Here is a 55,785-nt window from a genome sequence, read left to right on the forward strand (position 1 = left end):
CGGGAGGTAGGCGGTGCGCAGCATCTCCTTGAAGCGGGCGACCCGCTCGTCCCCCCAGTGCGGGTAGCCGGCGTGGACGATCTCGGCGGCGCGGGCCCAGGTGGAGCCGGACCAGGCGGCCTGGAGGCCCGCGTTGTCCTCGGTGTGACGCTTCATCGCGGCCGACCAGCCGTCCATGATCTGCACGGCCTTGCGGGCATGGGAGGCCTTGCCGTTCACCGACCACAGCAGGGCGTGGGTGTACGCGGCTGGAGCCCGGTGTGGCTGACGACGACTCCCGGGTGGCGGAAGACCACCTGGCCCGGGTCCCTGCCGTGGGCCCGGCCCTCGGGGGCGGCGCATGCCGCGAGCAGCAGGCCGCCCGCGAGGAGGGCGCCCACGAGTCCGAGGCCGAGTCGCTTGGATGTGGATGCGTTCATGTCTGACACGCCTTCACGCTTGCCCCGCGTCCCGGTCCTCCCACCGCCGATTGGGCCGTTCGGCCCGCCGGGCCCGCCCTAAGGGCACGCCGGAGGGCGGGCCCGTCGGCCGAACGGCCGCGACCCGCCCGCTCCCCCGGACCTCACACGGAGACGAGGGCGCAGCGCCGCATCACTTCGTCCAGGGAGAGGCCCAGGGCCTCCGCCAGGGCGGCGACGGTGAAGAAGGCCGGGGTCGGGGCCCGGCCGGTCTCGATCTTGCGGAGGGTTTCGGCGGAGAGCCCGGCGCTGGCCGCGACCTCGACCATGCTGCGGCCACCGCGGGCCGTGCGCAACAGGGCGCCGAGCCGCTCGCCGCGCTCGCGCTCTTCGGGGGTGAGGGGGGTACGGACCATGCCCTCATCCTACCCCGCAGCCCAATAAGTATCCCGTTACAGTTATACCGGTATAGTTATTGGCATGGTGGAACTGAAGACAGACCGATCGATCGACCGGATGCGCGCCGCGGGCCGCGTCGTCGCGCACGCCCTCGCCGCCGTCCGGGACCGGGCCGCCGTCGGGGTGTCCCTGCTGGAGCTCGACCTGGCCGCGCGCGAGGTGCTCCGCGAGGCCGGCGCGAGCTCGCCCTTCCTCGGCTACCGGCCGCGGTTCGCCCCGGTGCCCTTCCCCGCCGTCATCTGCGCCTCCGTCAACGACGCGATCGTGCACGGCATCCCCGACGGCTACCGGCTGCGCGACGGCGACCTGGTCAGCATCGACTGCGGCGCGAAACTGGACGGCTGGGTCGGCGACGCGGCCGTCAGCTTCACCGTGGGCCGGGCCCGCCCCGAGGACCTGCGGCTGATCCGGACCGCCGAGGCCGCCCTCGCGGCGGGCATCGCCGCCGCGCGGCCCGGCAACCGCGTCGGCGACATCGCCCACGCCATCGGCACCGTCTGCCGCGCCGCCGGGTACGGCATCCCCGACGGCTTCGGCGGCCACGGCGTCGGGCGCTCCATGCACGAGGAGCCGGGCGTGCCCAACGAGGGCCCGGCCGGCCAGGGTACGAAGCTGCGCGCCGGCATGGTGATCGCGATCGAGCCGATGCTCGTCGCGGGCGGCACCGACGACTACGCCTGCGACGCGGACGGCTGGACCCTGCGGACCGTCGACGGCAGCCGCGCCGCGCACGCCGAGCACACGGTCGCGATCACCGCCGCCGGTCCGAGGATCCTCACCGCCCTGTAGGGCGTGCTACCTCCGCTGCGGGTGCACCACCATCGCCGAGCCGCCGCCCCGCCGCGTCGTCTCGGCCGCGGCCAGCCAGCGCCCGTCGGGCAGCCGCTGGACCCCGGTGGCCGCGCCGATCTCCGGGTTCTGCCGGAAGCCCTGGCCGAGGGCCTCCAGCTCGGCCCGGACCGGGCTGTTCCACAGGCCCGGCTCCAGCTCGGTGGTGGTCTGGTTGCGCTGGCTGGCCCGCGGCGCCGCGATGGCCTCGACCAGCGGGAGCCCGCGGTCCAGGTGCCCGGTCAGGGTCTGCAGCACAGTGGTGATGATGGTCGCCCCGCCCGGGGAGCCCAGCGCCAGCACCGGGCGTCCGTCCTCCAGCACGATGGTCGGGGACATCGACGAGCGCGGCCGCTTGCCGGGACCCGGCAGGTTGGGGTCGGGGACCCCGGCCGCGGCCGGGGCGAAGGAGAAGTCGGTCAGCTCGTTGTTGAGCAGGAAGCCGCGCCCCGGGACGGTGATGGCGCTGCCGCCGGTGGACTCGATGGTCAGCGTGTAGGAGACCACGTTGCCCCAGCGGTCGGCGACGGTCAGGTGCGTGGTGTTCTCCCCCTCGTAGGTGGTCGGGGCGGCCTGCCCCGAGCCGCCGCAGGCGACCGGGTTGCGGGGGTCCCCGGGGGCCAGCGGGCTGGTCAGCGCCTTGGCCGGGTCGATGAGGCAGCCGCGCGAGTCCGCGTACCGCTGCGAGAGCAGCTCCTTCGTGGGGACGTCCTCGGCGGCCGGGTCGCCGACCCAGCGGCCCCGGTCGGCGAAGGAGATCCGGGAGGACTCGATGAACCGGTGCAGGTACTGGGCCTCGGTGAGGGCGCCGAGGTCGGTGCGCTCCAGGATGTTCAGCGCCTCGCCGACGGTGGTGCCGCCGGAGGAGGACGGGGCCATGCTGTACACGTCCAGGCCGCGGTAGCGGACCCGGGTCGGGTCCTGGCGCTTGGTCTCGTACTCGCGCAGGTCCGCGGTGGTCAGATCGCCGGGGCGGACCACGCGGGTGGCGGCCGGGTCCACCGGAGGCGTGCGCACGGTGCGGACGATGTCCTCGGCCAGCCGGCCCCGGTAGAGCGCGCCGGCGCCCTTGCGGCCGAGCTCGGCGTACGTGGCGGCCAGGTCGGGGTTCTTGAAGGTGGAGCCGACCACCGGGAGGTCACCGCCGGGCAGGAAGAGTTCCCGCGTGTCGGGGAAGTCCCTGAACCGGGCCTCGTTGGAAGCGGTCTGGGCCCGGAAGGTGCTGTCCACCGTGAAGCCCTCGCGGGCCAGTTTCTCGGCGGGCTTGATGAGCTGGCCCAGCGAGCGGGTGCCCCAGGCCTCCAACGCGCTCTGCCAGGTCGCCGGGGTGCCGGGCACTCCGACGCCCAGGCCGCTGGTCTGGCCCTCGGCGAAGGGGATCGGCCGGCCGTTCTCCTGGAACAGCCCAGCGGTGGCCGAAGCCGGGGCGGTCTCGCGGCCGTCGATGGTGCGCACCCGGCCGGACCGGGCGTCGTAGTACACGAAGTACCCGCCCCCGCCGATGCCGGCGGAGTACGGCTCGGTGACCCCGAGTGCGGCCGCCGTCGCGACGGCGGCGTCCACCGCGTTGCCGCCGGAGCGCAGCACGGCGATGCCGACCGCACTGGCGTCGGCGTCGACGCTGGCGACGGCGCCGCCGTAGCCGGTGGCGACCGGGACCTTCGGCGGGGCGTCGCCCTGCGACCTCGGGGCATCGGCCCCGGTCGAGACGAGCGCCCCGGCGAGCGCGACGAGCGCTAACTGACGTGCGGCGGGACCACGCATTCGGTTCCTCCAGTCGACTGCCTGTCAGACCTTGGAGCGGCAGCGTAACTTCCGTGCACCCACCGCGTCATGACGGCCGCGTGACGGCTACGATCCGCCGCATGAATGACGACGTCCGCAACATCGTGCTCGGGGTCATAGCCACCGCGTGCAGCGGCGGGTTCGGCTGGTTCACCCGGACCTATCTGTGGCGCCGCGACCTGCGCCGCAAGCAGGCCTTCTTCGGCCTGCCGACCGGTTCCGACTGCCTGTTCGTGGTCAACCGGCACATGAGCGGCAGCGAGGGGTCGGTGCACCGCAAGGACACCTTCGCCCTGCTGGAGATCGCCGGGCTGATCAAGGACTGCGGGGCGAACCTGCAGATCGTCACCCACGACGGGGCACGCCAGGGCTTCGGCGAGCGCGCCGAGTTCTGTGTCGGCGGCCCGGTCTCCAACGCCCGCACGGCGGCCCATCTGACCTCCATGCTGCCGGGAGTCCACTTCGACGACAGCCGTGAGCGCACCCCGGAGCGGGGTGCGCTCACCCTCGGCGGGGAGACGTACCGGTGGCAGGAGGGCCTGGTCGAGCACGTCCTGCTGGCCCGGCTGACGGCCGGTTCCGGCACGCGCCCGGTGTTCCTCATGGCGGGCCAGACCGCCAACAGCAATCACGCCGCGGCCCGTTACCTCGCCAGACACCACAAGTCCCTGGCCCGCACCTACGGCCGGGACTCCTTCTGCATCCTGCTGAAGGTGGTCAACTCCAACGCCTACGGCCCCGACGTGACGGAACTGATCGCCGACGTCACCCGGCCGGCCCGGACACCCGCAGTGGCAGCCGCGTGATCCCGTTGATGAAGTTCGACACCAACCGGCGGGGCGCGCCCGCCAGTTCCGACGCCGGCATGGCGGCGATCCACTCCTCGTAGAGGACGCGCAGCTGGAGCCGGGCGAAGTGGGCGCCCAGGCAGACGTGCGGGCCGTCCCCGAAGGAGACGTGCGGGTTGGGGGCGCGGCCGAGGTCGAGGCGGTCCGGGTCGGTGAAGACGCGCTCGTCGTGGTTGGCGGCGGCGTGGAAGACCACCACCTTGTCCCCGGCCCGGATCCGCTGTCCGGCGAGCTCGGTGTCGGCGGCGGCGGTGCGGCGGAAGCTGAGCACCGGCGGGTGGACGCGCAGGAGTTCCTCCACGGCCCGGTCCAACGGCGCCCGGCCGGCCGCGAGTCCGGCGTAGGCGTCCGGGTCGCGGGCCAGGGCGAGCAGGCCGCCGGGCGCGGCGCTGCGCACGGTGTCGTTGCCCGCGACGGTGAGCAGGAAGAAGAACATCTCCAGCTCGGCGTCCTCCAGTCCGGCGTGCGCGAGGGTGGTCATCACGTCGTCGCCGGGGTGGGCCCGCTTGTACGCGGCCAGTTCGCGGGCGTACCCGAACATCTCCCCCAGCAGCGCGGGTGAGCGCGGGTTCAGCGGCTTCCCGTCCGGGCCGAGCAGCGGAGCCGGGGCGTCCTCGGGATCCTGGTACCCGATGATCCGTACGGTCCACTCCAGCAGCAGCCCCCGGTCGGCGGCCGGAACGCCCAGCAGGTCGGTGAGGTTGAGCAGCGCGTACTCGTCGGTGACGGTGCGCACCAGGTCGGCGGACCCGTCCTCGGCGCCGTCGCGGGCGGCGCGCAGCAGCGTACGGGCGCGGCCGCGGACCCGGGCGGCGAAGGCGTCGACCCGGGCCGGGGTGAAGGCGCGGGCCACGGTCCGGCGCAGGGTCCCGTGCTCGGGCGGATCCTGGTTGAGTATGGTGCGCCGCAGGAAGGGCAGGTCGGCCGGGTCGGGGTCGCGGATCTGGGTGGCGCCCAGGTGCGAGGAGTACGTGCGGTGGTCGCGCAGGACCCGGACCACGTCGGCGTGCCGGGTGACGGCCCAGAAGCCGGGGCCGGCGGGCCAGCCGAGCACTTCCGGCTCGCTCTGCCGGGCCACCGGGTGGTGGTCGCGCAGCAGGCGGTAGCGCGCGTACGGGACGCCTTCGGCGTAGAGGCGCGGGTCGAAGACGTCGGGGGCCGGTCCGTGGTCCATGCGCCACACGGTGGCGGCGGGCGGCCCGGCCCGCAAGGGGCCACCGGGTGTCGTGCCCCGGGTGTCACTCCCCGGGCGGCCTGATCTCGCAGGTGGCCGGCTCCTCCTTGCCGTCGGAGCCGATGAGGAGGATCTGGGGGGCCGGCCTGACGAGCACCGCCGCGAGGGCCGTGCACGCCAGCTGGCGGCGGGCCGGTCCGGACAGCGGCGCGACCGGGAGGGGCAGGACCACGCGGACGGTCGTGCCGTCGTCGGCGACCCTGACCGGTCGCCAGGCGTTCGCCCTGGAGTCCTCGGACTTGGGGTCCGGGGACTTGGCCTCCGGCGCCGGGACCTCGGTGGTCAGCCCGGCCTCCCGCACAGCCGCGCTCGGCCCCTCCAGCAGGACGCCGATCGTGAAGCCGACGTCGGGCCGCTGCATCCGGTCGGAGACCGGGACCGGGACGAGCGAGCCGTCGGGCGCGAGGAAGTACAGCAGGCCCGGGTCCGGAGCGGTGGCCAGCTTCACGGTGCCGGCGCGGCCGCTCTCGACGACCCCGCTGGTGGCGATGCCGCAGCCGGTGGCGAGCAGTAGCGGGACGGTCAGCGCGGCCGCGGTCGCGGCCTGGCGCAGCCGGTTCATACGCGGGCCTCCAGCGGCATGTCGAGGGTGAAGAGCGCCCCGCCGCCGGGGCCGTTGGCCGCGTGCAGGGTGCCCCCGTGCAGGCGGACGTTCTCCAGGGTGATGGCCAGGCCCAGGCCGCTGCCCGTGGAGCGGGTGCGGGCGGCGTCGGCCTTGAAGAAGCGGTCGAAGATGTGCGGCAGCACCTCGGGGGCGATGCCGGGCCCGCTGTCGGCGACCTCGACGAGCAGCCGCGGGCCATCGGGTCCGCTCCCGGCGCGGACGGTGACGCGGACGGGGGCCCCGCCGTGCTTGAGGGCGTTGCCCACGAGGTTGGCGAGGACCACGTCGAAGCGGCGCGGGTCGAGCCGGGCGCGGAGGTCCGGGGGCAGGTCGGTGGTGACCCGCCCGTCGGTCCAGTGGCGGCGCTCCAGGGTCTTGGTGACGGTCTCGGCGACGTCCACCTCGTCGAGGTTGAGTTCGGCGGCGCGGGCGTCGAAGCGGGAGATCTCCATGAGGTCCTCGACGAGCACGGCGAGCTTCCCGGTCTCGGCGCTGACCAGGCGCAGGGCCTTGGCGGTGTCGGGGTCGAGGTCCTCGGCGCCCTCGTCGAGGACCTCGGTGACGGCGAGCATTCCGGCGAGCGGGGTGCGCAGTTCGTGGGAGACGTCGGCGGCGAAGCGGCGGGCCCGGGCCTCGGCCTCCCGGAGCTCGCTGACCGACTCTTCGAGGGCCCGGGCCGTCTCGTTGAAGGTGCGGGCCAGTCCCGCGAGTTCGTCGGCTCCGCGCACCTCGATCCGGGTGTCGAGCCGGCCGCGTCCCAGCCGCTGGGCGGCCTTGCGCATGTCCCGTACGGGCCTCAGGACGCTGCGCGCCGCGAGCAGGGCGGGGATCAGGGCGATCGCCAGGCCCGGTACGGCGCCCCGCTGGGCGGCGGTCACCAGGGCCTCCACGGTCGCCTGCTCGGTGTTCAGCGGCACGACGGCGTAGAAGACCGCTCCGGTGGTCTCGTAGCTCTCGTCGTACTTGAAGACGGCGGGCATGCCGACGACGAGGGAGAGGTTGCCGGCACGGTCCTGCGTGCGCTGGAAGGCCCCGTGCGGATGGGAGTTCACCTGGCGGCGGAGCTGTTCGGTGATGGCGCTGGAGGTGGTCGCGCCGCCCGGATTGGAGGTGGCGCGGAGCTTTCCGTACTCCCCGTAGACGATCCAGGGGTGCGGCTGGCCGCGCTTGCCCAGTTCCCCGACGAGCCGCTGGAGTTCCGCCTGTCCCATGGGCAGTTGGGTGTACTGGGAGTCGACCAGGTCGCGCAGGGTGCTGACGGCGGTGTCCTGGCTCTGCTTGAGGATCGCGTTGCGGGCCTGCTGGTAGGTGAGCGCGGCCGTGCTCACCGCGCAGATGGCGGCGACCAGCAGGAAGGCGGCGATCAGCCGGGTGCGCAGGCCCAGCGGTGCGAAACGTCTCATGCGCACCGCTTACAGCGGGCCGAAGCGGTAGCCGAAGCCGCGCACGGTCTGGATGTAGCGGGGGGCGGCGTCGGGGTCCTCGATCTTGTGGCGCAGGCGCCGCACGCAGGCGTCCACCAGCCGGGCGTCGGCGTGGTAGCTGTGGTCCCACACGTATTCGAGGAGCTGCTGGCGGGAGAAGACCTGCTCGGGCGAGGCCGACAGGTGCAGCAGGAGCTTGATCTCGCTGGGGGCCAGGGGGAGGCGCTCGCCGTTCTTGGCGACGGTGAGCCCGGCGCGGTCGACGGCCAGCTCTCCGTGGAACTCCACGTCGGGGCGGCCGCCGGAGGGCTCGCTGAGGCGGCGCAGCACGGCCTTGATGCGGGCTTCGATGACCTCGGTGCGGGCGGGTTTGACGATGTAGTCGTCGGCGCCGGCCTCGAGGCCGACGACTATGTCGAAGTCGTCCCCGCGCGCGGTGAGCATGATGATCGGGACCTGGCTGGTCTCGCGTATCCGACGGCAGACCTGGACCCCGTTGATGCCGGGCAGCATGAGGTCGAGCAGGACGAGCTCGGGGTGGAAGCTCGACATGAGCTCGAGTCCCTCCTCGCCGGTCTCGGCGGCGCTCACGTCGTGCCCCCGGCGGCGCAGGCCGAGGCCCACGCCCTCCCTGATGGAAGGGTCGTCCTCGATCAGCAGTACGCGTGGCATCGGGTCAGTATTCCAGGGTCGTCGATCGGTCCCCTCCCGCTTTCGGCCGATATCGGCGGCCTTCAGCAGGTATGGCCTAGCGGCCGGTTCTGCGGCGTACGGAGGCCAGCAGGTCGGTGATCTCCGTGATCCGCAGGGGGCGGGCGAGGAGTACGACGACGAGGACGATCACCGCGGTTCCCGCCGCGGCCCCGGTGATGTTCCCGAGGATCCCGGGGAGGTCCGCGTACCGGTCCGTGGCGCGCGCCGCGGCGTACCCGGCGGCGGCCGCCGGGGCGCAGGCGGCGATGAGCCGCAGGTGGGTCCGTGCGGCGGTGCTCCGGCGTTCGGTACGGGTCCCCGTGCGCGGGCCGAGCCTCCGGGCGAGGACGTACGCGGTGACGGCGGCGCCCGCGGCGTAGGCGACCGAGCAGGCCGCGGCCATGCCCGTGACCGCCCAGCGCGGCGGCAGCAGAAGGTAGGCGGTGGCCGAGAGCCCGGCGTTGAGGGCGGCGATGGTGAGGTTGAGGAAGAAGGGGGTCCGGGTGTCGGAGAGGGCGTAGAAGCCGCGGGAGAGCACGTACTGCGCGGAGTAGGCGATGAGGCCCGGTGCGAAGGCGGCGAGCATGCCGGCCATGACGGCGACGTCGGCGGGGCCGGTCTTGCCGTGCTCGAAGACGGCGCCCATCACCCAGGGGGCGAGGGCCGTGTAGAGCGCGGCGGCGGGGACGACCAGGGCGGCGCTGGAGCGCAGCGCGTAGGAGACGTCCTTGCGGACGGCCGCGAGGTCCCCGTCGGTGGCGGAGGCGCTCATCCGGGGCATGAGGGCGGTGACGAGGGAGACGGTGACGATGCCCTGCGGGACCATCCACAGCAGGTAGGCGTTGCTGTAGGCGAGGTAGCCGGCGCCGCCCGCGACCCCCTCGGCGACGGCGTGCCGGCCGGTGGTGGTGGAGAGCCGGGTCACGACCCAGTACGCGATCTGGTTGGTCAGGACGAGCATGACGAGCCAGCCCGCGTTGCGCAGCGGGCGGGCCAGTCCGCTGCCGCGCCAGTCGAAGCGGGGGCGCCAGCGGAAGCGGGCGGCGCGCAGCGAGGGGATCAGGCCGAGGGCCTGGACGACGATGCCGGCGGTGGTGCCGATGCCCAGCAGCCGGGTGTCGGAGGCGCTCAGCGTCCCTCCGGAGCCATTCGAGACGGCGAGGAACAGCGCGAAGACGGCGATGACGACGAGGTTGTTGAGGACCGGGGTCCACATCATGGCGCCGAACCGGCCGCGGGCGTTCAGCACCTGCCCCAGCAGCGTGAACAGCCCGTAGAACAGGATCTGCGGGAGGCAGTAGCGGGCCAGGGCCACGGTGGTGGACTCCTGGCCGCCGCTGTAGCCGGTGTACGCCGAGACGATCAGCGGCGCGGCCACCACGGCGGCGGCGGTGAGCACCACCAGCGCGGCCGTGCAGGCGGTGAGCAGCCGGTCGGTGTAGGCGGCGCCGCCGTCCGCGTGCTCCTTGGCGGCGCGGACCAGCTCGGGCACGAAGACGGCGTTGAGGGCGCCGCCGATGAGCAGGATGTACAGGATGTTCGGGACGGTGTTGGCGACCGCGTAGCCGTCGCCGAGCAGCGCGGTGCCCAGCGCGGCGCCGATCACGGCGGAGCGGACGAAGCCGGTGGCGCGCGAGACGATCGAGCCGGCGGCCATGAGCGCGCCGCTGCGCAGCACCGAGGTCTTCTCCGGTGCTGCGCTGTCGGTTCGGGTCCCTGTTTCCGTGGCGGTCGTGGCCGCTCTGGGGTCTGCGAGGGTCACCGGCGGGCCATGTACGCCTGGAACGCCTTGTAGAGGGCCGTGTTGGCGCATCCGTCCATCGAGGTCTCCCACTCGCCGAGGGTTTCGACGACCTGCCCGCCGGTGCCGAGCTTCCAGCGCAGCAGTCCGAAGGAGCGTTCGTCGGGGTCGAGGGTGGAGGGTACCCCGCGCATGTCGTATTCGTCCGCTCCGAGTGCATGTGCGTCACACATCATGCGCCACTGCAGGGCGTTGCTGGGGCGGACCTCGCGGCGGTGGTCGGCGGAGGCGCCGGTCTGGTACCAGACCCGGCTGCCGGCCACGATCATGGTGTGCGCGGCGAGGATCTCGCCCTGGTGAACGCCCAGGTAGAGCCGCATGCGTCCGGGTTCCTCGGCGTTCAGGACCTCGTACTGCTGCTGGTAGTACGCGAGCGAGCGACCGAGCCGGAAGCCGTCGCGCTCCTCGGTGATGCGCAGCAGCCGGTAGAACTCGGGGAGGTCGGCGGCCGTGCCGAGGACCGTCTCGACCCCCGCCTTCGTGGCCTTGCGCACATTGCGCCGCCACTCCTGGTTGAGGCCCGACCACAGGTCGTCGAGGGTGCGCCCGGCGAGCGGGACGCGGAAGACGTGGCGGGGCTGGGCGTCGCCGTCGTCCTCGCCCCCGCAGCGCTTCCAGCCGCGGGTGCGCAGCCGGTCGGCGAGCGCGGCGCCGACCGGGTCCACTTCGGTGGCGAGCACGTCGGACATCTGCCGGCCGGGGCCGGTGCCGGCCTTGGCGGTGGCCGCGTCCCAGCGGCGGTAGGCGGGGGTGGGCCCGATGCGGACGGCGAAGGCGCCGGAGGCCTTGAGGTGGTTCTTCAGGGGCGTCAGCCAGCGGTCGATGTCGGGGTCGGTCCAGTCGGCGACGGGCCCCTCGGGGAGGTAGGCGAAGTATTTGCGGGTGCCGGGGAATTGACGGTAGAGAACGAGGCCGGCCCCCTCCATTTCACCGCCGGGACAGTGCCATCCGACCCTTTCCGACCGCCAAAGGTCCTTTACTCCGGCCCAGGACGGGTACTGGAGAAAGCTGGCCCGGCCATGCTTGGAAAGGAAACCCTGATATTCCGCTTCGGACAGCGTGCGCACGGTGAGCTCGCTGCCCCGGCTTCGGGTCGGGTACTGCTGGGTGGGGGTCACGAGCAGTGCACACACGGCTGACCGGCCTTCCTGTACGTCCTGTACGCCCAAATGCGGTGGATGCACAGGACTCTCACAGGTGTCCATGACGGCAGTGCGCGGCGATTGTGACCGGACGATGACCGTATTGCTGCGGTCCATGTCACAACCGAAATCCTGATCTTTTCCGCATCTTGCGCAACCTAGAGTTGTTCCGTTCGCATCTTCTCCTGCGGACGATCATTACTTCGGAGGGGTTTTCGTTGAGCCGCACACGCCGGGTCTTCTCTGTACGCAGCCGCACCGCCGTGGCGGCCGGAACCGCATTGCTGGCGGCCTCGCTGGCCGCCTGCGGGGGCGGCGCCGCTTCGGGCGGCGCGGCCAAGGCGGAGATGAAGCAGAAGCCGGACATGGCGGTTTCGGTGAACCTCACCGGCGACCAGGTCAAGGCGGGTCAGCCGGTGACCGTGACGATCGCCGAGGGGAAGCTCGCGGCGGTGAAGGTCACGGACGCCAAGGGCGGTGAACTGGCCGGGCAGATATCCGCCGACGGGAAGACCTGGACCTCGCAGGGCAATGCCCTGCCCTCGGCCGACTACAAGGTCGAGGCCCAGAACACGGACAGCCAGAGCGCCACGACCACGTTCAAGACCTCGGCTCCCGACAAGGTGAACAAGGTCTCGATCAACATCCCCAAGGGCACCACCGTGGGCGTGGCCATGCCGGTCTCGATCGTCTTCGACAACCCGGTGAAGGACAAGGCGGCGGTCGAGAAGCAGCTGAAGGTCACCACCTCGAACAACACCGAGGGCTCCTGGGGCTGGATCAAGGACTACTCGGGCAAGGACCGGGTGGACTGGCGGCCCAAGGAGTACTGGAAGTCCGGCACCGACGTGAAGGTCCAGATGAACCTGAACGGCGTCGACTCCGGCCCCGGGGGCGGGATGTTCGTCAAGGACTACTCCACCGAGTTCAAGATCGGCAAGGACCGCGAGGTGAAGGTGGACCTCGACACGAAGAAGGCGACGGTCACCGAAGGCGGCCAGGTCGTCAACACCATCCCGATCTCGGCGGGCACGCCCGGCGGCAAGAAGGCCTCCTGGGACGGGAAGATGGTGATGATGGCCAAGGAGGGCACCATCCGGATGGACTCCCAGACGGTGGGCCTGGGCGACTCCTACGACAAGATGGTCGACTACTCGATCCGGCTGACCTGGTCGGGCATGTACGTGCACGCCGCCCCGTGGAACACCGCCAACTTCGGCCGCGCCAACACCAGTTCCGGCTGCGTGGGCATGTCGGACGAGAACGCCAAGGCGTTCTTCGCGGCGGCCCAGGCCGGCGATCCCTTCGAGGTCGTGGGGCAGGGCTCCAAGGGCAACCCGGACGTCGGCAACGGCTACGGCGAGTGGAACCTCACCTGGGAGCAGTGGCAGGGCAAGAGCGCCCTGGCCGGAACCCCGCAGGTGGGCTGAGCACTTCTGTGAAGTTGACCATCATTCAATCGTTACCGGCACGTAACTTACTCACGGGTTACTTCCGGTAAGCCCCTCCCGTTACCGTCGGGTCACTTTGACACCCGGCATACGCGAGGAGCGATCGATGGTCCGCACGGTCCGCACCACCAGCACCGCGACCGCCATGGCGGCCGTACTGGCAGCAGCCGCCCTGGGCCTGGCCCCCCATCAGGCCCAGGCGGCGCCCACCCGTACGACCGCCGCCGTCCCGGCAGCCTCGGAAGCCGCACCGGAACTCCGCTTCCACGACATCCCCGGCTCCGGCGGCATCACCCTCAAGGGCAACGTCTTCACCCCGGCGGGCGCCGGGGCCGGCGCGAAGTATCCGCTGATCGTCCTGCCGACCAGCTGGGGCATGCCTCAGATCGAATACATCGCGCAGGCGAAGAAGCTCGCCGACTCCGGTTACGTGGTGGTCAGTTACACCTCCCGCGGCTTCTGGCTCTCCGGTGGCCAGATCGAGACCGCCGGCCCCGCGGACACCGCCGACGTCTCGGCCGTCATCGACTGGGCGCTCGCCAACACCCCGGCCGACGCCGCACACATCGGCCTGGGCGGGGTCTCGTACGGCGCGGGCATCAGCCTGCTGGCCTCCGCGAACGATCCGCGCATCAAGGCCGTGGTCGCGCTCAGCGGCTGGGCCGATCTCATCGAGTCCATCTACTCCGGCCGCACCCAGCACCTCCAGGCCGCCGCCCTGCTCGGCGGCGCCGGCTTCCTCACCGGGCGCCCCGGCCCCGAACTCCAGCAGATCCTCGGCGACTTCCTCGGCTCGAACCTGGACCGGGAACCGCAGATGATCGAGTGGGGCAAGAAGCGCTCCGCCGCCGAGAAGGTGGAGCAGATCAACGCCAACGGCGCCGCGATCATGCTCGGCAACGCCTGGGGAGACACCATCTTCCCGCCCAACCAGTACGCCAAGTTCTTCGAGAAGCTGACCGGCCCCAAGCGCCTGGAGTTCCGCCCCGGCGACCACGCCACCGCCGAGCTGACGGGGCTCCTCGGACTGCCCAACGACACCTGGACCAACGCCCACCGCTGGTTCGACCGCTACCTCAAGGGCACCGCCAACGGCATCGACTCCGAGGCCCCGGTGCAGATCAAGCCGCGCAGCGACGGCGGGTACGAGGGGTACGCCGACTGGCAGTCGGTCGGCTCCGGCGGCACCGAGAAGCTGATGCTCTCCGACAGCGAGCACCTCTTCACCGGCATCGACTCCGGCGCCAACGGCGGGATCGTCATGCTCTCCAGCCTGCTCGACCAGATCGCCCAGGCCCCGCCCGCCGCCTCCATCCCGCTGCTCCCCCGCGCCTTCGCCGCCGTGTGGCAGTCCCCGCGCTACGAGGAGGAGCGCCGGGTCCGCGGCACGGTGAAGCTGCACACCACCGTCACCCCCTCGAAGTCCGACGGCACCTTCGTCGCGTACCTCTACGACGTGGGCCCGCTCGGCATCGGGAAGCTGATCAGCAACGCCCCGTACACCTTCCACGACCAGCAGGCCGGCCGGCCCTTCGGCGTGGACCTGGAGCTCTTCTCCACCGCCTACGACGTCCCCGCCGGGCACCGCCTCGCGGTGGTCGTCGACACCGTCGACCCGCTGTACATCGAGCACAACCCGACCGGCGGGCAGCTGACCTTCTCCTCGCCGCGCACCGATCCCTCGTACGTCTCGGTGCCGCTGCGCGAGCAGTGATCCGCGGCTGCTGCCGTGCCGGGTGTGGCTCTGGGGTGCGCCCCGCGGGTCAGATCCGGCCCGGCAGCGCCGTTCCGGGGTCGGCCGCGTCGATGTCGATGTCGACCGCCTTCGTCTTGGGATTGCGGCGCTCGCGCTTCGCCACCCAGGTGGCGAACCAGGACAGGAGCATGCACATCCCGATGTAGATCGGGGAGATGATCATCACGACGGGGATGAAGGGCAGGTCGTAGTCGAGGTTGGAGGCGATCAGCTTGCCCGCGTGCAGGAACTCCTCGTAGGTGATCAGGTAGCCGAGCGAGGTGTCCTTCAGGGCGACCACGAGCTGGCTGATGATGGTGGGCAGCATCGCCCGGACCCCCTGCGGGGCCAGGACGTAGGTCATCACCTGGGTCTTGCGCATGCCCAGGGCGTACGCGGCCTCGCGCTGGCCCTTCTCGACGGAGTTGATGCCCGTCCGGAAGACCTCCGCCAGCACCGAGCCGTTGTACAGGGTCAGTCCGGCGACCAGCGCGGGCAGCGGCTGGACCTTGAGCGCGACGAAGATGAAGAAGATCATCACCAGCACCGGCATGGCCCGGAAGAACTCCACGCACAGCGTGGACAGCCAGCGCACCGGCCGGTGGACCGAGAGCCGGCCCGTGGCGAGCACCGCGCCGAGCAGGAGCGAGAGCACCGAGGCGTAGGCGAAGGCCTTGAGGGTGTTCCAGAGCCCCTTGAGCAGCAGCTCCTGGATGCCCTGGTAGGTGAAGGGGCTCCACTTGGCGGCGGTGAACTGGTTCGTGTCGAAGAGCAGGTAGAGCAGCCAGCCGAGCAGCCCGAGGATGACGGCCGTCGAGGCGATCCCGTAGAAGAGGTGGCGGCGCTGGGCGCGCGGGCCCGGCAGGTCGTAGAGGGCGGTGGACTCCAGGTCACCGCGGAGCGCGTGCGCGGTCATCGGGCGACTCCGAAGCGCTTTTCGAGCACGTTGAACAGCGCGCTGATGGACAGGGTGATGATCAGGTAGCCCACCGCGATCCAGACGAAGGTCCAGATGATGCTGTAGCCCAGCTCGTTGAGGGTCTTGTACGTCCCCAGCAGCTCGGTGACGCTGAAGGCCCCGGCGATCGCCGAGTTCTTGGCGAGCGCGATGAGCGTGGAGCCGATCGGCGGGATGACGGACCGGAAGGCCTGGGGCAGGACGACCGTGCCCAGGGTCTGCCCGAAGGACATGCCGAGGCTGCGGGCCGCCTCCCCCTGTCCCTTGGGCACGGTGTTGATGCCGGAGCGCAGCGCCTCGCAGATGAAGGCCGAGGTGTAGCAGCCCAGGGCCAGGACGGCGAAGAGCTCGAAGGGCAGGACCAGGCCGAAGCGCGGCAGGCCGAGCAGGACGGCGAAGAAGAGCAGGGTGAGTGGGGTGTTGCGCAGGATGGTCACCCAGACGGTGCCGAAGACCCGGAAGGAGCCGACGGGGGCGACGCGGAAGGAGGCCATCAGGAAGCCGAGGACCAGGGCCAGCAGGGAGGAGTAGACCGTGAGTTCCACGGTGCCGAGGAAGCCCTTCCCGTAGAGCGAGAAGTTTTCGGTGAGTACGTCCATGGCGGTGCGCTCTCCCCTCAGCTCGCCGGGTAGCGGTCGATGGGCGGCGGCGTGGGCGCGGGCTGGCCGGAGAGGCCGAGCGTGGCCTCGTAGGCCTTCTTCCAGTTGCCGTTCTTCTCGTTCGCGGCGAGGGCGTCGTCGAGGGCGAACCGCAGCGCGTTGTCGGAGCGCGGGACGCCGATGCCGTAGGGCTCCTCGGAGAAGGGCTTGCCGACCACCTTGAGCTCCTCGGGCACCTTGGCCGCGTAGCCGAGGAGGATGGAGTCGTCGGTGGAGACCGCGTCGACCTGGTAGGTCAGCAGGTTGTCCACACAGACCGAGTACGTGTCGTAGGCGACGAGGACGGCCCGCGGGAACTCCTTCTGGAGCCGCTGGTAGGGAGTGGAGCCGGCGGCGGAGCAGACCTTCTTGCCGGCCAGGTCCTCGGGGCCCTTGATCTCCGTCTCCCCCTTGCGCACGAGCAGGGACTGTCCGGCGAGGAAGTAGGGCCCGGCGAAGCCGACCTGCTTCTTGCGGTTGTCGTTGATCGTGTAGGTGCCGACGTAGTAGTCGATCTGGCCGTTCTGCAGGGCCGTCTCGCGGTTGGCCGAGGCGATGGTCTTGAACTCGATCGTCTTGGGGTCGAAGCCCAGCGAGGCCGACATCATCTTGGCGATCTCGATGTCGAAGCCGGAGTAGCGGCCGCTCGCGGGGTCCTTCTCCCCCATGTAGGGCTGGTCCTCCTTGGCGCCGACCACGAGGTGGCCGCGCTTCCTGGCCTTCTCCCAGGTCGGGGAGTCGGGCAGCTGGAAGCCGGTGGCGACCTGGTAGACGGGCAGGTCCTCGGGCTGCGGGCCCTTGACCGGCGGACTGCCGGACTTCCCGCAGGCGGTGGCGGCCAGCAGCAACGCGGCCACGGCCAGTACGCGCAGGGTGTGCTTCATCGGGCCGCCCCTCAGTGCTTGAGGATCTTGGAGAGGAAGTCCTTGGCCCGGTCGCTCTCGGGGGCGGTGAAGAAGGCCTCCGGGGTCCGGTCCTCGACGATCCTCCCGTCGGCCATGAACACGACGCGGTTGGCGGCGGAGCGGGCGAAGCCCATCTCGTGCGTGACCACGACCATGGTCATGCCCTCCGCCGCGAGCTGCTGCATGACCTCCAGCACCTCGTTGATCATCTCCGGGTCGAGCGCGGAGGTGGGCTCGTCGAAGAGGAGGGCCTTGGGGTTCATGGCGAGGGCGCGGGCGATGGCCACGCGCTGCTGCTGGCCGCCGGAGAGCTGCGCCGGGAACTTCTCGGCCTGGTTCGCGAGGCCGACCCGCTCCAGCAGCTCGCGGGAGCGCTTGTCCGCCTCGTCCTTGCCCCGCTTCCTGACCTTGATCTGGGCGAGGGAGACGTTGGCGAGGACCGTCTTGTGCGCGAAGAGGTTGAAGGACTGGAAGACCATCCCCACGTCCGCGCGGAGCGCGGCGAGCTCCTTGCCCTCGGCCGGGAGCGGCTTCCCGTCGAGCGTGATCGTGCCCGACTCGATGGTCTCCAGCCGGTTGATCGCCCGGCACAGGGTCGATTTCCCGGAGCCGGAGGGGCCGATGACCACCACCACCTCCCCGCGGCCGACGGTGAGGTTGATGTCCTGGAGGACGTGCAGTTGTCCGAAGTGCTTGTTGACTTCCCGCAGCTCGATCAACGGATCGACGGCCATACGCTGCCCTGCCCACTTGTCGGTGTGTCGAGGTCAGCGCAAACTATCCAGCCGCGGAAGGGCACTTCACCGCGACACGCCTAAAAGCCGCATAAAGGGCTGCGAGGTCAGCCTTCCGAGGCCTCGGCGTACGCCTGGCTGAGCTCGGGGGATCCCGTCATCGCCCAGGACACCCCCGACTCGACCACGTTCAGCTCGCGCCCCGAGGCCAGCCGGATCATCGGCTGGCCGTTGGGCCACACCTGCCAGGCAGCGCCCGGAACGGAGCGGATGATCACGGTCCCGAGGTAGAAGCCCGCGTCGTTGCCGAGCCACGGGGTGATCTCGGGATCCCGGCGCCAGCGCGGCATCAGCTGGTCGATCTCCTCCAACGAGCGCGGGCTCTCGTCGAGTTCGAGCCCGGCCGAGCGCGCCTGGGCGCGCAGCATCTCGCATTCCGCGAACATCTCGTTGATGCCCTCGGGATCGTCCGCGAGGGCCGCGGCGAGTCCCGCGCCCGGTTCCGTTTCGTGTCGGTTGATCCAGTTGGCCAGAAAAGGGATGTTCATGGCCCCAGCCTGACACCCGGATCCCGGCCGGGCGACAGGACGCGCGCGGACTGTGACAGATCGGGGACGGCCGCGCCGTCCCCCGGAACCACTAGACCTCCAGGTCCACGACGACCGGGGCGTGGTCGGAGGCGCCCTTGCCCTTGCGCTCCTCGCGGTCCACGTAGGAGTCGGTGACGGCCTTGGCGAAGGCCTCGTTCCCGTAGACCAGGTCGATGCGCATGCCCTTGTTCTTCGGGAAGGCCAGCATCCGGTAGTCCCAGAAGGTGTACGGGCGGTCGTACTTGAGCGCGCGCGGGAAGACGTCGGAGAGCCCGGCCGTACGCAGCTGCTCCAGGGCGGACCGCTCGGCCGGGGTGACGTGGGTGAGACCCTCGAAGACCGCCGGGTCGTAGACGTCCTCGTCGGTCGGGGCCACGTTGAAGTCGCCGAGCACCGCGAAGGGACGCTCGCCCGCGGCGTCTTCCGCGACGGCGGCGGACAGGGCCCGGAACCAGTCCAGCTTGTAGCCGTAGTGGTCGTGCTCGACCTCGCGCCCGTTGGGCACGTACACCGACCAGACGCGCACGCCGCCGCAGGTGGCGGAGATGGCGCGGGGCTCCTGGACCCCCTCGTAGTCGGGCCCGCCGGGCAGGCCCGTGACCACGTCCTCCAGGCCCACCTTGGAGAGCAGGGCCACCCCGTTCCACCGGCCGGTGGCGTTGACGGCCGACTCGTAGCCCAGCGCGCGGAGCTCCTCGTACGGGAACTGCTCGGCGGAGCACTTGGTCTCCTGGATGCACAGGACGTCGGTGCCGGAGCTCTCCAGCCAGGCCAGCAGGCGCGGCAGCCGGGCGGTGATCGAGTTGACGTTGAACGTGGCGATACGCATGACGTCCAACCTACCGCCCGGCACCGACAGTCACAGGTCGGCGACGTGCCCCGGGGTGAGCCGGCCGTACTCGGCGCCGCCCAGGTTGCCGATCTGGTTCGCGTAGATCGGCAGCACCACGTCCGTCAGTCCGGCGTCGTGGATGGCGAGGGTCCGGCGCGGCTCGACCTCGCGGACGTAGTCGATCACTTCGGCGATCTTGTTCCAGGGCGCGTGCACCGGGAGCATGAGGGTCTCGACGGAGGCCCCGGGCACGGTCAGCGCGTCCCCCGGGTGGAAGACGGAGCCGTCCACCAGGTAGCCGACATTGGTGATCCGCGGGATGTCCGGATGGATCACGGCGTGCAGTTCGCCGTGCACCTGGATCTCGAACCCGGCCGCGGTGAAGGCGTCGCCGTGGCCCACGGTGTGGACGCGGCCCGGATATGCGGGGGCGAGCTGCTCCGCGACGCTGCGCAGGGTCCACAGCTGCGCCGCCGGATTCGCGTCGAGGGCGGCCCGCAGCCGGCCCTCCTCGAAGTGGTCGGGGTGCTCGTGGGTGACGAGCAGGACGTCGGCGCCGAGCCCGGCGTCCGGTTCGCTGAAGGCGCCCGGGTCGATGACGAGCACGAGCCCGTCCTTCTCCAGCTGGACACAGGAGTGCAGCCGCTTGGTGAGCTTCATGATCCAAGGCTAGCGGCGCGGGGCCCACCGGGCCTACGGGACGGCCGTGGAGACCACGTAGACCTTGGGGTAGCCGGGGTGGCTGAGGTCGACGGTGATGTCGCGGGTGGGCCGGGGGTCCGGGGCGTCCAGGGTGGTCCCGTACCAGCTGCCCTTCGAGCCCCAGTGCCAGCCCGCGGTCGCGGTGTCGGACGGGGAGATGGACACCCCGGGGGTCAGGTCCTCGCGGCTCGTGCCCACCTCGGCCAGGAACGTGTCGAGCTCCTCCGGGGTGACCCCGAACTGCACGTACAGGCGGCTGGTGTGCCAGTTGTTGGTCTCCAGGTACCCGACGCGCGAGGCCTTCACCGGGATCGGGACCTCGTAGATGCTGCGCTGCACCTTGGAGGGCCAGGCGGTGCGGACCTTGGCGGCGCCGACCTTGGAGGCCTTGTCGCGGCCGCTCTGGCGGCTCTGCTGGGCGGAGACGGCGAGGTAGCCCGCCGGGACGCCGATCAGCAGCAGGATGATGATCGCCGTGATCCAGCGGCGCCGCACCACGTGCTTGCGGTCCTCGACGGGGGTCGGCTCGCCGGACCCTCCCTCGGGGGACGGGGCCTGGCGGGGCAGAGTGGGCGGCGGTGTCACTGCGTTTCCTGGTCCTCGGGGCCGGTGGCGGTGTCGCGCCGGCCGAACTGCGCGTAGCGCTCGTACCGCTCGACGCGCCGGCGCGTGGCGCGGCGGAAGCGGCGGGCGACGAGCCGGGAGAGGTCGGCGGCGCCGACCATGCCGGCCTCGGGGCCGAGCTGGGCCTTGGCGATGCGCGCCTCGGGGCGGTAGCCGCGGCCGGTGAGGTGGCGCCGGAAGGCGTCGCGGGCCGGGCCGATCAGCAGGTCGTCGGCGGCGCTGACGCCGCCGCCGATGACGAAGCAGGAGGGGTCGAGGGCGGCCGCGAGGTTGGCGATGCCGACGCCGAGCCACTGGCCGATGTCCTGGAGGAGCTCGACGCACATGGCGTCGCCCTCCCGGGCCAGCTCGGTGATGAGCGGCCCGGTGATCTCGTGGACGTTGCCGCCGACCCGGGCGATGAGGTTGTACGCGACCGGGGAGTCGGCGGCGGCCAGCTCGCGGGCCTCGCGGACCAGGGCGTTGCCGGAGCTGTACTGCTCCCAGCAGCCGCGGTTGCCGCAGGGGCAGCGGTGGCCCCCGGGGACCACCTGCATGTGGCCGAACTCGCCGGCGACCCCGTAGCGGCCCCGCTTGACCTGGCCGCCTTCGAGGATGGCCCCGCCGATCCCGGTGCCCAGGGTGATCATGACGAGGTGGTCCTCGCCGCGGCCGGCGCCGAAGCGCCACTCGGCCCAGGCGGCGGTGTTGGCATCGTTGTCCACCATGACCGGGACCGCGAGCCGGGACTGGAGCGCGTCGCGCAGCGGTTCGTCGCGCCAGGCCAGGTGCGGGGCGAACAGCACGCGGGAGCGGTCGGCGTCGACCCAGCCGGCGGCGCCGATGCCCACGGCGTGCACGTCGTGCCGGTCGGAGAGGTCGAGGACCAGCTCGACGATGGTGTCCTCGACCACCTTGGGGCTCTTGGACTTGTCCGGGGTCTCGGTCCGGATCTTCTCCAGGATGACCCCGTCGGCGTCGACGACCCCGGCCATCACCTTGGTGCCGCCGATGTCGATGCCGACGGTCGGAACGCGCGGGGCGGTCAGGTGCGACCTGCGCTCACGGGTCCCGATGGTCCGCAGGACGGTGCCCCGCGCCGCCCCCCGGTGGGCGAGCGTGAAGTCCCGGTACGTGCTCATCGAGTCGTGTCGTCCCTCAGGGTGCGGTGGTGCCGGATGTGGTGCCGGATGCGCTCTCAGGTCCTGATTCTGCCACCCGCTCCAGTTCGTGGCTCAGTTCGTCGAGCTCGGAACCGCCCGCCATCTGCCGGGTGAGCTCGTCCAGGGTGATCGAGTCACGGGTGTGACTGCCCGCCATGGTGCCGCGCTTGAGCAGCACGAACCGGTCCCCGACCAGGTGGGCGTGGTGCGGGTTGTGCGTGATGAGGACCACGCCGAGGCCCGCGTCACGGGCCGCGGCCACGTACTTCAGGACCACCCCGGACTGTTTGACGCCGAGGGCGGCGGTGGGCTCGTCGAGTACGAGGACCTTCGCGCCGAAGTGGACGGCGCGGGCGATGGCCACGCACTGCCGCTCGCCGCCGGACAGGGTGCCGATGGGCTGGTCCACGTCCCGCAGGTCGATGCCCATGCGCAGCAGCTCGGCGCGGGTGGTCTCCCGCATGAGCTCCACGTCGAGGCGGCGGAAGGGGCCGCGGCCCCTGGTGGGCTCCGATCCGAGGAAGAAGTTGCGCCAGACGGGCATGAGCGGGACCACGGCGAGGTCCTGGTAGACGGTGGCGATGCCGTGGTCGAGGGCGGCGCGCGGGTTGGCGAGCACGGTCTCCTCGCCCTCGATCTCGAAGGTGCCGGCGTCGTGCTGGTGCAGCCCCGCGATGATCTTGATGAGGGTGGACTTGCCGGCGCCGTTGTCGCCGAGGACGCAGGTGATCTCGCCGGCCGAGACCTCCAGGGAGACGTCCTGGAGGGCGCGGATGTTGCCGTAGTACTTGCTGACGCCGGTCAGCTTCACCAGAGCCGGTGCGGCCGGGTCCCCGGTCGTGGTCACGGTCTCGGACATCACTTCGCCTCCGCCCGCTTGCGGACCCATGCGTTGAGCAGCGTGGCCAGCAGCAGCATCGCGCCGAGGAAGAACTTGAACCAGTCGGGGTTCCACTGGGCGTAGACGATGCCGTTGCTGGTCATGCCGAAGATGAAGGCGCCCACGGCGGAGCCGATGGCCGAGCCGTAGCCGCCGGTCATCAAGCAGCCGCCGATCACGGCCGCGATGATGTAGAGGAACTCGTTGCCGACGCCCTCGCCCGACTGGACCACGTCGAACGAGAAGAGGATGTGCTGCCCGGAGATCCAGGCGCACAGGGCGACGCCCATGTAGAGGCCGATGCGGGTCTTGACGACCGGGACGCCGGTCGCGCGGGCCGCGTCCGCGCCGCCGCCCACGGCGAAGATCCAGTTGCCGGCGCGGGTGCGCAGCAGGATCCAGGTGGCGACGGCGACCAGGAGCAGCCACCACAGGATGGTGACCTTGAGGGTGACCGAGCCGAAGGTCCACTGCGAGGCGAAGAGGGCCCGGGCGGAGGGGAAGCCCTCCATGTCGGCGATGGTCTTGGTGGAGACCGAGCCGCTGATCAGCTTGGTGAAGCCGAGGTTCAGGCCGGTCAGCATCAGGAAGGTGCCGAGCGTGATGATGAAGCTGGGCAGTTTCGTGCGGGTCAGCATGAACCCGTTGAAGAACCCGATCGCCAGGGTGACCAGCAGCGATACGAGGACGCCCACCCAGACGTTCGCGGTCATCTGGTAGCTGAACATCGAGCTGACCAGCGCCGAGGTGGTGACCATGACACCGGCGGACAGGTCGAACTCGCCGCCGATCATGAGCAGGGCCACCGGGACGGCCATGATGCCGATGGTGGAGGCCGAGTACAGGATCGTGCTCAGGCTGGAGGCCCGCAGGAAGCTGTCGGCGGCGAAGGAGAAGAAGACGAAGACGGCGGCCGCGCCGACCACGGCGCCGAGCTCGGGGCGGCCGAGCAGGCGGCGCAGCAGCGAGGTGGGCGCGAGCCGCTCGTCGCGCGGGGCGGGAGCCGGAGCGGGGGGCCGGGTGGCGGTGGTCATCGGCTGCCCCGGTTGATGAACTTCTCCAGGGTGGCCGCCTCGGCGCCCGTGACGATCTGCGGCCCGGTGAGCACCGGCCGGCCGCCGCCGAGCACGTCGGCGTTGTAGCGGTAGAGCCAGAGCAGGTCGACGGCCTCGTAGCCCTGTAGGTAGGGCTGCTGGTCGACGGCGAAGCCGAGGGCGCCGGACTTCAGGTCGCGGGCCACGGAGGCGTTCAGGTCGAAGGTGTCGATCTCTGCCTTGCTGCCCGCCGCCTCCTTGGCCTTGACGGCCGTGGGCGCGAAGGGCGCGCCGAGGGTGACGACCGCGTCCACGGAGGGGTCGGCCTGCAGCTTGGCCTGGAGGGCGGACTGCACGGACGGCATGTTGGTGCCCTCGACGTACAGGTTCTCCATGGTCCCGCCGGATTCGGCGAAGGTCTTCTTCGCTCCGGCGCAGCGCTGCTCGTGGCCCACGTTGCCCTGCTCGTGCAGGACGCAGACGGCCTTCTTGCGGCCGCGCTTGCCGAGCTCGGTGCCGACCGCCTCGCCGGCGATCTCCTCGTCCTGGCCGATGTGGGTGAGCGCCCCGTACGCGGCGGACTGGGCGGATCCGGAGTTGACCGTGATCACCGGGATGCCGGCCGCGACGGCCTTGGCGAGCACGTCCTTGAGCGCCTCGGGCTTGGCGAGGGAGACGATCAGCCCGTCGACCTTCTGGTCGATGGCGTTCTGGACGAACTGGGCCTGCTGCTGCGCCTGGTCGTCGTGGGCGTAGACGAAGTTGATGTTGTCCTTCGCCGCGGCCTCCTTCGCCCCCTTCTGCACGATGTCCCAGAAGGTGTCGCCGTCTCCCGCGTGAGTGACCATCGCGAAGGTCCAGCGCGGGGTGGACACGGCGGGCCGGCCCGCCGCCTCGGCCTTCGCGCGGTCCTCGGCGCGCTTGCCGCCCGTACTGCTGCATCCCGCGAGGGAGGCACCGAGTACCGCCGCGAGCACCGCGCCCACGAGGCGTACGCCTGTCCGAACCCTAGCCACGTCTGCCCGTGCCTTTCGTCAAAACGGTCATTTGTTTCAAGCCGCAGCCGCCCAGTATCCGTCACAGTGCACCATGCAAGGTCATCGGGGCCATTGCGGACCGTGCCGGACACAGCGGGACAGATTGACAGCTCCCCCGGACGGGGCCACGTTGAGTGCATGCGCATCGGGCTCATCGGAACGGGCCGGATCGGTTCCTTCCACGCGGCGGCACTGGCCCGGCAGGCGGACGCGGGATCGCTCCTGCTCGCCGACGCCGACCCCGCGCGGGCGGTGCGCCTGGCCGACCGGCTCGGGGCCACCGCCGCGCCCTCCGTCGAGCAGATCTTCACCTGGGGCGTGGACGCGCTGGTGGTGGCCTGCGCCACCGAGGGCCACGCCGACCTGGTCGTACGGGCGGTACGCGGCGGGCTGCCGGTCTTCTGCGAGAAGCCGGTCGCCCCGGACCTGGACCGCACCCTGGCGGTGCTGCGCGAGGTGGCGGCGGTCGGCGGGGTGCTCCAGCTCGGGTTCATGCGCCGCTTCGACGCGGGCTGCGCGACGGCGCGCGAGCTGGTCCGCTCCGGAGCCCTGGGCCGGCTGCACACCGTACGGACCATGACCGCGGATCCCTCGCCGCCGGACGCCGCGTACCTGCGGACCTCCGGCGGGCTGTTCCGGGACTGCCTGGTGCACGACTTCGACATGGTCCGCTGGGTGACGGGGCACGAGGTGAGCGAGGTGTACGCGACCGGGTCGGATGCGGGGCCGGCCCGGTTCCGGGAGGCGGGCGACATCGACACCGCGGCCGCGCTCCTCACCCTGGACGACGGGACGCTGGTCTCCAGTACCGGAACGCGGTGCAACGGCGCCGGGTACGACGTACGGATGGAGCTGGCCGGGGAGCTGGACCAGGTCTCCACCGGGCTGGACGACCGTACGCCGATCGCCTCGACCGAACCGCACGGCCCGCCCCCGGCGACCAAGCCGTGGGCGGGGTTCCTGGAACGGTTCGCCCCCGCCTACGAGGCCGAGCTGGCGGCCTTCGTCCGGCTGGTGCGCGGCGAGGGCCCCAATCCGTGCGACGGCGTGGAGGCGCTGGCCGCGTTCCGGGTGGCGGAGGCCTGCGAGCTCTCGCGGCGGGAGCGGCGCCGGGTCGTGCTGGAGGAGCTCCCGGGTCTGTAACGCCGTCACGGCCGGCGGCCTACCAGCGGACCGGCAGGCGCTTGACGCCCCGGATGAGGGTGCCGGGGATCCACTCCCGGGGGCCCGCCTCCGGGTCCTCCGCCAGGCCGGGGAACCGTTCCAGCAGGGCCCGGATCGCGATGCGGCCCTCCATCCGGGCCAGCGGGGCGCCGAGGCAGAAGTGGATGCCGTGGCCGAAGGCCAGGTGGCTCTGGCCGGCCCGGCGGATGTCGAACGCCTCGGGGCCGGGCCGGCCGGGCTCCGCGAAGCGGGCCGGGTCGCGGTCGGCCCCCGCGAGGGAGACCAGCACGGGCGAGCCCGCCTCGATGAAGGTCCCGCCGATCTCCAGGTCGGCGCGGGCGAAGCGGTACGTGGCGCTCTCCACGGGGCCGTCCCAGCGGAGCATCTCCTCCACCGCGCCGTCGATCAGCCCGTCCGGGTCGGCGCGCAGGGCCGCCAGCTGGTCGGGGTGGGCCAGCAGGGCCCGCACCCCGTTGCCGAGCATGTTCACCGCGGTCTCGTGGCCGGCGAGCAGCAGCAGGAAGGCCATCCCGGTCAGCTCCTCCGGGGAGAGCCGGTCGCCGCCCTCGTCCCGGGCCCGGATCAGGCCGCTGAGCAGGTCCTGGCCGGGGCGTTCCCGGGTGGCCCCGATGAGCCCGGACAGGTAGCCGGACATGGCGCGCAGCGCGGCGGCCTCGGCCTCCTCGCCGGTCGGCGCCACGACCTCGGTGCACCACCGGCGGAAGGACTCGCGGTCGAGGTCGGGAACGCCGAGGAGCTCGCAGATCACGGTCATCGGCAGCGGCACGGCGAAGGAGCGGATCAGGTCGGCCCTGCGGTCCGGGGCTGCCTCCATGGCGTCCAGCAGCTCGTCGGTGATCTGCTGGACGCGGGGGCGCAGGGCCTCGACCCGGCGGGCGGTGAACTCGCCGGCCACCAGGCGGCGCAGCCGGGTGTGGTGGGGCGGGTCGGACCGGAGCATGTTGGTGCTCAGGCTGGTGGTCGTGGACCGGCCGGCGTAGAGGCCGGTGGTCTGCCAGTTCTTCAGGACATCGGGGTGGGCGAGGGCCTGGCGGGCCTCGTCGTGGCCGACGATCAGCCAGATCTCCTCCCCGTCCACCGTCTTCACCCGGTGGACGGGGCCGCTCTCGCGCAGCCGCGCGTAGTGCGGGAAGGGGTTCTCGTTGAAGTCGTCGGCGAGGCCGCTGATGTCCAGAACTGGCATGACGCTCAGCCTAGGGCGCCAACTACCGTACGTGCGGGGCCCTTTCGGACATTCGATCAGCCACTGGCGCGCCGCCCCCACGCGGTTCCGGCCAGCACCAGGGCCACGCCCGCGAAGCCGAGGGCCCCGAGCCGCTCACCGCCGAGGGCGATGCCCGCCGCGGCCGCCCACAGGGGTTCGGTGCCGAGCAGCAGGCTGACGCGGGAGGGCGAGGTGCGGCGGACCGCCCACATCTGCACGAAGAAGGCGAACAGGGTGCAGAAGACCGAGAGGAAGGCCAGCCCGGACCACTCGGCGGGGCCGAAGTCGGCGGCGGCCGCCCAGGGGCTCGCGCCGGTGCCGGGCAGCAGGGCCAGTACGGCGAACACGGCGACCGCGGCCCCGAGCTGGACGGTGGTCAGGGAGAGCGAATCGGCGTCCTGCACGGCCTTGATCCGGGCCATGAGCAGGACGTGCGCCGTCCGCGCGAGCGCGGCGCCGAGGATCAGGAGGTCGCCGAGGCTCGGGGTGGTGAAGCCCGCCCCCTGGGTGAGCAGCACGACTCCGCAGACGGAGACGGCCGCGGCGCCGAGGAAGGCGCGCGAGGGCGCCGTGCGCCGGACGGCGGACTCGGCGAGCGGGGTGAAGATCATGGTCAGGCTGATGATGAGCCCGGCGTTGGTGGCGGAGGTGTGGACGACCCCGTAGGTCTCCAGCAGGAAGATCCCGCCGAGTACGAGTCCCAGCACTCCGGCGCCGCGCAGCTGGGCGGGGGTGAGCGCGCGCAGCCGCCGCCGGCCGGCGACGGCGAGGACGGGCAGGACCAGCGCGAAGCGCAGGACGAGCACCGCGATCACGGTGTGCGTGGTGGTGACGCCCTTGGCGGCGAGGTAGCTGCCGCCCCAGACGACGGCGACGAGCAGCACCGGCAGGTCGGCGAGCCAGGCCCGGCGGGGGGCGGTGACGGGAGCGGGGGCGGCGATGGTGGACACCGGTTCTCCAACGGCAGAAGGCAGGTGGAGACTTCGGCGGCTCGCACGGGGGGCGAGGCCAAGCTACCCGAGCATGATCGGCCGGTCGAGCCCTTTGATCCCCGGGCGTCACCGCCCGCCACCTCCCGCTTTCCGTCTCCCGCCACTCACCTCTGACCTCCCGGTGTCAATCGAAGGTGCCGAACACCGCGCGCCCCTTCGGCCGGTAGGTGTGGACGGCCGTGCCGGCCGAGGTGGTGCGGGAGCCCGTCAGCTCGAAGGCCGTCGGCAGCCCGCCCGTCGGGAACAGCCGCCGTCCGCCGCCCAGGAAGACGGGGAAGACCAGCAGGTTCAGCTCGTCCACCAGGTCCCGTGCCAGCAGCCACTGCGCGAGCGCGCCGCTGCCGTGCACCTGCAGTTCCCCTTCGGTCGCGTCCTTGGCCCGTACGACCTCGCTCTGCAGCTGCTCCCCGTCGATCACGGTCGCGGGGCCCCAGGCCGGCTCCTTGAGCGTGGTCGAGGCCACGTACTTGGGCAGCCGGTTGAGCCTGCTCGCGACCGGGTCGGCGGGGTCGTCGTGCTGCGGCCAGTACGAGGCGAAGATCTCGTAGGTCCGGCGCCCGAGCAGGAAGGCCCCGGCGCGGTCGAAGACCTCGGTGACGAACTCCCCCATGCCCTCGTCGGCGAAGGGCACGAGCCACCCGCCGTACGCGAACCCGCCGCTGGGGTCCTCCTCCCGGCCGCCGGGGGCCTGCATCACACCGTCGAGGGTCAGGAAGGTGGTGAGGGTCAGCTTTCCCATGGCGCTGCGCTCCTTGGCTCGGGTACGTCCGATGTCACGGGTTCAGACTCCCGGGCCGCGCCGGACTCATCGGTCCGGCGCGCGCGAACGCGATGTCCGTTTCCTGCCAGCGGCGTTGCCCCCGGGGCGATTTCATTGAACTCGCAACCAAACGACGCGGGAGGAACACCATGAACGGCAGCGGCACAGTGGCCCTGGTGACGGGCGGCAGCAGGGGGATCGGCGCGGCGACCGCGCTGCGGCTGGCGCGGGACGGGGCCGACGTGGCCCTCACCTACGCCGAGGACGCGGAGGCGGCCCGGGCGGTCGTCGGGAAGATCGAGGCGCTCGGCCGGCGCGGCCTGGCCCTGCGCGCCGACTCGGGGGACGCGGAGCGGGCGGCCGGGGCGGTGGAGGAGGCGGTACGGGGCCTCGGCCGCCTCGACGTCCTGGTCAACAACGCCGGGATCGGCGTGCTCGGACCCCTGGAGGGGCTCACCGACGCGGAGGTGGACCGGGTCCTCTCGGTCAACGTCCGGGGCGTGTTCCTGGCCTCCCGGGCCGCGGCCGGCCGGATGGGCAGGGGCGGACGGATCATCACCATCGGCAGCTGCATGACCCAGCGGGTGGCGGACCCGGGCGGCACCCTGTACGCGATGAGCAAGACCGCGCTGACGGGCCTGACCAAAGCCCTCTCGCGGGAGCTCGGCGCGCGCGGGATCACCGCGAACCTGGTCCACCCCGGCCCGGTGGACACGGACATGAACCCGGCGGACGGCCCCCACGCCGCCGCGCAGTCGGCCGTGACGGCGCTGGGGCGCTTCGGCACCCCGGAGGAGGTGGCCGCCATGGTGTCCTTCCTCGCCGGCCCGGACTCCGCGTACGTCACGGGCGCGGAGTTCGCGGTGGACGGGGGGTACGCGGCGTAGGCCGCCGAAACAGCCGAAGGCCGTCACGGCAGCCAGCGGCCGTCCTTCATCAGGTCGCGTCCGGCGATCTCGTCGACCTCGCGCCAGGCCTGGATCCACACGGGCAGGACCCGGAAGTACGGATAGGGCGTCTTCAGAGCGCTCGGGTCGAAGCCGGAGTGCGCCGCGAAGGCCTCGATCTCGCCGGGCGCGAGCTCCGCCGCCTCCAGCCGGGTCACCGTGCCCTCGACGAGGACCACGTCGCGGGTCGCCCCGAAGGCCAGCCGCACGCGGCCGCTCGCCGCGAGGTTGCGTCCGGTGGGCAGGGTGCGTCCGGTCGACAGCAGGAAGCCCCTGCCGTCCCACCGGAACGAGAGCGGTACGAGGCAGGGGACTCCCCCGGCGTCCGCCGTGGCGACCCAGACGTCGACGTCGCTCTCGAACCGGGCCAGCGCGTCCTTGCGCCGCTGCTCCGTCGTACGTGGCGTGCTCTGCGCCATCGTGGCCCCCCTGGGTGTCCGCCGTAGCGGCAGGCTAGCGGGAACGCCGCAGGGGCGCACCGTCGAAACGGTGCGCCCCTGCGGGGTGTTCGCGCATGCCCCGGGGGTGTCGGCCCCCGGGGCGGTCACGAGGGTGGCGTCAGCCGCCCAGCTCCTGGTGACGGGCGGTGTGCGCGGCGGTGCCGGCCTCCGTCAGCGCGCCGAAGAGGCGCAGGCGGGAGAAGCCGCCGTCCGGGAAGATGTCGATGCGCACGTGCGTGCCGACCGCCGGGGCGTCCAGGACGAAGCGGTGGTTGGTGTCGGGCTGCAGGCGGGTGCGCGGCAGGAACTCGGTCCACTCGCCCTCCTCGCCCGTCTTGATGGACAGCGAGGCCCAGCCGGCCGAGTTGCCCTTGAGGTACGCGGTGTCGATCTCGACGGCGCGGATCTCGGACTCGGCGACGAGCTGGTAGCGGATCCAGTCGTTGCCGTTGTCACGGCGGCGGGCGGTCTCCCAGCCGTCGTCCATCTTGCGGGAGCGGCCCGGGTTGATGGTGTTGGTCGGCGGGGAGTAGAAGCGGTTGGAGGCGTCCTGGACGGAGCCGCCGTTCTCCAGGGCCACCACGTCGAAGGAGCCGAGCGCCGCGAGCCACTTGGGGTCGGGGACGACCTCGCCGTAGACGCGCAGGCGGGCGATGCCGCCGTCGGGGTGCTGGTTCACGCGCAGGTGCGTGAAGCGCTGCTCGGCGTCCACCTCGAAGCCGTTGGCCGCGTGGCCGCCGACGGGGGTGCGGGGGACGACGACCGTCCACTTGATGTCGTCGCCCTGGAGCTCCGCCGGGGTCGGCGCGAGGGCGCCCTCCCAGTTGGTGGCCTCTACGGAGACGGCCTGCGGCATGTTGCCGCGGAAGTGGGCGGTGTCGACGACGATGCCGCGGATGACGCCGGGGGCGCCCAGGCGCACCAGCGCCCAGTCGTGGTCCTCGGGGGTCGGCCAGGGCTGGGTGGCGGAGATGCCGCGGCGGCGGCGGGTCTCCCAGCCGTCCATGACCTTGCCCTTGTGACCGAAGTCCTCGGGGTCGAAGTGCGCGGCCTCGGAGATCAGCAGGTTCTCGCGCTGGGCGAAGAACTCGTCGTTCGCCTCGATGACACCGGCGCCGAGCTCACGGGCGGCGAGGTTCGCGTACTGGGTGAACGGGAAGTCCGCGCTGCGGTAGTCCGCGTACGGGTCGCCGCCTCCGTACGGGTTCGCGTTGCCGGTGAAGGATTCAATCGCCACTGTCAGTTCTGCCTTTCAAGGAGGAGGCCGGTGGGCTCGGACGGGGTGCCGTGGTCGGCGATCTGCGTGCCGCGCAGCCAGGTGGACTTCACGACGCCGTGCAGGGTCTTGCCCGCGTACGCCGTGACCTGGTTGCGGTGGTGCAGGTGGGCCGGGTCCACGGTGAAGGTCTCTTCGGGGGCCAGGACGGCGAAGTCGGCGTCGCGGCCGGCCTCGATCGCGCCCTTCTGCGCCAGACCGGCGAGGGCGGCCGGGGCGGAGGACATCCAGCGGACGACGTCCTCGAGGGTGCGGCCGCGCTTCTTCGCCTCGGTCCAGATCGCCGGGAGGCCCAGCTGGAGGGAGGAGATGCCGCCCCACGCGGTGGCGAAGTCGCCGGTCTTGAGGTCCGCGGTGGAGGGCGAGTGGTCGGAGACGATGCAGTCGATCGTGCCGTCGGCGAGCGCGTCCCACAGGACGTCCTGGTTGGCGGACTCGCGGATGGGCGGGCAGCACTTGAACTCGGTGGCGCCGTCCGGGACTTCCTCGGCCGTCAGGGTGAGGAAGTGCGGGCAGGACTCGACCGTGATCCGCACGCCCTCGGCCTTCGCGGCGGCGATCAGCGGCAGCGCGGAGGCGGAGGACAGGTGCAGGACGTGGACGCGGGCGTTGAGCCGCTTCGCCTGGTCGATCAGGTTCTGGATCGCGGTGTTCTCGGCGTCCTCCGGGCGGGAGGCCAGGAAGTCGGCGTACTTGGGGCCCGGGTTCTGCGGCGCGGACTCCAGGTGGTGCGGGTCCTCGGCGTGCACGATCAGCAGACCGCCGAAGCCGGTGATCTCGGCGAGCGAGGCGGCCAGCTGCTCCTGGTCGAGGAGGGGGAACTCGTCGACGCCGGAGGGCGACAGGAAGCACTTGAAGCCGAAGACGCCGGCGTCGTGCAGCGGGCGCAGGTCCTTGACGTTGTCGGGCAGTGCGCCGCCCCAGAAGCCGACGTCCACGTGCGCCTTGGCCCGGGCGACCTCCTGCTTGACCACCAGGTTGGCGGTCGTGGTGGTCGGCGGCAGGGAGTTCAGCGGCATGTCGAGGATGGTGGTGATGCCACCGGCCGCGGCGGCGCGGGTGGCCGTCCAGAAGCCTTCCCACTCGGTACGACCGGGGTCGTTCACGTGGACGTGGGTGTCGACCAGGCCGGGGAGGAGCACGTCGTCGCCGAAGTCCTCCAGCCGGGCCCCGGCCGGTACGTCGGCCTCGTACGGCAGCACGGCCGCGATCTTCCCGCCGGCGACGGCCACCGAAGCGGCGCGCGTCCCCTCGGGGGTGATGACGCGCGTCGAGCGCAGTACCAGTTCCACAGCCAGGTCGGACACCGGAACCTCCCCATCTACTTCCACAGAGCGAAATTCAACGTTCTGTTGACGGAGTCTTCACGTCGATCCGGAACCAGTCAAGAGCGCCCGGACGGACCACTGACGCCCGCGCACCGCAATTGGATGTTTCCACAGGATGGAATTAAGATTTCGCTATGCAGAATGTAGCTACCGCCACCGGGAACCGGACGGGCAACTTCCCGAGGACGTCCGCCACCAGGACAAACCGCCTCTGACCGGCGGGGACGGCATCGCCCCGGCTCTAGGGCCGACGCAGACCGACCGGTAGGCTGCTTGCTTGCCTGCCAGCACCGAAAGGACCGCGCCCGTGCCGACGTCCAGCGCCAGCACCACCGACGCCTCCACCAAGCCCACCGCCGCCAGCGGTGGCGTCCAGTCCCTCGAGCGCGCCTTCGATCTTCTCGAACGTATGGCCGATGCCGGGGGCGAAGTCGGCCTCAGCGAGCTCTCCGCCGCCAGCGGTCTGCCGCTGCCCACCATCCATCGCCTCATGCGCACCCTCGTGGCGTGCGGCTACGTCCGGCAGCAGCCCAACCGACGGTACTCCCTCGGACCCCGGCTGATCCGCCTCGGCGAGTCCGCGTCGCGTCTGCTGGGCACCTGGGCCCGCCCCTACCTGGCGCGCCTGGTGGAGGAGACCGGCGAGACCGCGAACATGGCCCTGCTCGACGGGGACGAGATCGTCTACGTCGCCCAGGTGCCGTCCAAGCACTCGATGCGCATGTTCACCGAGGTCGGCCGACGGGTGCTGCCGCACTCCACCGGCGTGGGCAAGGCGCTGCTCGCCTACACCCCCGCGGACGAGGTACGGGCCCTGCTCTCGCGCACCGGGATGCCGGCCGCGACCGAGAAGACCATCACCACGCCCGAGGGCTTCCTGGAGGCCCTGGAGCAGGTCCGCCGGGTGGGCTACGCGGTCGACGACAACGAGCAGGAAATAGGGGTCCGCTGCCTGGCGGTCTCCGTGCCGGACTCCCCGACCGCCGCCGCGATCTCCATCTCGGGCCCGGCCGGCCGGGTGACCGAAGCGGTCGCCGAGTCCTTCGTGCCGATCCTCCAGGGCGTCGCCGCCGAGCTGTCGGTGGCCCTGCAGAGCCAGAACCCGGCGTAGGCGAACCGCGCGAAAGGCCCCGGCCCCCCTCGGAGGGGGGCCGGGGCCTTTCGCGTACGCCCTACGGGGCCGGGACGGGCTCCGCGCCCTGAGTCAGACGGCCGTCCGTCATCAACGCGGTGGCGTCCATGCGCTCCAGGTGGGCGTGGTCGTGGGTGACCAGCACGGTGGCCGTGGAGCGCTCCCGGGTGAGGGTGACCAGCAGGTCCAGGACCGCGGCGCCGCGCTCGTGGTCCAGGGCGCTGGTGGGCTCGTCGACCAGGAGCACGGCGGGCTCGTTCATCAGGGCGCGGGCGATGTTGATCCGCTGGCGCTGCCCGCCGGAGAGCTGGTGCGGGCGCTTGTCGGCCTTGTCGGCCAGGCCCACCGCGTCCAGCAGCTCCAGGGCCCGCGCCCGTACGGCCCGCGCGGGGCGGCCGGAGAGGTGGGCCATGACCTGGAGCTGTTCGGCGGCCGTGAGCGAGGCCAGCAGGTTCGGCTGCTGGAAGACGATGCCGATCTTCTCCCGGCGCAGCGCCGACTTCTCGCCCGGGCCGAGCCGCGAGGTGTCCTCCCCCGCCACGACCACCCGGCCGCTGTCGGGGGTGACGAGGGTGGCGGCGACCGCCAGCAGGCTGGACTTCCCGGAACCGGAGGGGCCGACGACCGCCGTCAGCGTGCCGGCGGGCACCTCCAGGCCGACCGCGTCCAGCGCCGTGAGGCGGCCGTCGCCGTCCGGGTAGGTGAGCGTCACGTCGTGCACGAGCAGGGTCATCGGGCGCTCCCGAGAGCGGTCAGGGGGTCTACGGCGGTGATCCGCCGGATGGACAGGGCGGCGCCCAGCGCGCCGAGCGCGATCATGACGGCGGCCGGTACCAGCACGGTGGCGGCGTCGAGCACGAAGGGCACGTCCCCGCCGCTGATCAGGGCTCCGAACCCGGCCGCGAGCGCGGTGCCCGCGCCGGTGCCGAGCGCCAGCATCACCACGGCCTGCCCGAGGGCGTCCTTGAGGAGGTACGGGGTGGAGGCACCCAGTGCCTTCAGCACGGCGATGTCCCCGCTGCGCTGGATGGTCCACACCGTGAAGAAGGCTCCTATGACCAGGGCCGAGATGGCGAAGAGGAACCCGCGCATCAGCTGGAGCGAGCCGTTCTCCGAGGTGTAGGAGCCGATCGCGCTCAGCGCCTCGTCGACCGTCTGCGCCGTGGTTCCGGTGGCCTTGTCGCCGGCCGCCCAGTCGACGCCCTTGCCGTCCAGGGCCACGACGGTGGCGAGGGTGTCGATCGAGGTGCCGGGGTTCCCGACGCGCTGCCAGTCGTTGAGGTCCATCCAGACGACCGGGGTGTGGCTGTAGGCGGCGGTGCCGGAGACCGCGGCCACGGTCAGCTCCACCTGGCCGATCCTCAGCTTCGACCCGGCGGTCAGCCCGCCGAGCTCCTTGGCGGCCTTCTCCGTGAGGACCACCCGGCCCTGGGCGAGCCCGCTGCCCGCGGGCGCGAGGGGGCCCGCCGGGTCCACCCCGAAGACGGACACGCCCGCCGTGCGCTCACCCGAGACCACATTGGTGGTGCGGATGCCCAGCGGCTGCGCCGAGGTCACCCCGGGCTGCTCCCGCCAGGCCAGCCAGGCCTTCTCGGGGACCTGCGAGTTGGTGAAGGAGACCTTCTGGTCCCCGGCGGGCGCGGCGAACGCGAGGCGGCTGGTGGCGGGCAGGCCGGTGATGGCCGAGATGTTCTCCCGGGCCAGGCCCGCGGTGAGCCCGGACAGCAGGCCGACCAGCAGCGTGATCAGCAGTACGACCGAACCCATCAGGGCGAAGCGGCCCTTGGCGAACCGTAGATCTCTCCATGCGACGAACATGTTCCCCACCTTGGTCTTCCGCGTGGACACAAGGCATCGCGCCACAGTAGAGATCCTCGTATCGAAGGACGCACCAAGACATCAATCCTTTGGTTGACCGGAGCCCCCGGACCCGGACTTACGCTGGTCAGGCCATGACTCCCCTCCTCCCACCCCCCGCGCCCGGCGGCCCCGGCGTCCGGCCCCTCACCCCCGTCTCGCGCGTCCTGCGGCTGTGCCTGCACGCGCTGCTCTTCGGCCTGCTCGCCCTCGCCGCCGGGCGGGCCGTCGCCGACTCCGCGCCGCAGGCGGGCTGGGTGGTCGCGGCCTGCGCGCTGCTGGCCGCCGTGTACCTCGCGGGCGTACGGGCCCCCGCCGTGCACAGCTCCGCGCGTGCCGGGGCGGTGTGGCTGGCCGGACTGTGCGCCGCCTGGGCCGCGCTGCTGATGGTGTCCCCCGACGGGCTGTGGATCGCCTTCCCGCTGTACTTCCTGGAGCTGCACCTGCTGCGGCTGCGCTGGGGCGTGGCGGCCGTCGCGGCGACGGCCGCCGCGGCGATCGGCGGCTTCCTCGCGCACAGCAGCGCGGTGACCCCGGGGGCCTTCCTCGGACCGCTGCTGGGCGGCGCCGTGGCGGTGGCGACCGTACTGGGCTACCAGGCGCTGTACCGGGAGAGCGAGCGGCGCCGCGAGCTGATCGAGGAGCTCATCACGACCCGGGCCGAGCTGGCGGCCGCCGAGCGGAGCGCCGGGATCCTGGCGGAGCGGGAGCGGCTCGCCCGGGAGATCCACGACACCCTGGCGCAGGGCCTGTCCTCCATCCAGCTCCTCCTGCGGGCCGCCGAGCGGAGCCTGCCCGAGGACTCGGCGGCCCTCGCGCACATCGGCCGGGCCCGGGAGGCCGCCCAGGAGAACCTCGCCGAGGCACGGCGCTTCGTACGGGCCCTCACGCCTCCGGACCTGGAGCACGGGTCGCTGCCGGCCGCGCTGGAACGCCTCTGCACCGGGGCTCCGGGCCCCCGGGTCCGCTTCTCCCTGAGCGGCACCCCGCGCCCCCTCCCCACCCCCTACGAGGTGGCGCTGCTGCGGATCGCGCAGTCGGCGCTGGCCAATGTGGTGCGGCACGCGGGGGCCGGGCGCGCCGAGATCACCCTGACCTTCATGGACTCCTCGGTGACCCTGGACATCGTCGACGACGGCAAGGGCTTCGATCCCTGCGCGGCCCCCTCCGCCCCCTCCGGCGAGGGAGGCTTCGGACTGCCGGCGATGCGTTCGCGGGCCGAGTCCCTCAGCGGCCTGTTCACGGTCGAGTCCGCCCCGGGCCAGGGCACCGCCGTGGCCGTCACCCTTCCCCTGCCCGCGGAGGCCCTGTCATGACGATCCGGCTGCTCCTCGCCGACGACCACCCGGTGGTCCGGGCCGGGCTGCGCGCGGTGCTGGACACGGAGCCGGACTTCGAGGTGGTGGCGGAGGCGGCGACGGCGGAACGGGCCGTGGAGCTGGCCGGCTCCGCCGGGGTCGACGTGGTCCTGATGGACCTCCAGTTCGGCCCGGGCGGTGGCATGCACGGCTCGGCGGCCACGGCCCTGATCACGGCCGGGTCCCCGTCCCCGAGGGTGCTGGTCCTGACCACGTACGACACGGACGCGGACATCCTGGCGGCGGTGGAGGCGGGCGCCTCGGGCTACCTCCTCAAGGACGCCCCGCCGGAGGAGCTGGCGGCGGCGGTCCGCACCGCGGCGGCCGGCCAGTCCGCACTGGCCCCGGCGGTGGCCCTGCGCCTGATGGACCGCATGCGCACTCCGGCGGAGGCCCTGACCAAGCGCGAACTGGAGGTCCTCCAGCTGGTCGCGGACGGCCTGTCGAACCAGCAGATCTCCAAACAGCTCTTCCTGAGCCAGGCCACGGTCAAGTCCCACCTGGTCCACATCTACGCAAAACTCGGCGTCGACTCCCGCACCTCGGCGGTGGCCGCGGCCGCGACGCGGCGCTTGATCCGGACGCCGTAGATCCAGCCCCGCCAAATCCAGCCCCGCCGGCGTTTGAGGCGATCTTTGACGGGTCCGGGCAGCGCCCGGGGAACGGTGGAAGGGCGGGTAGGGGACTTCGCCCCGCAGGGCCCCCACCCGCACCAGCCGGGGCCCGGGGGGCCGGCCCCCGCTAGGCCACCCAGTACGGCCGGTCAACCGCCGAAGGCAGCGGCACGCCCCCGTGGAAGGCCTCCGCCAGCCTCCGTACGCCCTCGTCCAGCCGGTCCGCCGCCAGCGAGTACGGAATCCGCAGCCGGTGCTCGAAGGTCCCCGGGTCCACCCCGAACCGCGCGCCCCGCCCGATGTTGACCCCGGCCGCCGCCGCCCGGTCGGCCAGCGCGGAGCTGACCGGCTCCCCGAGGTCCACCCAGAGCGAGAGCCCGCCCGGCGGCACCTGCCAGGACCACTCCGGCGTGTGCCGCTCCAGCGAAGCGATCAGCGCAGCCCGCTGCCCGCGCAACCGCTCCAGCCGCGCCGGCAGGGTCCGCTCCAGCCCTTCCAGCAGCGGGAGCGCCACCAGCTGGTCGAGGACCGAGCCGGTCATGTCGGTCGCCACCCGTACCGCCGTCAGCTCCGTGATCATCTTGGCGGTGGCCCGGATCCAGCCGACCCGCAGCCCGCCCCAGTGGGTCTTGCTCAGCGAGCCGATCGTCACCACGTGATCGGCCCCGCCCTTCGGCGCGAGCGAGGCCAGCGGCGCGGGCGCCGGCACGTCGAGCGCGATGTCGGCGATGGTCTCGTCGACCACCAGCCAGGTCCCGGTCCGCCGGGTCGCCGCCAGCAGCCGCAGCCGCTGCTCCTCCGGCATCAGCGCACCCGTCGGGTTGTGGAAGTCGGGGATCACGAAGGCGAGCCTCGGCACGGTCTGGCGCAGCGCGGACTCGGCGATCTCCAGGTCCCAGCCCGCGTCGGAGACGGCGATCGACCCGGTGCGCAGCCGCGCGTGGCGCAGCGCGTCCAGGGCGTTGGCGTAGGTCGGGTTCTCGGTCATCACCCGGTCCCCGGGCCGGCACAGCAGGCTCACCACCAGGGCGAACGCCTGCTGCGCGCCCGCCGTGACGAGGATCTGCTCCGGGCGGGTCGCGAGTCCCCGCCGGGTGAACCGCTCGGCGACGGCGGTCCGCAGGTCGGGCAGCCCGAAGGGGTGGTAGCCGGGGGTGCGGGCGAGGGCCGGGAGCCGGGGCGCGGCCCAGGCCAGGGCGTCGGTGAGGCTGTCCTCGGGGGCGCCCATGGCGGCGATGGCGAGGTCGATGCCGGGGTCGCCGTCGGCGCTGTAACCGCCGGCGCCCACGAGGGCGTGCGCGCCGACCGGGCGGTGGCCTTCGGGGAGCTCGGTCCAGGTTCCGGAACCGCGGCGGCTGCGGACGTAGCCGCTCTCGCGCAGGAGGTCGTAGGCGCCGGTGACGGTGGCCCGGCTGGCGCCGACCGCTTCGGCGAGTTCCCGTTCGGCGGGCAGGCGCACGTGCAGGGCGATCCGGCCGTCGAGGATCAGGGTGCGGAGGGCGTCGGCCAGGGCCCGGTAGCCGGGGCGGGCCAGTACCTCCGCCGGGAGCAGGGCCGCGAGCTGGCGGCTGCCGATCGTCCTGTCCGCCGTCTGGACCACTCGCCCGTTTGCCATGCCAACCTCCCCCGATTGGCTCTGCCTGCCAGGCCAATCCAGGACCAGACTCGCTGCATTGGCCGCCGATTGGCAAGGAGATGCCGCAATGTTGACTGGGTTGACTGGGTCATCTGGATTGACCGACCGTGACGAACGGGACCTGCTCACCGCCGCCGAGAACCGGATCGCCGAGCCCCTGCGCGTGGGGGCCGCGCTGGCCGCCGTACTGGCCGCCGCGCGGCCCGCCGTACAGCGCCTCCTGCGGCGGGAGCGAGAATCGGTGACATGTCACCCCACAGCACCACACCAGCCGATCTCTCCGCTCCCCCGGTGATCGCCGGTCTGCTCCTCGCGGCCGGCGGCGGCCGCCGCCTGGGCGGCCGCCCGAAGGCCCTCCTGACGTACCGGGGCCGCCCGCTGGTGGAGAACGCCGTACGGGTCCTGCGCGAGGCCGGCTGCGGCCCGCTGCACGTGGTGCTCGGCGCCTCCGCGGCCGAGGTGCGCGAGCGCGCCGACCTGAGCGGTTGCGTGGTGACCGAGAACCCGGACTGGGCCGAGGGCATGGGCTCCTCCCTGCGCGTCGGTCTCGCCTCGCTGGCCGGTACGGGCGCCCGCGCGGCCCTGGTCTCCCTGGTGGACCAGCCGGGCATCGGACCGGAGGCGGTGGCCCGGGTCCGGGCCGCCTACCGCTCCCCGGCGAGCCTGGTGGCGGCGGCGTACGAGGGCGAGCGCGGGCACCCGGTGCTCTTCGGGGCGGACCGCTGGCCGGACATCGTGGCGACGGCCACGGGCGACAAGGGCGCGCGGGTGCACCTGTCGGCGCACGCGGACGAGCTCACGCTGGTCGAGTGCGGCGACATCGCGGAGGCCTTCGACATCGACACCCCTCCCGACCTGGCACGACTTGCCTGAGCGGGCTGTGACCGCGATGGCACTGAGGGCCACCGGGAAGCGGCCGTGAAGCGGAATCTGTCGACTCAGAGAATCTCGACATCAACAAACCATTGAACTTCCACCATGAGGAAATTACTATCCACTGGTCAGAAGCGCCCTGAACCCCCAGACGGCGCCCGCGACCGTATCCCGGAACTCTCCACACCCGACGGCACTGCGTGCCGTCCAGCGCGAGCATTCCCCGCGGCCGCCAGGCACCGCCGCTGAAGGAGTGACAGATATGTCCGCACCAGCGCCGTCGCTGGCCATCGTCGACGCCGAGCCCCTGCCCCGGCAGGACGAGGTCCTCACCGACGCGGCTCTCGCCTTCGTGGCCGAGCTCCACCGGCGGTTCGCCCCCCGCCGTGCCGAGCTCCTCGCCCGCCGCGCCGCGCGGCGCGCCGAGATCGCCCGCACCTCCACGCTCGACTTCCTCCCGGACACCGCACAGGTCCGCGAGGGCGACTGGAAGGTTGCGCCGGCCCCGGCCGCGCTGAACGACCGCCGTGTGGAGATCACCGGTCCGACGGACCGCAAGATGACCATCAACGCCCTGAACTCGGGCGCCAAGGTCTGGCTCGCCGACTTCGAGGACGCCTCGGCTCCCACCTGGGAGAACGTGGTCCTCGGCCAGCTCAACCTGATCGACGCCTACGAGCGCCGCATCGACTTCACCGACTCCCGCACGGGCAAGTCGTACGCCCTCAAGCCCGCCGAGGAGCTCGCGACCGTCGTGATGCGCCCCCGCGGCTGGCACCTGGAGGAGCGCCACCTGAGCTTCGAGGGCGGCCCGGCCTCCGGCTCGCTCGTCGACTTCGGCCTCTACTTCTTCCACAACGCCAAGCGTCTGATCGACCTCGGCAAGGGCCCGTACTTCTACCTCCCGAAGACGGAATCCCACCTGGAGGCGCGCCTCTGGAACGAGATCTTCGTCTTCGCCCAGGACTACGTCGGCATCCCGCAGGGCACCGTCCGCGCGACCGTCCTGATCGAGACGATCACGGCCGCGTACGAGATGGACGAGATCCTCTTCGAGCTGCGCGACCACGCGGCGGGCCTGAACGCCGGCCGCTGGGACTACCTCTTCTCCATCGTCAAGAACTTCCGTGACGGCGGCGAGAAGTTCGTCCTGCCGGACCGCAACGCGGTGACGATGACCGCCCCCTTCATGCGGGCGTACACCGAGCTCCTCGTCAAGACCTGCCACAAGCGCGGCGCGCACGCCATCGGCGGCATGGCGGCCTTCATCCCGTCCCGCAAGGACGCCGAGGTCAACAAGGTCGCCTTCGAGAAGGTCAAGGCCGACAAGGACCGCGAGGCCGGCGACGGCTTCGACGGCTCCTGGGTCGCCCACCCCGACCTGGTCCCGATCGCGATGGCCTCCTTCGACGCCGTCCTGGGCGAGAAGCCCAACCAGAAGGACCGCCTCCGCGAGGACGTCTCCGTCGCCGCCGGCGAGCTCATCGCGATCGACTCCCTCGACGCGAAGCCCACCTACGACGGCCTGCGCAACGCCGTCCAGGTCGGCATCCGCTACATCGAGGCCTGGCTCCGCGGCCTCGGCGCCGTCGGCATCTTCGGCCTGATGGAGGACGCGGCCACCGCCGAGATCTCCCGCTCGCAGATCTGGCAGTGGATCAACGCCGGCGTGGTCTTCGAGAACGGCAAGCTCGCCACCGCCGACCTCGCCCGCGAGGTCGCGGCCGCCGAACTCGCCGCGATCCGCGCCGAGGTCGGCGAGGAGGCCTTCACCTCCGGCAAGTGGCAGCAGGCCCACGACCTCCTCCTCCAGGTCTCCCTGGACGCGGACTACGCGGACTTCCTCACCCTCCCCGCGTACGACCAGCTCATCGGCTGACACCCCCTCTTCGGCTGAATCGCACAGCAGCCGAACACCTCACCTCCGCCCCCGCCGCCTCACCGCGCCGGGGGCGGAGGTGTTTTCGTCCGCACAGGGGCCTGAAATCGGTGTTGTGCGATTCGATCTTTGGCTAGCCTTGTCGGGCGCTCGTTCCCCTTCCTCGCGAAGGGTGTGGGAGACGCGGTTCTTCGGATGACTTGGTTCCCCGGCTGGGGACTTCCTTGCCACTTCCGACTCCTCCAGGAGATGCGCGCATGGAGCCCGTCAAGTACACGTCCCCCCGTCGCACCTGGCCGCGTGACCTCGCCCTCAGCATCGCTGGTGGGCTGGCCACGGAGCTGGTGCTCTGGGCGGGCCGGATCGCAGCGTCCCTCACCGGACTCCGGTGAGGCAGGCGGCGGGCCCTCGCGGCCCGCCGCCCCACCTCGCCCGCGCGGTGTCAGAACCCGAAGAGATCCGGCTGGATCCCCTGCCCCGGGGGCTGCTTCCTCCCCCTGCGCGCATCGTGCGCCCTGAGGGAGCGCCGCAGTTGCTCCTCCGGGGTGAGGGACGCCCAGGCGGGGCGCAGCCCCTGGTCGTCGACGGGACCCACCAGTGTCCTCAGGTACTCCTGCGTGGGCCCGTCGGTCGAATGGATCACCGTCGCCCGGCTCGCCCGGGTCAGGAGCACGTGATAGGCGTTGCGGACGCACCTCGCGAACTCATCGGCATCCGCCGGCAGCCCGGGGTCCATCGATCCGGGCTTGAGGGGCTTGCGTTCCCCCGTCTCCTCGTCGGCACCGGACGTCTTCCCCTTCCGGAACACCCAGCCCCCCTCCCGCCAGACCATGTCGTCACCCATGATGACGCCGCACCAGTCCCACTCCAGGCCCTGCGCGGTGTACACGCAGCCGACCTGGCCGATGCCCTCCCGCTTCACGCCCCAGAGCTTGGCCGGAGGCTCACCGTCCGTGTGCCGGGAGAAGGGGCCCTTGGCGTTCCACGGCCGGTGCCAGTCGCCGATCCGTACGTCACGGTGCAGCACGCGGGTCTCCGGATGGGGCTCGCTCCACGGCCAGCAGAAGCCGGCCACCATGCGGGCGGTGGCGCCGTCCTGCTCTTCCATGCGCACGATGCGCTCGAGCTGCTCGGCACTCTCGGCCACCTCGACGTGCATCAGGCCGTCCGGCGCCCACTCCCCCGGCTTCCTGCCGGAGATCCCGAGAAGGTCCAGCACCCAGGCACGGTAGGTGTCGCTGCCACCGCAGCGGAATTCCGTGTGCAGATCATAGATCTGTGCCGTGACACCGTTCCGCTCGGCCGCCTCGCAGATCAGCGCGCTCGATCCCACTTCGTTCTTGCGCAGCGACTGATCGTCGTCGAGGAGGAAAACGGTCACCTGGGCCGCTTGGATCAGCTCGTCGACCTGCGGCTGCTTCCCACGCTTCTCGGCCGCCCAGAACTGAAGTGTGGACTCTGCCCGCAGCCGGTGCGCCTCGTCGCAGATCAACAGGTCGAGAGGCGGCACCGGCGGCTCGACGAAGTTCATGAAGTAGGCGAGCTGCTCCTGCACGAGGAGGTCGTCCCGGGCGATGAACTCCCTGAGCGAGGCATCGAAGGCCCTGGATCCGGTGGCATAGCGGGTCCGCAGGCCGAGGTCGGTGAAATGCCTCAGCAACTGCAGCCCGATGGCGCTCTTCCCCGTTCCGGCGCCACCTCTGACGAGGAACACCGCCCGCTCCGAGGTGCCCGCGGAGCCGTTGCGGAACCGGCTCACGGCCCGTTTCACGTCCCGCCACACGGTCTTCTGCATGCCCCGGAGCGTGAAGGCCGTGTCGGCACCGTCCGAAAGCGCCACGGCTTCCAGCAGAGGCGCGTTGCGCAGCCCCAGCCTCGTGAGCAGCCGTTCCGCGGCGGAGGTACCGCTCTCCCGCCGGAACCTGCCGTCGAGTTCCTCCAGCAGGTCCTGCCGCGTGTCGGCCGTGAAGTACAGGGCGTGCGCACCCCTCCTGGTGCCGGCGTCGAGGAGCGGCTCGATCGATGCGTCGGTCGCGTTGTGGAGGTAGCTGAGGCCCGCGTAGGCGATGCCGGGCTGCCGGCCGTCCCCGTTGAAGTAGTCCATGACACGCCGGACTTGTGTGCTCGGATGGTGCTTCGGCTTGCTGAATCCGGAGACGTCCACCTTCTCGGGGTCGTCCGTCCGGCCGACGGAACTCCACCGCTTGAGTTCCACGACGAGCAGGGAATCGTCCCCCGTCTCGGGGTGTGTTCCCACCAGGATCACATCGGCGGCGCCGTCGACCCCGTCGGGCTGACACTCGACGAACATGTGAACCTCGCCGTGGCCCGCCTCGACCAGCTCGTGGGCGAGCAGGACCAGACTTTCCCTCCAGGCCGCCTTCTCCCCTTTCGACGCCTCGGTCCGCCTGAACTCAACCCACCGCGCTTCCAAGTGCGGCAGCAACCTGCCCCGGTGGTGAAGACCGAGCAGGTTCCGAGCCGAAAGCTGCAGCAAGAGCACGAATAGCCCCCCAGAGCACGAGATTTCCCGTGCGGTGGGGGCATGTCCGGTTCGGAAGCCCGTCGGTCCGCGATGACCTGGTGATCATAGGTCGGCATTCCCTGCCCCGATCCCACCGCCCTTGGGTGAGTGATCAACCACCGCGATAGGCTTTGCCTCGACATCCATGCGGCCCGCCGGGCTTCCGCTCCGCGCCCTCGGAGTTCCGAAGGACATGCCCCCACCCGCACGACTACTTCGTGCTGCCTGGGGGCTTCCTTGCTGTTCCGCGATTCCGCCGCCGCGGTGGCCGCCGAGATCCTCGCCAGTTCGCTGTATTTCCGGCTGACCGAGCAGTTCGTCCACGTGCACGGGCACAAGCCCAGCGCCGGTGAGGCCAGGTCATGGGAGCGCAGCATCCCGGTCGTGGCCAACGCGCTCAATGACGCCGGGCTCGGTCAGGTCGAAATGCTGATCGAGTACGGTCTGCCGCTGACGAGCAAGCGGGCCGATGTCGTACTCGCGGGACGGCATCCACGAACCGGAGAGCCTTCCTACGTGGTCGTCGAGCTGAAACAGTGGAGTCAGGCATCACCGGACGACGATGACCCGATGCTGTGCCGTATCGACGCCTACCCTCGGGCCAAGCTCAATCCCATCGAGCAGGTGCGCCGCTATTGCAGGTATCTCGCCGACTTCAACGGCGCACTTTCCGGCCATGCGGACCGACTGCACGGAGTCGCTTACCTCCACAACGCCACGGAGTTCGGCGTGGCCGGACTCGGGGAAGTCGGCGAGGACCGGTTCGGCCGGTTCTTCACCGCCGACCGGCGCGGAGCCTTTCTCGACTACCTGCGAACCCGGCTGGCCCCCGAATCCGGAGCGGCCGCGGCCGATGAACTCCTCGCCGGGAAGACCCGCCCCTCCCTGCAGCTGATGTCCGTGGCGGCCGAGGAAGTGCGGGAACGCGAGATGTTCGTCCTGCTGGACGAGCAGCAGGTCGCGTACCGCACCGTGATCGGCGCGGTGGAGCGCGCGAAGCAGTCGGACCACAAGGAGGTCGTGGTCGTCACGGGAGGTCCTGGTACCGGGAAGAGCGTGATCGCGCTCTCCCTGCTCGGGGAGATGTACCGACGGGGCGTGCCCACCCTGCACGCCACCGGGTCCGCGTCCTTCACCAAGACCATGCGCAAGGTGGCGGGCTCACGCAAACGCGAGGTCCAGGAGCTGTTCAAGTACTTCAACAGCTTCATGACGGCCGAGCGGAACAGCCTCGACGTCCTCATCTGCGACGAGGCTCACCGGATCCGGGAGACCTCGGCCAACCGCTACACACGCGCCGAGCACCGCACGGACAAGCCGCAGGTGGCGGAGCTGATCGACGTGGCCCGTGTCCCCGTCTTCCTGCTCGACGAACACCAGGTGGTGCGTCCGGGCGAGATGGGCACCGTCGACGACATCCGGGCGGCGGCATCCGCCAAGGGCCTGGAGTGCCGCGTCGTACCACTCGACAGCCAGTTCCGCTGCGGCGGCAGCGACGCCTACCTGAACTGGGTGGTCCGCCTGCTCGGCCTCGAGCCCGGCGGGCCCGTCGGCTGGGAACCCGACGGAAAGATGCGTCTGATGATGGCGGAGAGCCCTCAGGAGATGGAGGACTTCCTGCTGGCCCGGCTCACCGACGGATACCAGGCACGGATCTCTGCCGGCTACTGCTGGAAGTGGACGACGAAGACGGTGCCCGGCCACCCCCTGCCCACCGATGTGGTCATCGGCGACTGGGCCCGGCCCTGGAACGTATACGGCGACCGCTCCGTCGACGGAGCACCTCCCGCCTCGCTGTGGGCGAACGATCCCGCAGGGTTCGGCCAGGTCGGCTGCGTCTACACCGCCCAGGGCTTCGAGTACGACTGGAGCGGCGTCATCCTCGGTCCGGACCTCGTCTGGCGGGAGGACCGCTGGATCACCGACCGCACGGCGTCCAAGGACCCGGTCTTCAAGAAGGCGACCAGCGACGCCGACGTGGACCGGCTCATCCGGAACACGTACAAGGTGCTGCTCACCCGGGGCATGGTAGGGACGGTCGTCTACTCGACCGATCCCGAGACCCGTGACCGGCTGCGCGAACTGGTCGGATCCCAGCTGACCTCCATGAGCGTCTAGCACCGCGCGCGACCCCCCGCCCCCGGCGTCCACCCGACGCCGGGGGCGTTCTCGTTCCCGACTACCGAACGCCCGGTCGGGCGTTACATCATCGTAATCTCCCGCTACCTAGCGGTAACAACGCGCGGGGTGGCACCTTTCCGATTGCCACCGGCCGGAGGTAACCCCCACTTACCCCGCCATGCGCCGGAGTTGTTCCCGGTTCGCGCATGGCCGACCGCAGGAGTTCCGCAGTGATCGGAATGCGCAGCCACAGCATGGACCGGGCCCGTCGGGTGCGACGACTGGCCGGGATCGGGACGGCGGCCGTGCTCGGCGCCGGGGCGCTGGTCGCCGGAGGGGCCGGGACGGCCGTGGCCGGGCCGGGCAGCGGGCCCACGGCCGTGGTGTCCCTCGGCGACAGCTACATCTCCGGGGAGGCCGGGCGCTGGAAGGGCAACAGCCTGACCAACACCGGGAACCGCACCGGCAGCGACCGGGCCTGGGTCAGCGGCAGCAGCTACGACCCCGGCAAGGTCTACGGGGCCACCGCCGGCGGATGCCACCGGTCGGACTCCGCCGAGGTGAAGAGCGCCGGGCCCCTCGCCGATGTCGCGATCAACCTGGCCTGCTCCGGGGCGGTCGCGCAGAACGTGTTCCGCGCCTCCAACGGAGGCGTCGCCTTCAAGGGCGAGGCCCCGCAGGCCGATCAGCTCGCCGCCGTGGCCGCGAGCCACGACGTCAAGGTCATCGCGCTGTCCATCGGCGGCAACGACCTCGGCTTCGCCGACATCATCAAGGAGTGCGCGTACGACTTCGTGCTCTGGAACTCCTACTGCTACGACGACCAGCAGGCGGGCGTGGACCAGAAGATCGACGGGGTCATGGCCGGCGTCGGCAAGTCCGTGGACGAGGTGCGGGCCGTCATGCGCGGCGCCGGGTACGCCGACTCCTCGTACCGGATCGTGCTGCAGTCCTACCCGTCGCCGATCCCGCGCGGCGCGGAGAACCGGTACACCCAGAGCGACTGGAGCCGGCTCAACACCGGCGGGTGCCCCTTCTGGAACAGGGACTCCGACTGGGCGCGGGACTCGCTCGTGCCGCAGATCGCCGGGCGGCTGAAGGCGGTGGCCGCGGCCAAGGGCGTGCAGTTCCTGGACCTGAAGGACATGATGCAGGGGCGCGAGGTCTGCGCGAAGGCGAGCAAGCAGGTGACCACCGCGGCGCCGGCCTCGGCGAAGACGAGCGAGTGGGCGCGCTGGATCGACAGCAGCGAGACGCAGGGGCTGGTCCAGGAGTCCATGCACCCGAACTACTTCGGGCAGCTCGCGGCCGGGCGCTGCCTGGCCCTGGCCGTCGCCCAGCCGGCGGGCAGCGGGTTCGGCTGCAAGAACACCGCGGGCGCCGACCAGAACGGGATGTACCTCACCCCGGCGCCGTAATCCGGGTGAGCTCGCGCGGTGCCGGCTGGCATCCTTCCCTCATGCCAGCCAGTACCGCGTCCTCCTCCCGGCCCGACCGCCCCGCACGCTCCGCACGATCCGCACGCCCCGACCGTCCCAGTCTCTACATCTCCGTCGACATCGAGGCCGACGGGCCCATCCCCGGGCCGTACTCGATGATCAGCTTCGGGGCCGCCGTGGCGGGGCGGCAGGACGGCGCTTCGTATACGGCCGCCGATCCGGAACGCAGCACCTTCTACCGGGAGTTGCGCCCGATCAGCGAGGCGTACGTACCGGAGGCGCTCGCCGTCAGCGGGCTGGACCGCAAGCGGCTGCTCCGTGAGGGCGCCGAACCGGGCGCCGCCATGGCGGAGTTCCGCGCGTGGGTCCGGAAGGTCTCGGCCGGGGCGCAGCCGGTGATGTGCGCCTACCCCGCCTCCTTCGACTGGACCTTCCTGTACTGGTACTTGATGAGCTTCGGCGGCGACAGCCCCTTCGGGCACTCGGGTTGCCTGGACATGAAGACCCTCTACGCGGCCAAGGCCCGGGTCCCGCTCCGGGCCGCCGTCAAGGGGCGGATGCCGCGGGAACTGCTCTCACGGCGACCGCACACCCATCACGCGCTGGACGACGCGATCGAGCAGGCCGAGCTGATGAGCAACCTGATGCTGTGGGAACCGACGTCCGCACCGGCCGTCCCGTCCCCCCTGGTCACGCACCTTTCCTGGGGCCGCATGGAGGTGGAGGGGCTCCCGCCCGCGAAGGACTTCGTGCTGTACCCCGGTGGCGGCCGCGGCCGGGACTGGGGCGAGCACGGCACCCGGCACGAGCCGGGCATCCAGCCCGCCGACGTACGGGAACTCCTCGACCGGGGCTGCACGGTGGCCGTCCTCAGCCGCGGGATGGAACTGCGGCTCCAGACCATGCCGGAGGCCCTGCGGCTGCTCCGGGACGCCGGGGTGGAGGTCCACGTGGAGGAGACGACGGCCGCGGTCGCGCTGTACAACCGGCTGGCCGCGACCGAGCGCGTCGGCGGGCTGTTCCACTCGACCTGCTGAGCGGCGGAAGAGGAGGAGCGCCCCCGGCTCGGAGCCCGCTCCCTCAGTCCGCCAGCTCCGGCAGGAGTTCGCTCAGCGGGGTGCGGGCGCCCGAGGCGTAGGCGGCGCGGAAGGCCTGCGGGGTGAGGCGGGTGCGGACCGCGTGTTCGGCGCGGGGGGCCGAGGCCGCGCGCGGGCGGGTCCGGGAGACCGCGCCGAGGAGGCGGGCGGCCTCGGCGAAGCGGCCCTGGTCCGCCTCCAGTTCGGCGAGGAGTTCCACCGAGAAGGCCTGCCCGAGCGTGTCGTCCAGCGCGAACTGGGTCCGCAGCGCGCGCAGCAGTTCCGTGCGGGCCAGGCCCGGGCGGCCCTCGTGGCGCTGGACCAGGGCGTGGGCGTAGCTCACCCAGGAGCGGGCCCACTGGTCGGCCGGGCCCCGGGGCGGGCCGTCCTCGACCGGGACCGAGGCCGGGTCGGTGTGCGCGACCGCCAGGGTGTGCGCGGCCCGCAGCGCCTCGCGTCCGGGTCCGAACTCCGGCTCGGCCGGCAGCAGTTCCAGTCCGTCACGGTACTCCGCCGCGGCGTCCTCGTACCGGTCCTCCCACAGTGCGATCGTCCCGCGCAGGTGCGCGAGGTAGGCGAGGCAGGCGTCCTCCCCCTCGTGCACGGCCTCGGTCCACGCCTCCACCAGCAGGGGGTCGGCGCTGTCCGCCTCCCCGAAGGCGGCGACCAGCCACGCCGCGAGCCACAGCGCCCGGGCCGGCCGGGGCGCGGGGTGCACGGCCAGGGCCCGTTCCACGTGCCGGCGCCCCTCCGCGGCCATCCCGCACGCGGACCACAGGAACCACAGGGACACCGCGATCTCCAGGGCCGCGCCGGGCCCTCCGGCGGCGAGCGGGTTCATCGCGGTGCGCAGATCGGGGAGTTCGCGCAGGGCGAGGGCGCGCGCCTCCCGCTGCGCGCCCGCGCGCCACAGCTGCGCGGCCCGCTCCGCCACCACCCGGCAGCGCTCGCGGTGGCGCCGGGCCGTCGTGGCGCCGTCCCCGGCGGGTCCGTGCGCGAGCCGCCGGGCCGCGTACGCCCGTACGGACAGCGGCAGCCGGTAGCGGCCCGGGCCGGCGTCCGCGAGGAGGCCGGGGGCCAGCCGGAGCAGGGCCTCGACGGCGGTGTCGGGGGTGAGCGCGCCGAAGCCGCACACCTCGGCGACGGCCGCCCGGTCGAAGGAGCCTGCGAAGACGGACAGCCGCTCCCAGAGCAGCCGTTCGGCGGGCGAGGCGAGGCGCAGCGAGCGTTCGGCGTCGACCCGCGTGCTGCGTCCGGCGCCTCCGGCGAGGAAGCCCAGCGGGTCGGAGCCGAGTCTGCGGAGCGCCTGCGCGGGCGCGTACTGGTGCGAGCGCCCTGCCGCGAGCTCCAGTGCGCCGGGGATCCCGTCGAGCGCCCGGACCAGCGCGGCCACGGCGCCCGCGTTGCGGTCGGTCAGCTCGAAGAAGGGGTCCGCGCCCCGCGCCCGCTCCTCGAAGAGCCGTACGGCCGCGTAGCCGGCGACGTCGGCCACCGGGAACCGCCGGGCGGGGTCGGGCACTGCGTGCCCCGGCACGACCGACGGCGGCGGGGGCAGCGGCTGCACGGAGGGCGCGGTCGGCACCGACAGCGGCGGTACGGGGAGCACCACCTCCCCGGCGATCCGCAGCCGGCGCTGCGAGGTGGCCAGAATCCGTAGCCCCGGAAGCCGCAGCAGCCCGGCCGCGAGCCCCGCACCGGCCTCCCCCAGCTGTTCGCAGCCGTCGAGGACGAGCAGGGCCTCACGCCCGGCGAGGCGGTCTGTGAGCTCCGCTCCGAGGCGGTCCCAGCACCGCTCGGGCAGGGCAGCGAGGTCCGCCCAGACGATGTCGAGGCCCTCCCCGGCGCCCAGGGTGCGGACGGTGCGCACCGCGAGCCGGGTCTTGCCGATGCCGGCCGGTCCGGTGAGCGTGACCAGGCGTTGCGTGGCGAGCAGCGAGGCGAGGGCGGTGAGCTCCCGCTCCCGCCCGATGAAGCTCGACAGTTCGGCGGGCACCGCCTGCCGCACGCCCGAGCCGGCCTCCCCCACACATCCTCCTGCGGTGTCCGAAAGGTGCGCACCGTGATGTGGTCAACAGTTGAACGCACAAAGAGAGATGATCGGCTCATAATCCCGTTGTTCCGTCACCGACCGGGAGAACCACCAAGGGGAGGGTATGAACTCGGCCATTTCCGCCATCGACGACACGGACCGGGCACTCGTCCACGCACTCCAGCTGGCACCGCGCGCCAGCTGGGAGCTGCTGGGGCCGGTCCTCGGCGCGCGCCCGGACACCCTGGCACGCCGCTGGGAGCGGCTCACCCGGGCCGGCGAGGCGTGGATGAGCGGACTCGGGCTGCGCACCGGCGCCACGATGCCCTGCATGGCGTGGGTGGAGATCACGTGCACCGCGGGCACCTCGCCTTCGGTGGGGGACGTACTCGTGGCGGATCCGCACGCCCTGGGGGTCGAGCACACGACCGGGAGCCGGGACCTGCTCGTCTTCGTGGCCGTACCCGACCTGCCGACGCTGTACTCCTACCTGTCCTGCCGGGTGCAGCGGATCCCGGGCGTGGTCGGCACCCGCACCTCGATGGTGACGGCCGTGCACTACGCCCCCGACCGGTGGCGCCTGGACCAGCTGACCCCGGGCCAGATCACCCTGCTGACCAGGCGGACCCGGCGGCCGGCGGCTTCCACCGCCCCGGACCGGTCTGCGGTGGCTCCGCTCCAGCCGGAGGACCGGCCGCTGGTCCTGGCCCTGGCCTCGGACGCGCGGCGCACCGTGGCCTCGCTGGCCCGGGAGTTCGGGATGAGCGAGTCGACCGTACGGCGCCGCCTGGCGCGGCTGGAGAACGGGCAGAGCCTGCGCTACAGCTGCGCGCTGACCTCCGGGCTGTCGGGGTGGCCGGTGTCGGCGACGCTGTGGGCGGAGGCCTCCGAATTCGAGCTCGCCGACTGCGCGGCGGTCGCCGCGGGGCTGCGCGAGACCCGTGTCTGCATGTCCGTCAGCGGCCCCTGGAACTTCATGATCGGTGCCCGGCTGCGCACGGTGGAGGACCTCTCCCGCTACACGGCGGAGCTCACCCGACGGCTGCCGGGCCTGCGCATCACGGACTCGGCGGTGGCCCTTCAGGTGCGCAAGTCGGAGGCCCAGGAACTGGACCGCCGCGGCCACCGCGTGCGCACCGTCACCCCGGACATCTGGTCGAACCCGGTCCCGGCCCAATCCAGCCCCGCCGGCTTTTGAGGCGCGGGGTCCGGGGCGGAGCCCCGGGGACCTCGGACGGAGCCGGCCCGCCACGTCACCCACGGAGCCCAGGACGCGTACGGCGGTGCGGACGCCAACCCCGCAGTGGGTGACGTACGCACCGCCGTATCGCGCGCACCGGCCGGGAACAGCCCGGTCAGTGCACCAGTACCGGATCCGGGGCGGCCTGGGCCGATCCCTTCTTGGCACCGAGGTGGTTGAAGGCCAGGTTCAGCAGGATGGCCACGACGCAGCCCGTGCTGATGCCCGAGTCGAGGACGACCAACAGGTCCTCGGGGAAGGCGTGGTAGAAGCCGGGGGCGGCGATCGGGATCAGGCCGATGCCGAGCGAGGCGGCGACGATCAGGGCGTTCTCGCCCGTCTCCATGGCCGCGCCGGCCAGGGTCTGGATGCCGCTGGCGGCCACCGAGCCGAAGAGGACGATGCCCGCGCCGCCGAGGACCGGCAGCGGGACGACGCCGATGACGGAGGCGGCGATCGGACAGAGGCCGAGCAGGATCAGGATGCCGCCGCCGGCCGCGACGACGAACCGGCTGCGCACCTTGGTCATGGCCACGAGGCCGATGTTCTGCGCGAAGGCGCTGCACATGAACCCGTTGAACAGCGGGCTGAGCGCACTGCCCAGGGTGTCGGCGCGCAGGCCGCCCTCGATGGTCTTCGCGTCCGCCGGACGGCCGACGATCTTGCCCAGCGCGAGGATGTCGGCGGTGGACTCGGTCATGCAGACCAGCATGACGATGCACATGGAGATGATCGCGGCGACCTGGAACTGCGGGGCCCCGAAGTGGAACGGCGTGGGGAAGCCGACGAGATCGGCGTTCCGGACGGCGTCGAAGTTGGTCATGCCCAGCGGCAGCGCTATGAGCGTGCCGGCGACCAGGCCGAGGAGGATGGAGATCTGCTGGAGGAAGCCGCGCAGGAACTTGCGCATCAGCAGGACGATCGCGAGGGTGACGGCCGCCATGGCGATGTTCTTCATCGAGCCGTAGTCGGCGGCGGTGCTGTTGCCGCCCTGCGACCAGTTGAAGGCCACGGGGAGCAGCGAGACGCCGATCAGGGTGATGACCGTACCGGTGACGACCGGCGGGAAGAACCGCACCAGTTTGCCGAAGTACGGGGCGGCGAAGAAGCCGAGGACTCCGGCGACGATGATCGCGCCGAAGATGATCGGGATGGCGTTGTCGCCCTCGCCCTTGCCGATGGCGATCATCGGGGTCACACCGGCGAAGGAGACGCCGTTGACGAAGGGGAGTTTGGCGCCGATCTTCCAGAACCCGAGGGTCTGGAGGAGGGTGGCGAGTCCTGCGGTGAAGAGCGAGGCCCCCATCAGGAAGGCGGTCTCGGTGGCGGAGAGTCCCACGGCCGGGCCGACGATCATGGGCGGGGCGACTACACCCGCGTACATGGCGGCCACGTGCTGGAGCCCACTGGTGAACATCTTCAGCGGGGGCAGGGTCTCGTCGACCGGGTGCTTCCCCCCGGAGTCGTCCGCGACCTGCGGTACTGCGACTGCGTCTTTGCGAAACCTGGGCGCCTGGGCCACGGCTTCCTCCGAACTGTTAAACACGCCGGCAGGGACGTGATGTGTCTGGGAGGTGATGCGAAAGCTGTGCGAGTCGAGCTCTGTATGGAGTTGTGGGGGTGCTGCGAATACTTGTCCCAAGGGGTGCGGAAACGATTCGCCCGAGGCGTTTCCACGCGTTGGCGGCCCTGGAGCCGCCGGTGAGGAAGTCAAAAAGAGCTGGAGGTGCCGTAGCAGTGGCGCGATACGCGGGCTGCGGGCTCGCGGCACGAGCTGCGGGGCTCATGGCACGACCTGCGGAGCAACTGGCACGAGTCACCGCTCCCGGGGCGCCCTCGGAAAAACCTCGGGCGCTACCCGGGAACAGCTGCCGCGGACCCCGCTCGGGTCCACGGCCGCCGGCCGGGGGCCGTCCCCCCCGGCCGGACTCCGTGGGATCAGGCCTGCGCGGAGATCCGCGCGAGGCGCTGGGCCTCTTCCCGCGTGGACACGGCGATGGCGTCCTCGTCGGCGAAGAGCAGACGGTTGTTCTCGACGATCTGCTTGCCGTTCACGAACGACGCGGTGACCGGGGCCGCCGCACCGAAGACCAGCGCGGTGACCGGGTCGGCGATCGAGGAGTGCAGGAAGGTGTTCAGGTTCCACAGCACCAGGTCGGCGCACTTGCCGACCTCCAGCGAACCGATGTTGTCGGCGCGGCCGAGGACCTGGGCGCCACCGAAGGTGCCGAGGCGCAGGGCCTGGCGGGCGTTCAGGGCACGCTCGCGGTGGACCGGGTTCAGACGGTTGATGAGCAGCGCGTTGCGCAGCTCGGTGTGCAGCTCACCGGACTCGTTCGAGGCGGTGCCGTCCACGCCGAGGCCGACCGGGACACCGGCGGCGAGCATGTCCGGGACGCGGGCGATGCCGGCGGCCAGACGGGCGTTGGAGGACGGGCAGTGCGCGACACCGGTCTTGGTACGGGCGAACGCGGCGATGTCGGAGTCGTTCATGTGGACGCTGTGCGCCATCCACACGTCCTCGCCGAGCCAGCCGGTCGACTCGAAGTAGTCGGTCGGGCCCATGCCGAACAGTTCCTTGCAGAACTGCTCTTCCTCGACGGTCTCCGAGCCGTGCGTGTGCATGCGCACACCCAGGCGGCGGGCCAGCTCGGCACCCTGCTTCAGCAGCTCGGTGGAGACCGAGAAGGGGGAGCACGGGGCGACGGCGACCTGGGTCATCGCGTCGAAGGAGGCGTCGTGGTACTTCTTCACGGTCGCCTCGGTGTCCGCGAGGGCACCTTCGAGGGTCTCGACCGCGTGGTCCGGCGGCAGGCCGCCGTCCTTCTCGCTGCGGTCCATCGAGCCGCGGGCGAGGGTGAAGCGGACGCCCATCTCGGACGCGGCGCGGATGATCGACCCGGAGAGGTCGCCCGAGCCCTTGGGGAAGACGTAGTGGTGGTCCATCGCGGTGGTGACGCCACCCTTGGCCATCGCGGCGAGGGAGCCCTGCGCGGCCGTGTACGTCATCTGCTCGTCGATGCGCGCCCACGTCGGGTAGAGCGCAACCAGCCAGTTGAAGAGGTTGTGGTCGGTGGCCAGACCACGCGTGATCCACTGGTAGAAGTGGTGGTGCGTGTTGACCAGACCGGGAGTCACGAGGTGCCCGGTGCCGTCGATGCGGCGGACGACGTTCTCGAGGTTCTCGGGGGCCTTGCCCGCGCCGACGAACTCGATCTTGTTACCGGCGACGACCACGTGACCCGAGGCGTACTCGGTGTCGTTGGCGTCGACGGTCGCAATCGCACAGTTTTCGATGACGATGCGCTCTACGGCGCTGTCATTGGCTGCCGATGCTGCCATGGGACTTCCTCGTGCTTTCAGTGGCGGTGCGGGCACGGCAAAACCCAGGGGATTT

At 71.8% G+C, this 55,785-nt stretch carries 52 protein-coding genes (1 of these 52 running past the window's edge); 16 read left to right on the forward strand and 36 right to left on the reverse strand.

All coding sequences use genetic code 11. The features are described from left to right. The 3 genes from NLX94_RS03925 to NLX94_RS03935 all read right to left on the reverse strand — a co-directional run. On the reverse strand, window positions 1–219 hold the 5' portion of the coding sequence (locus tag NLX94_RS03925) for an alginate lyase family protein (RefSeq protein WP_254381122.1). Its footprint begins 627 nt before the window's first position; only the first 219 of its 846 coding nucleotides appear in the window; the start codon lies at window positions 217–219; the stop codon falls past the left edge of the window. Beyond that, on the reverse strand, window positions 216–419 hold the full coding sequence (locus NLX94_RS03930) for a hypothetical protein (protein ID WP_254381123.1): 204 nt from the start codon (window positions 417–419) through the stop codon (window positions 216–218). Before NLX94_RS03930 ends, NLX94_RS03925 begins: the two co-directional genes overlap by 4 nt. Before the next feature lie 143 nt (window positions 420–562). Then, on the reverse strand, window positions 563–814 hold the full coding sequence (locus tag NLX94_RS03935) for a helix-turn-helix domain-containing protein (protein ID WP_254381124.1): 252 nt from the start codon (window positions 812–814) through the stop codon (window positions 563–565). A gap of 64 nt (window positions 815–878) precedes the next feature. Here NLX94_RS03935 and map point away from each other — a divergent pair, with 64 nt between their 5' ends. Continuing rightward, window positions 879–1,646, forward strand: coding sequence for a type I methionyl aminopeptidase (gene map, locus NLX94_RS03940; protein WP_254381125.1), 768 nt, complete (start codon window positions 879–881; stop codon window positions 1,644–1,646). Window positions 1,647–1,652: 6 nt separating this feature from the next. On the opposite strand, the gene ggt is transcribed toward map, so the two are convergent. After that, complete coding sequence (ggt, locus tag NLX94_RS03945) at window positions 1,653–3,449, reverse strand: gamma-glutamyltransferase (RefSeq protein WP_254381126.1); 1,797 nt, start codon at window positions 3,447–3,449, stop codon at window positions 1,653–1,655. A gap of 101 nt (window positions 3,450–3,550) precedes the next feature. Between ggt and NLX94_RS03950 the strand changes: the two genes are divergently transcribed. Then, a complete protein-coding gene (locus tag NLX94_RS03950; RefSeq protein ID WP_254381127.1) occupies window positions 3,551–4,276 on the forward strand; it encodes a hypothetical protein in 726 nt (241 codons plus the stop codon). Here the strand turns inward: NLX94_RS03950 and NLX94_RS03955 are convergent. The 6 genes from NLX94_RS03955 to NLX94_RS03980 all read right to left on the reverse strand — a co-directional run bounded on the left by NLX94_RS03955 (window position 4,236) and on the right by NLX94_RS03980 (window position 11,141). Then, complete coding sequence (locus NLX94_RS03955) at window positions 4,236–5,492, reverse strand: cytochrome P450 (protein ID WP_254381128.1); 1,257 nt, start codon at window positions 5,490–5,492, stop codon at window positions 4,236–4,238. The genes NLX94_RS03950 and NLX94_RS03955 overlap by 41 nt on opposite strands. Window positions 5,493–5,556: 64 nt before the next feature. Then, the gene (locus tag NLX94_RS03960) at window positions 5,557–6,114 is read right to left on the reverse strand and encodes a hypothetical protein (RefSeq protein ID WP_254381129.1); all 558 of its coding nucleotides are present in this window, start codon (window positions 6,112–6,114) and stop codon (window positions 5,557–5,559) included. After that, window positions 6,111–7,559 (reverse strand): HAMP domain-containing sensor histidine kinase, encoded by a 1,449-nt coding sequence (locus tag NLX94_RS03965; protein WP_254381130.1) that lies wholly within the window; start codon window positions 7,557–7,559, stop codon window positions 6,111–6,113. The genes NLX94_RS03960 and NLX94_RS03965 overlap by 4 nt, the downstream gene beginning before the upstream one ends. A gap of 9 nt (window positions 7,560–7,568) precedes the next feature. Next, the gene (locus tag NLX94_RS03970; RefSeq protein WP_254381131.1) at window positions 7,569–8,252 is read right to left on the reverse strand and encodes a response regulator transcription factor; all 684 of its coding nucleotides are present in this window, start codon (window positions 8,250–8,252) and stop codon (window positions 7,569–7,571) included. Between the two features lie 76 nt (window positions 8,253–8,328). Next, window positions 8,329–10,086: a murein biosynthesis integral membrane protein MurJ gene (murJ, locus tag NLX94_RS03975; protein ID WP_254381132.1), complete on the reverse strand. Its 1,758-nt coding sequence runs from the start codon at window positions 10,084–10,086 to the stop codon at window positions 8,329–8,331. Then, window positions 10,032–11,141: a peptidoglycan bridge formation glycyltransferase FemA/FemB family protein gene (locus tag NLX94_RS03980; RefSeq protein WP_254381232.1), complete on the reverse strand. Its 1,110-nt coding sequence runs from the start codon at window positions 11,139–11,141 to the stop codon at window positions 10,032–10,034. The genes murJ and NLX94_RS03980 overlap by 55 nt, the downstream gene beginning before the upstream one ends. Window positions 11,142–11,434: 293 nt before the next feature. Between NLX94_RS03980 and NLX94_RS03985 the strand changes: the two genes are divergently transcribed. Together NLX94_RS03985 and NLX94_RS03990 are read left to right on the forward strand one after the other, a co-directional pair. After that, the gene (locus NLX94_RS03985) at window positions 11,435–12,646 is read left to right on the forward strand and encodes an Ig-like domain-containing protein (protein ID WP_254381133.1); all 1,212 of its coding nucleotides are present in this window, start codon (window positions 11,435–11,437) and stop codon (window positions 12,644–12,646) included. 127 nt (window positions 12,647–12,773) lie between these two features. Further along, complete coding sequence (locus NLX94_RS03990; RefSeq protein WP_254381134.1) at window positions 12,774–14,381, forward strand: CocE/NonD family hydrolase; 1,608 nt, start codon at window positions 12,774–12,776, stop codon at window positions 14,379–14,381. 49 nt (window positions 14,382–14,430) lie between these two features. On the opposite strand, the gene NLX94_RS03995 is transcribed toward NLX94_RS03990, so the two are convergent. From NLX94_RS03995 to NLX94_RS04050, 12 genes are all read right to left on the reverse strand, one after another. After that, on the reverse strand, window positions 14,431–15,318 hold the full coding sequence (locus tag NLX94_RS03995; RefSeq protein WP_254381135.1) for an amino acid ABC transporter permease: 888 nt from the start codon (window positions 15,316–15,318) through the stop codon (window positions 14,431–14,433). Then, entirely contained in the window at window positions 15,315–15,959 is a 645-nt protein-coding gene (locus NLX94_RS04000) for an amino acid ABC transporter permease (RefSeq protein WP_254381136.1), read from the reverse strand. The genes NLX94_RS03995 and NLX94_RS04000 overlap by 4 nt, the downstream gene beginning before the upstream one ends. A gap of 17 nt (window positions 15,960–15,976) precedes the next feature. Next, the gene (locus NLX94_RS04005) at window positions 15,977–16,882 is read right to left on the reverse strand and encodes a glutamate ABC transporter substrate-binding protein (protein ID WP_254381137.1); all 906 of its coding nucleotides are present in this window, start codon (window positions 16,880–16,882) and stop codon (window positions 15,977–15,979) included. 11 nt (window positions 16,883–16,893) lie between these two features. Continuing rightward, the gene (locus tag NLX94_RS04010) at window positions 16,894–17,637 is read right to left on the reverse strand and encodes an amino acid ABC transporter ATP-binding protein (RefSeq protein WP_254381138.1); all 744 of its coding nucleotides are present in this window, start codon (window positions 17,635–17,637) and stop codon (window positions 16,894–16,896) included. 107 nt (window positions 17,638–17,744) lie between these two features. Next, window positions 17,745–18,185: a DUF6278 family protein gene (locus NLX94_RS04015; RefSeq protein WP_254381139.1), complete on the reverse strand. Its 441-nt coding sequence runs from the start codon at window positions 18,183–18,185 to the stop codon at window positions 17,745–17,747. 91 nt (window positions 18,186–18,276) lie between these two features. Beyond that, window positions 18,277–19,056: an exodeoxyribonuclease III gene (locus NLX94_RS04020; RefSeq protein ID WP_254381140.1), complete on the reverse strand. Its 780-nt coding sequence runs from the start codon at window positions 19,054–19,056 to the stop codon at window positions 18,277–18,279. 30 nt (window positions 19,057–19,086) lie between these two features. Then, entirely contained in the window at window positions 19,087–19,719 is a 633-nt protein-coding gene (locus NLX94_RS04025; RefSeq protein ID WP_254381141.1) for an MBL fold metallo-hydrolase, read from the reverse strand. A gap of 33 nt (window positions 19,720–19,752) precedes the next feature. Then, window positions 19,753–20,346 carry a hypothetical protein gene (locus NLX94_RS04030; RefSeq protein WP_254381142.1) on the reverse strand — a complete coding sequence of 198 codons (594 nt, stop codon included), beginning with the start codon at window positions 20,344–20,346 and terminating at the stop codon, window positions 19,753–19,755. After that, a complete protein-coding gene (locus NLX94_RS04035; RefSeq protein ID WP_254381143.1) occupies window positions 20,343–21,506 on the reverse strand; it encodes an ROK family glucokinase in 1,164 nt (387 codons plus the stop codon). Before NLX94_RS04035 ends, NLX94_RS04030 begins: the two co-directional genes overlap by 4 nt. Before the next feature lie 16 nt (window positions 21,507–21,522). Beyond that, the gene (locus tag NLX94_RS04040) at window positions 21,523–22,386 is read right to left on the reverse strand and encodes an ATP-binding cassette domain-containing protein (protein WP_254381144.1); all 864 of its coding nucleotides are present in this window, start codon (window positions 22,384–22,386) and stop codon (window positions 21,523–21,525) included. Next, window positions 22,386–23,441, reverse strand: coding sequence for an ABC transporter permease (locus NLX94_RS04045; protein WP_254381145.1), 1,056 nt, complete (start codon window positions 23,439–23,441; stop codon window positions 22,386–22,388). The genes NLX94_RS04040 and NLX94_RS04045 overlap by 1 nt, the downstream gene beginning before the upstream one ends. Then, entirely contained in the window at window positions 23,438–24,427 is a 990-nt protein-coding gene (locus NLX94_RS04050; protein ID WP_254381233.1) for a sugar ABC transporter substrate-binding protein, read from the reverse strand. Before NLX94_RS04050 ends, NLX94_RS04045 begins: the two co-directional genes overlap by 4 nt. A gap of 189 nt (window positions 24,428–24,616) precedes the next feature. Between NLX94_RS04050 and NLX94_RS04055 the strand changes: the two genes are divergently transcribed. Further along, on the forward strand, window positions 24,617–25,621 hold the full coding sequence (locus NLX94_RS04055) for a Gfo/Idh/MocA family oxidoreductase (RefSeq protein WP_254381146.1): 1,005 nt from the start codon (window positions 24,617–24,619) through the stop codon (window positions 25,619–25,621). 19 nt (window positions 25,622–25,640) lie between these two features. Here NLX94_RS04055 and NLX94_RS04060 read toward each other — a convergent pair whose 3' ends face one another. The 3 genes from NLX94_RS04060 to NLX94_RS04070 all read right to left on the reverse strand — a co-directional run bounded on the left by NLX94_RS04060 (window position 25,641) and on the right by NLX94_RS04070 (window position 28,598). Continuing rightward, a complete protein-coding gene (locus NLX94_RS04060) occupies window positions 25,641–26,846 on the reverse strand; it encodes a cytochrome P450 (RefSeq protein WP_254381147.1) in 1,206 nt (401 codons plus the stop codon). 56 nt (window positions 26,847–26,902) lie between these two features. Then, the gene (locus NLX94_RS04065; protein WP_254381148.1) at window positions 26,903–27,817 is read right to left on the reverse strand and encodes a DMT family transporter; all 915 of its coding nucleotides are present in this window, start codon (window positions 27,815–27,817) and stop codon (window positions 26,903–26,905) included. A 166-nt stretch (window positions 27,818–27,983) separates the two neighbouring features. Beyond that, window positions 27,984–28,598, reverse strand: coding sequence for a dihydrofolate reductase family protein (locus NLX94_RS04070; RefSeq protein ID WP_254381149.1), 615 nt, complete (start codon window positions 28,596–28,598; stop codon window positions 27,984–27,986). Between the two features lie 170 nt (window positions 28,599–28,768). On the opposite strand from NLX94_RS04070, the gene NLX94_RS04075 reads away from it, so the two are divergent. Beyond that, complete coding sequence (locus NLX94_RS04075) at window positions 28,769–29,506, forward strand: 3-oxoacyl-ACP reductase family protein (RefSeq protein ID WP_254381150.1); 738 nt, start codon at window positions 28,769–28,771, stop codon at window positions 29,504–29,506. A 23-nt stretch (window positions 29,507–29,529) separates the two neighbouring features. Here NLX94_RS04075 and NLX94_RS04080 read toward each other — a convergent pair whose 3' ends face one another. From NLX94_RS04080 to allB, 3 genes are all read right to left on the reverse strand, one after another. Continuing rightward, complete coding sequence (locus tag NLX94_RS04080; protein ID WP_254381151.1) at window positions 29,530–29,985, reverse strand: pyridoxamine 5'-phosphate oxidase family protein; 456 nt, start codon at window positions 29,983–29,985, stop codon at window positions 29,530–29,532. Window positions 29,986–30,124: 139 nt separating this feature from the next. Further along, entirely contained in the window at window positions 30,125–31,243 is a 1,119-nt protein-coding gene (gene alc / locus NLX94_RS04085; protein WP_254381152.1) for an allantoicase, read from the reverse strand. 2 nt (window positions 31,244–31,245) lie between these two features. After that, window positions 31,246–32,580 carry an allantoinase AllB gene (allB, locus tag NLX94_RS04090; protein WP_302168795.1) on the reverse strand — a complete coding sequence of 445 codons (1,335 nt, stop codon included), beginning with the start codon at window positions 32,578–32,580 and terminating at the stop codon, window positions 31,246–31,248. A gap of 337 nt (window positions 32,581–32,917) precedes the next feature. Here allB and NLX94_RS04095 point away from each other — a divergent pair, with 337 nt between their 5' ends. Next, on the forward strand, window positions 32,918–33,721 hold the full coding sequence (locus NLX94_RS04095; RefSeq protein WP_254381154.1) for an IclR family transcriptional regulator: 804 nt from the start codon (window positions 32,918–32,920) through the stop codon (window positions 33,719–33,721). Window positions 33,722–33,782: 61 nt separating this feature from the next. On the opposite strand, the gene NLX94_RS04100 is transcribed toward NLX94_RS04095, so the two are convergent. Both NLX94_RS04100 and NLX94_RS04105 read right to left on the reverse strand, forming a co-directional pair. Next, the gene (locus NLX94_RS04100) at window positions 33,783–34,475 is read right to left on the reverse strand and encodes an ABC transporter ATP-binding protein (protein WP_254381155.1); all 693 of its coding nucleotides are present in this window, start codon (window positions 34,473–34,475) and stop codon (window positions 33,783–33,785) included. After that, window positions 34,472–35,560, reverse strand: a complete 1,089-nt coding sequence (locus NLX94_RS04105; protein WP_254381156.1) for an ABC transporter permease — start codon at window positions 35,558–35,560, stop codon at window positions 34,472–34,474. The genes NLX94_RS04100 and NLX94_RS04105 overlap by 4 nt, the downstream gene beginning before the upstream one ends. Before the next feature lie 134 nt (window positions 35,561–35,694). Between NLX94_RS04105 and NLX94_RS04110 the strand changes: the two genes are divergently transcribed. Both NLX94_RS04110 and NLX94_RS04115 read left to right on the forward strand, forming a co-directional pair. Beyond that, window positions 35,695–36,915 carry a sensor histidine kinase gene (locus tag NLX94_RS04110; RefSeq protein ID WP_254381157.1) on the forward strand — a complete coding sequence of 407 codons (1,221 nt, stop codon included), beginning with the start codon at window positions 35,695–35,697 and terminating at the stop codon, window positions 36,913–36,915. Then, complete coding sequence (locus NLX94_RS04115; RefSeq protein WP_254381158.1) at window positions 36,912–37,547, forward strand: response regulator transcription factor; 636 nt, start codon at window positions 36,912–36,914, stop codon at window positions 37,545–37,547. Before NLX94_RS04110 ends, NLX94_RS04115 begins: the two co-directional genes overlap by 4 nt. Window positions 37,548–37,698: 151 nt before the next feature. On the opposite strand, the gene NLX94_RS04120 is transcribed toward NLX94_RS04115, so the two are convergent. Then, the gene (locus NLX94_RS04120) at window positions 37,699–39,186 is read right to left on the reverse strand and encodes a PLP-dependent aminotransferase family protein (RefSeq protein WP_254381159.1); all 1,488 of its coding nucleotides are present in this window, start codon (window positions 39,184–39,186) and stop codon (window positions 37,699–37,701) included. 109 nt (window positions 39,187–39,295) lie between these two features. Continuing rightward, entirely contained in the window at window positions 39,296–39,460 is a 165-nt protein-coding gene (locus NLX94_RS04125) for a hypothetical protein (RefSeq protein WP_254381160.1), read from the reverse strand. Between NLX94_RS04125 and NLX94_RS04130 the strand changes: the two genes are divergently transcribed. From NLX94_RS04130 to NLX94_RS38795, 3 genes are all read left to right on the forward strand, one after another. Next, window positions 39,454–40,080, forward strand: coding sequence for an NTP transferase domain-containing protein (locus tag NLX94_RS04130; protein WP_254381161.1), 627 nt, complete (start codon window positions 39,454–39,456; stop codon window positions 40,078–40,080). The genes NLX94_RS04125 and NLX94_RS04130 overlap by 7 nt on opposite strands. Before the next feature lie 262 nt (window positions 40,081–40,342). Further along, window positions 40,343–41,959, forward strand: a complete 1,617-nt coding sequence (aceB, locus tag NLX94_RS04135; RefSeq protein WP_254381162.1) for a malate synthase A — start codon at window positions 40,343–40,345, stop codon at window positions 41,957–41,959. Window positions 41,960–42,216: 257 nt separating this feature from the next. After that, entirely contained in the window at window positions 42,217–42,351 is a 135-nt protein-coding gene (locus tag NLX94_RS38795; RefSeq protein WP_302168651.1) for a hypothetical protein, read from the forward strand. 50 nt (window positions 42,352–42,401) lie between these two features. Here the strand turns inward: NLX94_RS38795 and NLX94_RS04140 are convergent, their stop codons facing one another. Next, a complete protein-coding gene (locus NLX94_RS04140) occupies window positions 42,402–44,270 on the reverse strand; it encodes a DUF2075 domain-containing protein (RefSeq protein WP_254381163.1) in 1,869 nt (622 codons plus the stop codon). 450 nt (window positions 44,271–44,720) lie between these two features. Between NLX94_RS04140 and NLX94_RS04145 the strand changes: the two genes are divergently transcribed. The 3 genes from NLX94_RS04145 to NLX94_RS39265 all read left to right on the forward strand — a co-directional run bounded on the left by NLX94_RS04145 (window position 44,721) and on the right by NLX94_RS39265 (window position 49,080). After that, on the forward strand, window positions 44,721–46,601 hold the full coding sequence (locus tag NLX94_RS04145) for a DUF2075 domain-containing protein (RefSeq protein WP_254381164.1): 1,881 nt from the start codon (window positions 44,721–44,723) through the stop codon (window positions 46,599–46,601). 242 nt (window positions 46,602–46,843) lie between these two features. Next, window positions 46,844–48,022 carry a GDSL-type esterase/lipase family protein gene (locus NLX94_RS04150; RefSeq protein ID WP_254381234.1) on the forward strand — a complete coding sequence of 393 codons (1,179 nt, stop codon included), beginning with the start codon at window positions 46,844–46,846 and terminating at the stop codon, window positions 48,020–48,022. 41 nt (window positions 48,023–48,063) lie between these two features. Next, the gene (locus tag NLX94_RS39265) at window positions 48,064–49,080 is read left to right on the forward strand and encodes an MTH938/NDUFAF3 family protein (RefSeq protein ID WP_308402365.1); all 1,017 of its coding nucleotides are present in this window, start codon (window positions 48,064–48,066) and stop codon (window positions 49,078–49,080) included. A gap of 43 nt (window positions 49,081–49,123) precedes the next feature. On the opposite strand, the gene NLX94_RS04165 is transcribed toward NLX94_RS39265, so the two are convergent. Continuing rightward, on the reverse strand, window positions 49,124–51,145 hold the full coding sequence (locus NLX94_RS04165) for a hypothetical protein (RefSeq protein WP_254381165.1): 2,022 nt from the start codon (window positions 51,143–51,145) through the stop codon (window positions 49,124–49,126). Between the two features lie 127 nt (window positions 51,146–51,272). On the opposite strand from NLX94_RS04165, the gene NLX94_RS04170 reads away from it, so the two are divergent. Next, window positions 51,273–52,346, forward strand: coding sequence for an Lrp/AsnC family transcriptional regulator (locus NLX94_RS04170; RefSeq protein ID WP_254381166.1), 1,074 nt, complete (start codon window positions 51,273–51,275; stop codon window positions 52,344–52,346). Between the two features lie 157 nt (window positions 52,347–52,503). On the opposite strand, the gene NLX94_RS04175 is transcribed toward NLX94_RS04170, so the two are convergent. Both NLX94_RS04175 and NLX94_RS04180 read right to left on the reverse strand, forming a co-directional pair. Next, window positions 52,504–53,910 (reverse strand): nucleobase:cation symporter-2 family protein, encoded by a 1,407-nt coding sequence (locus NLX94_RS04175; RefSeq protein WP_374683899.1) that lies wholly within the window; start codon window positions 53,908–53,910, stop codon window positions 52,504–52,506. Window positions 53,911–54,326: 416 nt separating this feature from the next. Beyond that, complete coding sequence (locus NLX94_RS04180; RefSeq protein ID WP_254381167.1) at window positions 54,327–55,730, reverse strand: 8-oxoguanine deaminase; 1,404 nt, start codon at window positions 55,728–55,730, stop codon at window positions 54,327–54,329. Window positions 55,731–55,785 lie beyond the last annotated feature (55 nt).

It is taken from the genome of Streptomyces sp. TBY4, from assembly GCF_024213195.1.
Lineage (GTDB): Bacteria > Actinomycetota > Actinomycetes > Streptomycetales > Streptomycetaceae > Streptomyces.

Coding starts and splice junctions, on each gene's coding strand:
- NLX94_RS03960 (WP_254381129.1), bottom strand. CDS start 6,114: ATGAACCGGCTGCGCCAGGCCGCGACCGCGGCCGCGCTGACCGTCCCG.
- NLX94_RS04045 (WP_254381145.1), bottom strand. CDS start 23,441: ATGACCACCGCCACCCGGCCCCCCGCTCCGGCTCCCGCCCCGCGCGAC.
- NLX94_RS03995 (WP_254381135.1), bottom strand. CDS start 15,318: ATGACCGCGCACGCGCTCCGCGGTGACCTGGAGTCCACCGCCCTCTAC.
- NLX94_RS03965 (WP_254381130.1), bottom strand. CDS start 7,559: ATGAGACGTTTCGCACCGCTGGGCCTGCGCACCCGGCTGATCGCCGCC.
- NLX94_RS04000 (WP_254381136.1), bottom strand. CDS start 15,959: ATGGACGTACTCACCGAAAACTTCTCGCTCTACGGGAAGGGCTTCCTC.
- NLX94_RS03955 (WP_254381128.1), bottom strand. CDS start 5,492: ATGGACCACGGACCGGCCCCCGACGTCTTCGACCCGCGCCTCTACGCC.
- NLX94_RS03990 (WP_254381134.1), top strand. CDS start 12,774: ATGGTCCGCACGGTCCGCACCACCAGCACCGCGACCGCCATGGCGGCC.
- NLX94_RS04170 (WP_254381166.1), top strand. CDS start 51,273: ATGAACTCGGCCATTTCCGCCATCGACGACACGGACCGGGCACTCGTC.
- NLX94_RS04110 (WP_254381157.1), top strand. CDS start 35,695: ATGACTCCCCTCCTCCCACCCCCCGCGCCCGGCGGCCCCGGCGTCCGG.
- NLX94_RS04070 (WP_254381149.1), bottom strand. CDS start 28,598: ATGGGAAAGCTGACCCTCACCACCTTCCTGACCCTCGACGGTGTGATG.
- map (WP_254381125.1), top strand. CDS start 879: ATGGTGGAACTGAAGACAGACCGATCGATCGACCGGATGCGCGCCGCG.
- NLX94_RS04080 (WP_254381151.1), bottom strand. CDS start 29,985: ATGGCGCAGAGCACGCCACGTACGACGGAGCAGCGGCGCAAGGACGCG.
- NLX94_RS04180 (WP_254381167.1), bottom strand. CDS start 55,730: ATGGCAGCATCGGCAGCCAATGACAGCGCCGTAGAGCGCATCGTCATC.
- NLX94_RS04035 (WP_254381143.1), bottom strand. CDS start 21,506: ATGAGCACGTACCGGGACTTCACGCTCGCCCACCGGGGGGCGGCGCGG.
- NLX94_RS04120 (WP_254381159.1), bottom strand. CDS start 39,186: ATGGCAAACGGGCGAGTGGTCCAGACGGCGGACAGGACGATCGGCAGC.
- NLX94_RS04130 (WP_254381161.1), top strand. CDS start 39,454: ATGTCACCCCACAGCACCACACCAGCCGATCTCTCCGCTCCCCCGGTG.
- NLX94_RS38795 (WP_302168651.1), top strand. CDS start 42,217: ATGGAGCCCGTCAAGTACACGTCCCCCCGTCGCACCTGGCCGCGTGAC.
- NLX94_RS04060 (WP_254381147.1), bottom strand. CDS start 26,846: ATGCCAGTTCTGGACATCAGCGGCCTCGCCGACGACTTCAACGAGAAC.
- NLX94_RS04005 (WP_254381137.1), bottom strand. CDS start 16,882: ATGAAGCACACCCTGCGCGTACTGGCCGTGGCCGCGTTGCTGCTGGCC.
- ggt (WP_254381126.1), bottom strand. CDS start 3,449: ATGCGTGGTCCCGCCGCACGTCAGTTAGCGCTCGTCGCGCTCGCCGGG.
- NLX94_RS04040 (WP_254381144.1), bottom strand. CDS start 22,386: ATGTCCGAGACCGTGACCACGACCGGGGACCCGGCCGCACCGGCTCTG.
- NLX94_RS39265 (WP_308402365.1), top strand. CDS start 48,064: ATGCCAGCCAGTACCGCGTCCTCCTCCCGGCCCGACCGCCCCGCACGC.
- NLX94_RS04150 (WP_254381234.1), top strand. CDS start 46,844: ATGCGCAGCCACAGCATGGACCGGGCCCGTCGGGTGCGACGACTGGCC.
- NLX94_RS04020 (WP_254381140.1), bottom strand. CDS start 19,056: ATGCGTATCGCCACGTTCAACGTCAACTCGATCACCGCCCGGCTGCCG.
- NLX94_RS04025 (WP_254381141.1), bottom strand. CDS start 19,719: ATGAAGCTCACCAAGCGGCTGCACTCCTGTGTCCAGCTGGAGAAGGAC.
- NLX94_RS04015 (WP_254381139.1), bottom strand. CDS start 18,185: ATGAACATCCCTTTTCTGGCCAACTGGATCAACCGACACGAAACGGAA.
- aceB (WP_254381162.1), top strand. CDS start 40,343: ATGTCCGCACCAGCGCCGTCGCTGGCCATCGTCGACGCCGAGCCCCTG.
- NLX94_RS04140 (WP_254381163.1), bottom strand. CDS start 44,270: ATGTTCGTCGAGTGTCAGCCCGACGGGGTCGACGGCGCCGCCGATGTG.
- NLX94_RS04100 (WP_254381155.1), bottom strand. CDS start 34,475: ATGACCCTGCTCGTGCACGACGTGACGCTCACCTACCCGGACGGCGAC.
- NLX94_RS04075 (WP_254381150.1), top strand. CDS start 28,769: ATGAACGGCAGCGGCACAGTGGCCCTGGTGACGGGCGGCAGCAGGGGG.
- NLX94_RS04010 (WP_254381138.1), bottom strand. CDS start 17,637: ATGGCCGTCGATCCGTTGATCGAGCTGCGGGAAGTCAACAAGCACTTC.
- NLX94_RS03930 (WP_254381123.1), bottom strand. CDS start 419: ATGAACGCATCCACATCCAAGCGACTCGGCCTCGGACTCGTGGGCGCC.
- NLX94_RS03950 (WP_254381127.1), top strand. CDS start 3,551: ATGAATGACGACGTCCGCAACATCGTGCTCGGGGTCATAGCCACCGCG.
- NLX94_RS04055 (WP_254381146.1), top strand. CDS start 24,617: ATGCGCATCGGGCTCATCGGAACGGGCCGGATCGGTTCCTTCCACGCG.
- NLX94_RS03935 (WP_254381124.1), bottom strand. CDS start 814: ATGGTCCGTACCCCCCTCACCCCCGAAGAGCGCGAGCGCGGCGAGCGG.
- NLX94_RS03970 (WP_254381131.1), bottom strand. CDS start 8,252: ATGCCACGCGTACTGCTGATCGAGGACGACCCTTCCATCAGGGAGGGC.
- NLX94_RS04105 (WP_254381156.1), bottom strand. CDS start 35,560: ATGTTCGTCGCATGGAGAGATCTACGGTTCGCCAAGGGCCGCTTCGCC.
- NLX94_RS04115 (WP_254381158.1), top strand. CDS start 36,912: ATGACGATCCGGCTGCTCCTCGCCGACGACCACCCGGTGGTCCGGGCC.
- murJ (WP_254381132.1), bottom strand. CDS start 10,086: ATGCGCCAACACGGCCCTCTACAAGGCGTTCCAGGCGTACATGGCCCG.